The organism is Pseudomonas sp. 3B-A001-10F (assembly GCF_056313565.1).
Genome location: NZ_JBQYFW010000027.1, coordinates 1 through 54,148, shown reverse-complemented (window position 1 = coordinate 54,148; position 54,148 = coordinate 1). Strand labels below are relative to the sequence as shown.

The following is a 54,148-nucleotide window of genomic DNA, read 5'->3' as shown; positions in this document are numbered from 1 at the left end:
CTATCGTCTCCACCAACAAAGGTGTGATGACGGATCGTGCTGCGCGCGCTGCCGGTGTCGGCGGCGAAGTTCTTTGCACTGTGTTCTAAGGGGGGATAAGCATGTCTCGCGTCGCTAAGAACCCCGTTAAGCTGCCAGCCGGTGTCGAAGTAAAATTCGCAGGCCAACAGCTTTCGGTGAAGGGTGCCAAGGGTACTCTTGAACTGAACATCCATTCGTCCGTTGAGATCGTTGAAGAAGCTGGTGAGCTGCGTTTCGCTGCTCGCAATGGCGATCAACAAACTCGCGCAATGGCCGGTACCACGCGTGCGTTGGTAAACAACATGGTCCAAGGCGTAAGCCAAGGCTTCGAGCGCAAGCTCCAGCTGGTCGGTGTTGGTTACAAGGCGCAAGCAAAAGGCACGGTTTTGAACCTGGCCCTTGGCTTCTCGCACCCAGTGGATTACGAACTGCCGGAAGGCATCACCGCTGAGACTCCTAGCCAGACCGATATCCTGATCAAGGGCATCGACAAGCAGCTGGTAGGTCAAGTGGCCGCTGAGATCCGCGACTTCCGTCCACCAGAGCCGTACAAAGGCAAAGGTGTGCGCTACGCGGACGAAGTCGTCCGTCGTAAAGAAGCCAAGAAGAAGTAGGGCATAGCAAATGACCGACAAAAAAGTTACTCGACTGCGTCGCGCTCGCAAAGCACGCCTGAAAATGCACGAACTCGAAGTCGTGCGTCTCTGCGTGTTCCGCTCGTCGCAGCACATCTACGCCCAGGTCATCTCGGCCGACGGCAACAAAGTCCTGGCAAGTGCCTCGACTTTGGATAAAGAACTGCGTGATGGCGCCACTGGCAACATCGACGCGGCCACAAAGGTTGGCCAGCTGGTCGCTACGCGTGCTAAGGCCGCTGGCGTCTCGCAAGTGGCTTTCGACCGCTCTGGCTTCAAGTACCACGGCCGCGTTAAAGCGCTGGCTGATGCTGCTCGTGAAGCTGGGCTGGAGTTCTAAGTTATGTCAAATAACGACCAAAAGCGCGACGAAGGCTACATTGAGAAGCTGGTTCAAGTTAACCGCGTAGCCAAAACCGTTAAAGGCGGCCGTATCTTCACTTTCACTGCGTTGACCGTGGTGGGTGATGGTAAAGGGCGTGTTGGCTTCGGCCGTGGCAAGTCGCGTGAAGTGCCTGCTGCGATCCAGAAGGCAATGGAAGCTGCTCGCCGCAACATGATCCAAGTTGATCTGAACGGCACCACTCTGCAGTACGCAATGAAGTCCGCTCACGGCGCTTCGAAGGTGTACATGCAGCCTGCTTCTGAAGGTACCGGTATCATCGCTGGCGGCGCTATGCGTGCTGTCCTCGAAGTTGCTGGCGTTCAGAACGTTCTGGCCAAGTGCTACGGCTCGACTAACCCGGTAAACGTGGTTCACGCCACTTTCAAGGGTTTGAAAGCTATGCAGTCTCCTGAATCCATTGCCGCCAAGCGTGGCAAAAGCGTCAAGGAGATCTTCTGATCATGGCTACCGTTAAAGTAACGCTGATCAAAAGCATGACCGGCCGCATCCCTAACCACAAACTGTGCGTTAAGGGTCTTGGTCTGCGTCGCATCGGTCACACTGTAGAAGTCCAGGATACTCCCGAGAATCGCGGGATGATCAACAAGGCTTACTACATGCTGCGTGTCGAGGGTTAATCGATGAAACTCAATGATCTGAGTCCAGCGCCGGGTTCCCGTCGCGAAAAGCATCGTCCGGGCCGTGGTATCGGTAGCGGTTTGGGTAAGACTGGTGGCCGTGGTCACAAAGGTCAGACCTCCCGTTCCGGTGGCACCATTGCTCCAGGCTTTGAAGGCGGTCAACAGCCGCTGCATCGTCGCCTGCCGAAGTTCGGTTTCGTTTCCCTGAAAGCCATGGACCGCGCAGAAGTGCGTCTGTCCGAGCTGGCTAAAGTGGAAGGCGACATCGTCACCGTGCAGTCCCTGAAAGATGCCAACGTGATCAACGTCAACGTACAGCGTGTGAAAATCATGCTGTCCGGTGAAGTGACTCGCGCTGTCACTATCGGCAAGGGAATCGGCGCCACCAAAGGTGCGCGTGCGGCTATCGAAGCAGCTGGCGGCAAGTTCGAGGAATAAATGGCTAAGCAAGGTGCTCTCTCTGCGCTCGGCAAAGGCGGTATGTCTGAACTCTGGGCTCGTCTGCGTTTTCTGTTCCTGGCGATTATCGTCTACCGAATAGGCGCACACATCCCGGTTCCAGGTATCAACCCGGACCGACTCGCAGACCTGTTTCGACAGAATGAGGGGACCATTCTTAGCTTGTTCAACATGTTCTCCGGCGGCGCGCTGGAACGGATGAGCATCTTTGCATTGGGGATCATGCCGTACATTTCGGCATCGATCATCATGCAACTGATGACAGCCGTCAGCCCGCAGCTGGAGCAGTTGAAGAAGGAAGGTGAAGCTGGCCGTCGCAAGATCAGCCAGTACACCCGCTACGGCACCGTCGTCCTCGCTCTCGTTCAGGCTATTGGCATGTCCATTGGTCTGGCGGGGCAGGGCGTTGCGTTCACTGGTGACTTTGGCTTTCATTTCGTCGCGGTATCCACTTTTGTGGCTGGTGCGATGTTCATGATGTGGCTGGGTGAGCAGATTACTGAGCGTGGTGTAGGTAACGGTATCTCGATGTTGATTTTTTCGGGTATCGTCGCCGGTCTTCCGAGAGCAATCGGGCAGTCTTTCGAGTCTGCGCGTCAGGGTGATATCAACATCTTCGCCTTGGTTGCCATCGGTTTGCTGGCAGTAGCGATTATCGGTTTCGTGGTGTTCATTGAGCGTGGTCAGCGTCGTATCGCTGTTCACTACGCCAAGCGTCAGCAGGGCCGCAAGGTTTTTGCTGCGCAGACTAGCCACCTGCCGTTGAAGGTGAACATGGCCGGTGTTATTCCGGCTATTTTCGCGAGCAGCATTTTGCTGTTCCCGGCTTCGTTGGGTGCCTGGTTCGGTCAGTCTGAAGGTATGGGCTGGTTGCAGGACATCTCGCAGTCGATCGCTCCTGGTCAGCCGTTGAATATTCTGCTGTTTAGTGCAGGGATTATTTTCTTCTGCTTCTTCTATACGGCGTTGATGTTCAATCCGAAAGACGTAGCGGAAAACCTGAAGAAGTCCGGTGCCTTTATTCCGGGCATCCGTCCAGGTGAGCAGTCGGCGCGCTACATTGATGGCGTTCTGACCCGCTTGACCATGTTCGGTGCTCTTTACATGACGGCCGTGTGTCTGTTGCCCCAGTTCCTGGTGGTTGCAGCAAACGTTCCGTTCTACCTTGGCGGGACCTCGTTGCTGATCGTGGTCGTGGTTGTGATGGACTTCATGTCCCAAGTACAATCGCACCTCGTTTCGCACCAGTACGAATCCCTGATGAAGAAAGCCAACCTGAAGGGTTACGGCAGCGGCATGTTGCGCTGAGTACCCATAAGGTTCGAGGAGTTGGTGATGAAAGTTCGTGCATCGGTGAAAAAGCTGTGCCGTAACTGCAAGATTATTCGCCGCGAAGGTGTTGTTCGAGTAATTTGCAGCGCGGAACCGCGTCACAAACAGCGCCAAGGCTGAGTGTGATTGTGCTTCAAGCCCGGTAGCTAGTGCGCTACCGGGTTGATTATTTGTTATTACAGCGATATTATCTCGCGCCCTATTTCTTGGCTTCCGGGGCGTAGGTAGCTGTCAATTGGAGTCCCACTGAATGGCCCGTATTGCAGGCGTTAACATTCCAGATAACAAGCATACTGTTATCTCGCTGACCTACATCTATGGTGTTGGTCGCACTACTGCGCAGAAGATCTGTGCAGTGACTGGGGTAAACCCAGCAGCAAAGATCAAAGATCTGAGCGACGAGCAAATTGAACAGCTGCGTGGCGAAGTGGCGAAGTTCACCACTGAAGGTGACCTGCGTCGCGAAATCAACATGAAAATCAAGCGCTTGATGGACCTCGGTTGCTATCGCGGTCTGCGTCATCGTCGTGGTCTGCCAGTACGCGGTCAGCGTACCAAGACCAACGCGCGTACCCGTAAAGGTCCGCGTAAGCCGATCCGCAAGTAATCGCCCCAGCGAATCGACAGGAATTTAATCATGGCAAAACCTGCTGCTCGTCCTCGTAAAAAAGTTAAAAAGACAGTGGTTGATGGCATCGCCCACATCCATGCATCTTTTAACAACACCATCGTGACCATTACCGACCGTCAAGGTAACGCTCTTTCCTGGGCTACCTCCGGTGGTTCGGGTTTCCGCGGTTCCCGCAAGTCCACGCCGTTTGCTGCTCAAGTAGCTGCTGAACGTGCTGGTCAAGCTGCGCTGGAATACGGCCTGAAAAACCTCGACGTTAACGTCAAGGGCCCAGGTCCAGGTCGTGAATCCGCAGTCCGCGCTTTGAACGGCTGTGGCTACAAGATCGCCAGCATCACCGACGTGACGCCAATCCCGCACAACGGGTGCCGTCCGCCGAAGAAGCGCCGCGTGTAATCCAGGAGATTGTAAAGAATGGCTCGTTACATTGGTCCAAAATGCAAACTCGCTCGTCGCGAAGGCACCGATCTCTTCCTGAAGAGCGGCGTGCGCGCGATCGAATCGAAGTGCAACATTGAAGCAGCACCTGGTATCCACGGCCAACGCCGCGGTCGCCAGTCCGATTACGGCACCCAACTGCGTGAAAAGCAGAAGGTCCGTCGTATCTACGGCGTTCTCGAGCGTCAGTTCAGCGGCTACTACAAAGAAGCTGCTGGCAAGAAAGGTGCAACCGGTGAAAACCTGCTGCAACTGCTCGAATGCCGTCTGGACAACGTTGTATACCGTATGGGCTTTGGTTCGACTCGTGCCGAATCCCGTCAGCTGGTATCGCACAAGTCGATCAGCGTTAACGGTCAGACCGTAAACGTTCCGTCGTATCAGGTTCGTGCTGGTGACGTGGTTGCAGTTCGCGAGAAAGCAAAAAACCAACTTCGCATTGTCCAAGCTCTCGATCTGTGTGCCCAACGTGGCCGCGTAGAATGGGTAGAAGTAGACACTGAGAAGAAGTCGGGCGTTTTCAAGAACGTTCCTGCTCGCAGTGATCTGTCCGCCGACATCAACGAAAGCCTGATTGTCGAGCTCTACTCCAAGTAAGGGCTAGAAAATAGGTGCATCCATGCAGATTTCGGTAAATGAGTTCCTGACACCCCGCCACATTGATGTGCAGGTTGTCAGTCCAACCCGCGCCAAGATCACTCTCGAGCCTCTCGAGCGTGGTTTTGGCCACACCCTGGGCAACGCGCTGCGACGCATCCTGTTGTCCTCAATGCCCGGCTGCGCAGTAGTCGAGGCCGAGATTGACGGTGTGCTCCACGAGTACAGCGCCATCGAAGGTGTACAGGAAGACGTAATTGAAATCCTGTTGAACCTTAAAGGTCTGGCCATCAAGCTGCACGGTCGTGACGAAGTTACGCTGACCTTGTCGAAGAAGGGTTCGGGGGTGGTTACCGCTGCCGATATTCAGCTGGATCATGATGTCGAGATCGTTAATCCCGATCACGTAATCGCTAACCTGGCGTCTAACGGCGCCCTGAACATGAAGCTCACCGTAGCTCGTGGTCGTGGTTATGAACCAGCCGACTCGCGTCAGAGCGATGAAGACGAAAGCCGCAGCATCGGTCGCTTGCAGCTTGACTCTTCGTTCAGCCCGGTTCGCCGTATCGCATACGTGGTGGAAAACGCCCGTGTCGAGCAGCGTACCAACCTGGACAAGCTGGTTATTGATCTGGAAACCAACGGTACTCTGGATCCTGAAGAGGCTATCCGCCGCGCTGCAACCATCCTGCAACAGCAGTTGGCTGCGTTCGTCGACCTCAAAGGTGACAGTGAGCCAGTGGTTGTCGAGCAGGAAGACGAGATTGATCCGATCCTGCTTCGCCCGGTTGACGATCTGGAACTGACTGTACGTTCGGCTAACTGCCTTAAGGCGGAAAACATCTACTACATCGGTGACCTGATTCAGCGTACCGAAGTAGAGCTGTTGAAGACTCCGAACCTGGGCAAGAAATCCTTGACTGAAATCAAGGACGTTCTGGCCTCCCGCGGTCTGTCCCTCGGCATGCGCCTCGACAACTGGCCGCCTGCAAGTCTTAAGAAGGACGACAAGGCGACTGCCTGATCGTCGTAATCACCGAACGTAGTGTTTGGTAAGGAATGAACCATGCGTCATCGTAAAAGTGGTCGTCACCTGAGCCGCACCAGCTCGCACCGCAAGGCCATGTTCCAAAACATGGCGGTGTCGCTGTTCGAGCACGAGCTGATCAAAACTACTCTGCCAAAAGCCAAAGAACTGCGTCGCGTTGCTGAGCCGCTGATCACTCTGGCCAAGACAGATAGCCTGGCTAACCGCCGTCTGGCTTTCGACCGTACTCGTTCGAAAGCTATCGTTGGTAAGCTCTTCAACGACCTGGGCAAGCGTTACGCTACCCGTGAGGGTGGCTACCTGCGCATCCTCAAGTGCGGTTTCCGCGCTGGCGACAACGCGCCTATGGCGTACGTCGAGTTGGTTGATCGTGCTACTGCCGGCGAAGCTGTATCCGCCGAGTAAGACGTCAGTCTGAAACAAAAAACCGGGCCTAGTGCCCGGTTTTTTGTGTCCGCAAGAAAATGCGCTGTTCATACAAGCTTCTGACATGTCTCTGTTGTCACTATGTGCCGGGAAACATAATTAGTAATTATCTATCGAAGCTTGCAAGTTAATGAATTTGTAGGTGTCACATGGATGATCGATACTTCCCAGCAAGCCGATTAGCCGGCAGTTTCAAGACTGACAGAGGAAGAAGACCGTATGAGCCAGATCAAAACGCTTACGACCGCCAGTGGCGCACCTGTCGCTGACAACCAGAATTCTCGCTCCGCCGGCCCACGTGGCCCGCTGCTGCTCGACGACTTTCACCTGATCGAGAAGCTCGCCCACTTCAACCGTGAAAACATTCCTGAACGTCGCGTTCATGCCAAAGGCTCGGGAGCTTACGGCACATTCACCGTTACCCGCGATATCACGGATTACACCAGCGCCAAGCTGTTTGAATCTGTTGGCAAGCAAACCCCGACGTTCCTGCGTTTCTCGACGGTAGGCGGCGAACGCGGTTCTGCCGACACCGAGCGCGATCCACGGGGTTTCGCGTTGAAGTTCTACACCGAAGAAGGTAATTGGGACATCGTGGGTAACAACACGCCAGTGTTCTTCATTCGTGATCCCCTGAAATTCCCAGACTTCATTCACACCCAGAAACGCCTTCCGCAAAGCAACCTGAAAAGCGCGCAGATGATGTGGGACTTCTGGTCGCATTCGCCTGAAGCCCTGCACCAGGTCACCATTCTGTTCTCTGATCGCGGTATTCCTGACGGCTACCGTCACATGCACGGCTTCGGCAGCCACACTTACAGTCTGATTAGCGCCCAAGGCGAGCGTCACTGGGTGAAATGGCACTATAAGACCAAACAAGGCATCAAGAATCTGGCACCGGCCGATGCCGCACGGTTGGCGGGCACTGATCCAGACTACGCCCAGCGCGACCTGTTCGAAGCCATCGAGCGCGGTGACTTCCCGAAATGGCGCGTGTGCATTCAGATCATGACTGAGGCCCAAGCTGCGGCACACTATGAGAACCCTTTCGACGTCACCAAAACCTGGTCGCAGAAAGAATTTCCGCTCATCGAAGTGGGTGAACTGGAACTGAATCGCAACCCGCAAAACTACTTTGCTGAAGTCGAGCAAGCTGCGTTCGGCCCAAGCAATATGGTGCCGGGAGTTGGTCTGTCGCCAGATCGGATGCTGCAGGGGCGCGTATTTGCGTACGCTGATGCTCACCGCTACCGCGTGGGTACCAATCACCAGCAACTGCCGGTAAACGCGCCACGCGGCCCGGTGAACACTTACCAGCGCGATGGCTCGATGGCGTTCGGCAGCAACGGTGGTGCAGCACCTAACTACGAACCGAACAGCTACACCGAAGCGCCGAAACAAGCTCCGCATTACGCTGAACCAGCGCTGGCCTTGAGTGGTTCTGCCGATCGCTACGATCACCGCGAAGATACCGATTACTACAGCCACGCAGGTGCGCTGTTCCGCCTGATGAGCGACGATCAGAGAGCATTGCTGGTCAGCAATATCGCCGGTGCCATGGCGGGCGTTTCCACTGATATCGTCGATCGCCAGTTGCAGCATTTCTACAAGGCCGATCCGGCGTATGGAGAAGCAATCGCAAAGCTGCTCAACGTACAGCTTAACGAAGTCTAAACGAGAAGCAGAACCGCCCTCATCTGGGCGGTTTTTGCGTTATTTAGGCTGCTTTTCTAAGAATATCTTCGCTTTTATTGCGCGAATCGGGTGACCTTCCGGTCAGCTTGGTTCAAACTACAGACTTTCAAGTAGGGAGATGTAGGGCGATGCAAGGCCACCCAGACGTAATCGATTACCTCAACACGTTGCTGACCGGCGAACTGGCCGCGCGTGATCAATATTTCGTTCATTCGCGGATGTATGAGGACTGGGGGTTCACCAAGCTCTACGAGCGAATCAACCATGAGATGGAAGAGGAAGCCGGTCACGCTGATGCGTTGATGCGCCGAATTCTGATGCTCGAAGGCACGCCGCGTATGCGTCCGGATGATCTGGATGTCGGCACCACTGTGCCGGAGATGCTCGAAGCGGATCTGCGTCTTGAATACAAAGTTCGCGCAGCGCTGTGCAAAGGCATCGAGTTGTGCGAGCAACACAAGGATTACGTCAGCCGTGAGATCCTTCGGATTCAGCTCAACGACACCGAAGAAGATCACACCTACTGGCTGGAAAAGCAGTTGGGCCTGATCAAGTTGATCGGTCTTGAGAACTACCTGCAATCCCACACGTCCTGATTGCAATCGATACAAAAAGCCCCTGTCACTGATGAAGTGACAGGGGCTTTTTCATGCCTGGCGTTTAAGCCCGATCGCGGATCAGCAGCGGCTTGAGGTAATGACCGGTATGAGATTGCTTCATCTCGGCCACATCTTCAGGCGTGCCGGTGGCAATGATCTGCCCACCTTTGGAGCCGCCCTCCGGCCCGAGATCGACCAGCCAGTCAGCCGTCTTGATCACGTCGAGGTTGTGTTCGATGACTACCACAGTGTTGCCGTGGTCGCGCAGGCGATGCAGCACGTCGAGCAATTGCTGGATGTCCGCGAAGTGCAAACCGGTGGTCGGCTCATCGAGGATGTACAGTGTTTTGCCGGTGTCACGCTTGGACAACTCGCGAGACAGTTTCACTCGCTGCGCCTCACCACCCGACAACGTGGTCGCCGACTGCCCGAGCTTGATGTACGACAGGCCGACATCCATCAATGTCTGTAGCTTGCGCGCCAGTGCTGGCACCGCGTCAAAGAACTCCCGGGCCTCTTCGATGGTCATCTCGAGGGTTTCGTGGATGCTCTTGCCCTTGTATTTGATCTCAAGGGTTTCGCGGTTGTAGCGCTTGCTCTTGCACACATCGCATGGCACGTAGATGTCTGGCAGGAAGTGCATTTCCACTTTGATCAGGCCGTCGCCCTGGCACGCTTCGCAGCGGCCACCCTTGACGTTGAACGAGAAACGCCCCGGGCCGTAACCACGGGAGCGTGACTCGGGTACGCCGGCGAACAGCTCGCGGATCGGGGTGAACAGGCCGGTATAGGTAGCAGGGTTGGAGCGCGGTGTACGGCCGATCGGGCTCTGGTCGATATCGACCACTTTGTCGAGATGCTCCAGGCCCTTGATGCTGTCGTGCGCTGCCGCTTCCAGCGTGGTCGCGCCGTTGAGGGCCGTGGCGCTCAGCGGGAACAAGGTATTGTTGATCAGCGTCGATTTGCCCGAGCCGGACACGCCGGTCACGCACGTCAGCAGACCAATCGGGATGTCCAGATCGACATTGCGCAGGTTGTTGCCGCGCGCCCCTTTGAGCGACAGATTGAGCTTTTTATTGCGTGGCGTGCGTTTGGCCGGCACTTCAATCTTCACGCGGCCCGAGAGGTATTTACCGGTCAGGGAATCCGGGTGCGCCATGACTTCCGCCGGCGTGCCCTCAGCCACGATCTGCCCACCATGCACACCAGCCCCCGGGCCGATATCCACAACGTAATCGGCCAGACGAATCGCGTCTTCGTCGTGTTCGACCACGATCACAGTGTTGCCAATATCACGCAGGTGCTTGAGCGTGCCGAGCAAGCGGTCGTTATCACGCTGGTGCAAACCAATGGACGGTTCGTCAAGGATGTACAGAACACCGACGAGACCGGCACCGATCTGGCTGGCCAGACGAATACGTTGTGCTTCGCCACCGGACAGCGTATCGGCACTGCGGTCCAGCGACAGGTAGTCGAGACCGACGTTGACGAGGAACTGCAGACGCTCGCGAATTTCCTTGAGAATCTTGTCGGCGATTTCGCCGCGACGGCCAGTCATCTTCAGCTCGCCGAAGTACTCGCAAGCGTCGCCGATCGGCAGGTTGGTTACCGCTGGCAGCGTTTTCTCGCCAACCCACACATGCCGCGCTTCGCGACGCAGACGGGTACCACGACAATCCGGGCACGATTGGGTGCTGAGAAACTTGGCCAGCTCTTCGCGCACGCTTGCCGACTCGGTCTCGCGGTAGCGACGCTCCAGGTTCGGCACGATGCCTTCGAACGGGTGCGAACGTTTGACGATATCGCCACGGTCGTTCAGGTATTTGAAGTCGACGTTCTGCGAGCCGCTGCCATGCAGGATGAATTTCTGCTGATCGGCCGGCAGTTCGTTGAACGGTACTTCCAGGCTGAAACCATAGTGTGAAGCGAGTGAGCCGAGCATCTGGAAGTAATAGACGTTACGCCGGTCCCAGCCGCGAATCGCACCTTCGGCCAAGGTCAGATCGCCATTGACCAGCCGTTTGATATCGAAGAACTGCTTCACCCCCAGGCCGTCACAGGTCGGGCAAGCGCCGGCCGGGTTGTTGAAGGAGAACAGCTTCGGTTCCAGTTCGCTGATCGCGTGGCCGCAGATCGGGCAGGCGAAGCGCGCGGAGAAAATCATCTCTTCGCCCGGTTCGTCGTCCATCGGTACGACAAGTGCAATGCCATCCGCCAGTTTCAACGCGGTCTCGAAAGATTCGGCCAGACGTTGCTGCAGATCGGCGCGAACCTTGAAGCGGTCGACGATCACATCGATCGAGTGCTTTTTCTGTTTATCCAGTTTGGGCAGTTCGTCCAGTTCGCAGATCCGCCCGTTGACCCGGGCGCGAACGAAACCTTGGGCGCGCAGCTCTTCGAAGACCGAAAGGTGTTCACCTTTGCGCTCGCGAATAACCGGTGCCAGCAACATCAGTTTGCTGCCTTCCGGCTGCGCCAGCACCAGGTCGACCATCTGGCTGACGGTCTGCGCTTCCAGCGGAATGTCATGATCCGGGCAGCGTGGCGTACCGACGCGTGCATAAAGCAGGCGCAGGTAGTCGTAGATTTCGGTGATGGTGCCGACCGTAGAGCGCGGGTTATGCGAGGTCGACTTTTGTTCGATGGAGATCGCTGGCGACAGGCCTTCGATGGTGTCGACGTCGGGTTTTTCCATCATCGACAGAAACTGTCGGGCGTAGGCCGACAGCGATTCGACATAGCGGCGCTGACCTTCGGCGTAAAGCGTATCGAAGGCCAGGGACGACTTGCCGGATCCGGACAGGCCGGTGATGACGATCAGCTTGTCCCGTGGCAGGGTCAGGTCGATGTTCTTCAGGTTGTGGGTACGGGCCCCACGTATCAGGATCTTGTCCAAAGTGGCCTCGCTCGGCGGGCGTCGAAAACGTAGGAGTATACGGGCAAATACTGGATGGATGCACACTATCAAGCGAAGGGTTTTTACCTTACATGAAGAGAGTTTCATCTATACGCGTCATAGCGTCGCGATATACCCCGTCTTTCGATGGGACTGGTAGAATCGCCGCCGGTTCACACGAGGTTTTTCCATGCACGATCCCCACAGCGAACGCATGAGTGGCAGCGAGACTCGCGCAGCGAGCGGTCTGGCCCTGGTGTTCGCCTTCCGTATGCTTGGCATGTTCATGGTGTTGCCGGTATTGGCAACCTACGGCATGGACCTGGCAGGAGCGACCCCGGCCCTGATCGGGCTGGCTATTGGCGCTTACGGTCTGACCCAGGCGATTTTCCAGATTCCGTTCGGGATCATTTCCGACCGCATTGGCCGCCGTCCGGTGATTTACCTCGGGCTGATCGTTTTTGCCCTCGGTAGCGTGCTGGCGTCTCAGGCCGACTCGATCTGGGGCGTGATCGCCGGGCGGATCCTGCAGGGCGCCGGGGCGATTTCAGCGGCGGTGATGGCGCTACTCTCCGACCTGACCCGCGAACAGCACCGCACCAAGGCAATGGCGATGATCGGCATGACCATCGGTTTGTCGTTTGCCGTGGCCATGGTCGTTGGGCCTTTGCTGACCCGCGCTTTCGGTCTGTCCGGACTGTTCCTCGCCACCGGTGCCATGGCACTGGTCGGTATCGCCATCATCATGTTCATGGTGCCGCGCTCCACCGGGCCATTGCAGCATCGGGAGTCCGGGGTGGCGCGTCAGGCCTTGATGCCTACGCTCAAGCATCCGGATCTGCTGCGCCTCGATCTGGGCATCTTTGTGTTACATGCCATGTTGATGTCGAGCTTCGTTGCGTTGCCGTTGGCGCTGGTGGAAAAAGCCGGTTTGCCCAAGGAACAGCACTGGTGGGTCTACCTCACCGCGCTGCTGATTTCGTTCTTCGCCATGATCCCGTTCATCATCTACGGCGAGAAGAAACGCAAAATGAAACGAGTTTTGCTCGGCGCCGTCCTGACGCTGATGCTGACTGAGCTATTCTTCTGGCAGTTCGGCGACAGCCTGCGGGCTCTGGTGATCGGTACGGTGGTGTTCTTCACCGCGTTCAATCTGCTGGAGGCTTCATTGCCGTCGCTGATCAGCAAGGTTTCACCGGCGGGCGGGAAGGGCACGGCCATGGGCGTGTATTCCACCAGTCAGTTCCTCGGTTCAGCACTCGGCGGGATACTCGGCGGCTGGCTGTTTCAGCATGGCGGTCTGTCGGTTGTGTTCCTCGGATGCGCGGGTCTGGCTGCCATCTGGCTGGCCTTTGCTGTTACCATGCGTGAACCTCCCTACGTGACGAGCCTGCGCTTGCCGTTGTCGCCCGAGGCGATCCGCGAAGCGGGTCTGGTCGAGCGCCTCAAGGCCCTCGTAGGGGTAACCGATGCAGTGATAGTTGCTGATGAAGCGGCTGTTTACATCAAACTGGACAAAGAATTAGTGGATCGCGACACCCTCGAACGCCTGGTGAACAACCCGGCCGGGGCTGCTTGCGAAGCCTAGGAGAACGTTATGGCCCGTGGGGTTAACAAAGTCATATTGGTCGGCACTTGCGGCCAGGATCCCGAAGTTCGCTACCTGCCTAACGGTAACGCCGTGACCAACCTGAGTCTGGCCACCAGCGAACAATGGACCGACAAGCAAACCGGTCAGAAGGTCGAGAAGACCGAGTGGCACCGTGTTTCGATGTTTGGCAAGGTTGCGGAAATCGCCGGCGAATACCTGCGTAAAGGTTCGCAGGTCTACATCGAAGGCAAGCTGCAGACCCGCGAGTGGGAAAAAGACGGTATCAAGCGTTACACCACTGAAATCGTGGTCGACATGCAAGGCACCATGCAACTGCTCGGCGGCCGTCCACAACAGGGCGACCAACAAGGCGGTGGCAACAACTACCAGCAGTCGGCTCCGGCTCCACGCCAGCAGGCTCCGCGTCCGCAGCAGTCGGCTCCACAGCAGCGTTCGGCCCCGGCTCCTCAGCAGGCCGCACCGCAACCGGCTCCGGATTTCGACAGCTTTGATGACGATATTCCGTTCTGATTCGCTGCTGTAACCGCTGCAAATAAAAAGGCCCGTCGCTTAAACGACGGGCCTTTTTTGTGGAGCAAATAACCTGCAATCCCCCCGATCAACTGTGGGAGCGAGCCTGCTCACGAAGGCGTCGGTCAGTTCAAAAAATGGTTGAATGACACACCGCTTTCGCGAGCAGGCTCGCTCCCACAGAAGGGATCTGGGTTTCAATCAAGGATCAGGTGGGGCAGGAAGCGGCTGGAGTCTTTGGTGATCAAACTGTTGTCCTCCCGCACACCAATCCCAGCAGCCTGATCGCCAATCACCCAGGAACCGATCAGCGTGTAGCTGTCGCCAAACTTCGGCAACGGCGCGAATTCCTGCAGGATAAATGGCGCATCGGTGTAGGGCCCGTCCTCTTTGACGATCAGACCATCCGTCGTTTGCAGCTCAATGTTGGCGCCTTCGCGGGAGAAGTACGGCTTGCGTACCCAGCCCTTGGGCACGGCGCTGGCCGGGTTAGGGTCGAGATGCGCCGCCAGCAGATTCGGATGCCCTTTGTGCAGTTCCCACAGTAATGGCAGTGCACCCTTGTTCGACAGAATTGCCTTCCACGCTGGTTCGAAAAACTGCGTATCGCACTCGGCAATCGCCGCGCCGAAGGGTTCGTGGAAGATGAATTCCCAGGCATGCAGTTTGAACAGGTGCGGGATCCAGCGATCTTCCAGGTCGACGAAGCGCCCTTCAGCCGTCAAACCGATGTCTTCGATATCGATGTGCCGCGACTCGATGCCGACTTTCTCGGCGATCAGGCGCAGATAATCCGTGGTGCCCTTGTCCTCGACCGAGTCTTTCATCGAGGCAAAGTAGAACGGCCGCTTCAGTTGTAATTCGGCGAAGGCCTGATGCAGATGGGTGTCGATGCTGTTGAACTGGTCGGCATGACGCGGCAGCGTGCCGCGCTCGATGCATTGCTCCAGCCAGCCCCACTGAAACGCCGCCGCTTCGTAAAGACTGGTTGGCGTGTCGTAGTTGAGCTCCAGCAGCTTCGCCGGGCCGTTGCCGCTGTAGGAAAAGTCCATGCGCCCGTAAAGATGCGGATGACCTTCCAGCCAGGAAGTGCGGATCATGTCGTAGTACGGCGCCGGGATGCTCAGGCGATCCAGCAATTCTTCGCTGTGTACCACGCGATCGACCAGGTCCATGCACATCTCGTGCAGTTCGGTGGTCGGGTCCTCAAGATCGTTTTCGATTTGCGCAAGCGTGAACTGGTAGTACGCGCTTTCGTCCCAGTACGGCTCATCGTCGATGGTGTGAAACATGAAACCGAGGCTCTCGGCGGTCTGTTTCCAGTCGGGGCGCTCGGCGCAGAGGATCTTCTTCATCGTCAGCTGCTCGAACGACCAGAACCAGAACTGCTGCCCCAACCACCCCAGCCGCTACGGGCACTGGACTGGCTGCCGAAGCCGCCGCGTGAGGTCGAAGAAGCCACGTTGACCGGTTTGCTTTTGCTGCTCTCGTAATCCGCTTGGCTACGCGTCGTGGTGTCGGCTCTGCGGTACTGCGTCGAGGTGTTGTACGGCTGGCGCGTTTCGCGATCGCGGTAAACCGTGCGTTCGGCGTTGTTGCTCATCGCGTTGCCGATCAGCCAGCCGGTCAGCCAGCCGTTGCCACCGCCACTGGAGGTGTGCGAAGTGTTTTGCACACTCTGCACAGCCGCCGCATCACCCGCAGGCATTTGCGCGCCGGCGATGGCGTCGAGATTCTGCGCCGGCTCACCGTCTTTCGGCACTTTGAAGCCGCCGAGTTTCGGCACGAAGCGGCCGTCAGAATTCTTCTGGCACCAGTCAGCGGCAAAGTCCGCGTCGCACTTGGCCTTGTTGTCGTACGCCGGGGCAATGCGCCGATGTTCGGTCAGGGCGGCGACGTAAGCGTTGGAGCAGACATCGGCGGCCACTTCGGCGTCGACGCACTGTTCCACATTCTGGAAACTGCGTGGTTGATCCGCGGCTGTCGCCTGGCCGGAAATGGCCATCGCCACCGAGGCGGCGAGGGACAACTGAACGTATTTGCTGCGTTTCATCTAAGGCTTCCTGCCGATCAGTTGGACGGTGTCATGCACGCGGCGTTGAGCATGCCGACGCTGATCGCGACCGCAGCGACATAGATACCCGAAGCCACTTCGCCGTTGGCGATGCGCTGGGATGTGCCTTTGAGCACCAGGCCCGTGGCGAGGAATGCCAGCAGTTGCACCACCGCGGCAATCACTGCCCAGAGCACGAAGTCGAGGACGTTGACCGAAAACGCAATCACGTTACTGGCCGGAATCGCGAAACCGATGATCGCGCCGGACAGGGCGATCGCGGCGGCAACGTTGCCGGAGCGGATCAGCTCGAACTCCTTGTGCGGCGTGATGCGCGTGTAGACAAATTGAAACAGCATGAACAGCAGCACGGCGCCGATGAGGTAGACGACGAAACCGACCAGCGCGGTTTTGTTCAGGGAAACGGCCAGCACTTCCAGCATGAAAAACTTCCTTTTTTAAATGGTGCTCAGATCTGTCGTATACAGCGAGATGCCGAGCGAGGTGCTCAGGCTGACGGTGCCTTCTTCGTCCTGTTCGACGGAGAACAGCAGCAATTCGCGGCGATCGGTCAGGCCGGTCTCGCGCGCATAAAGCATGGAGTGGTGTTCGATGGTGTAGCTCTCATCCGGATTGACCACTTGTTCGGTCATCGGTACCAGTTCGGTCTGGCCTTGTTCGGTGCCCCACTCGCGGGTGTATTCGACACCTTCGTGGGTGTAGGTCGGCAGGCCGATCGCGCTGTCGGGGCCGGCCAGGCGCTGCAGTTCGGCGTCACTGTTGACGGTCACGTAACTGAGGTAGTTGAACAGGGTGACCGATTCGATCTGGTCGTCACCGGTGACGTGGATCTGCAGCCAGAAATCCTCGTCGTTCATGTAATAGCGGTGCAGTTTGTTGGACTGGCCGAGGTCGACCCAGCCATGGCTCCAGATCGCCTGATCGAAGGGCACGCGCACCGTGGTCGAACCATCGAGCAGCAGCGCCAGGGTTGTATCGAACCTGACGGCCTTGCCTTGCGCCATGCCGAGTGGGCCACTGGCAACGGTCGGTGTTGGCGCAGCGGTCTGCCAGTTGCTGGTGCCCAGCAAGTCTTTAAACCATCCCATGGGTACGTTCCTTGAAGCGGGTGGAGGTGTTCGTCGGCGAAAAAAGCGTGGCTAGTGTACCGGGCGAACCGGTGAACGAGCAGAAGGATTTTTACGCCGCAAACCATGTGGGAGCGAGCTTGCTCGCGAAGAGGGCATACCAGTCAATATTGATGTCGACTGGTACGACGCTTTCGCGAGCAGGCTCGCTCCCACAGGTTTTGTGCAAATGCTTACTGCGAGGACTTCTGCTTCAGACGCTCAAGAATCGCATTGGCGCTGCCTTCGTTCGGCGTGATGCCGGCGTCGCGCAGTTTGCGTTCCAGGTCGTTGCCGGTCGAGGCGTCAGCCAGTTCGTCCGCCGCGCTCAGCTCGGCAGCACGTTGCTGCTGCTTGGCCTGCAGACGGTTCAACGTACCGACGGCAGTTTCCAGTTTGCCATTGGCGCCGCCGCTGGCGATGGAGGCGCTGACCTGGGCTTTCTGCACGCTTTCACGGGCCTTGGCCATGTCCACTTGCTGGCGCAGGCTCTTGATCCGCGACTCGGCCTTGCTGATGTCTTTGCGCATGTTTTCGGCGTAAGTGCCGAATTCGTCGCTCTGCTTTTTCTCGACATCCAGCTCGTTGGTCAGGGTCGAAATCGCTTCGGCCACTTCCAGCGCCAGGTCTTCACGGCCGGCGTTCAGCGCCGAGACGGCTTTGGCTTCCAGATCCTTGATCTTGGCGTCGTACTCGCTCACGCGGTCGGCAGCCAGTTTGTGCTTGGCCATGATGGTGACCAGTTCGCGACGGGCGTTCGACAGCGCGCTGTCGGCATCGCGGATTTCCTGATCGAGGATGCGCAGGGCCTGTTGGTCCGCGATCGCTTCGCCGACTTCATTGGCGCCGCCGCGCAGTGCGGTGAACAACTTGCTCCAGATGGACTGAGTCATTGGATATTCCCTGTTGATTACTTGAAGAAGTGTTCGAAGGCTTCGCTCGCGCGCTGCACATTGTCGACCAGGGTTTTCACCTCGGTGACGACGTTGGTCAGGCTCGAGTCGGCGCTGAGGGCGCCAAACATGTTGTAAACGGTCTGCCCGTTGGGCATCGACTCGATCCCGATCGACGACAGCGGGAACATTTCCCGGCTGCGCAATACGGCGTCGTTGAAGGCCGCTACGTTCGAGATCGAATCGATGTCCACCAGCACGGTGTCGACGATGATCTGCTGGCCGGCCAGGGCGATGTGAATCGGCAGACCGCCGAATTCGTTCATTTCCAGCTTGATGCTGGGTTCGGAGCTCTGGATCAGCGACAGCGTGATTTCTTGCGAAGCCACCTCGTCAAGGGCCTTGAGGGCGTTGAAGAGGCTATCGATGGTCCAGTTGTTGCCTGCGCTCATGTAATTCTCCGACATGAAAGAGCCAGCCAGAATCGGTTGGCGTAGCTGTTGCTCCATTTGCTTGAGCAAGCTTCGGTTTTCGGGAAGCACCCAAGTTTCGTGTTTCACATAACCTGCTGCGGCCAGGCCTGCGCGCATCTGCTTCATATAGAAACTCGAAGGTTTTTTCGCAGACGGTTTCGCGCGCTCCCCCTTGGGACTCTCTGATTTCGCTGTGGGGGAACGGCTTTTCATGGCAATGGCTCGGTTATGAAAATCTCACGCGTGAGCCACACTACAACCAATTCAAAATGCCATCAATGGCTCACGCGTGAGATTTTTATGACAGACGAAAAAAGGCCCGCTACGAGGCGGGCACAGGTTTTTCGCAGAATGACTCAGTGTTTGGCAGCGAGGTATTCGTCAGTAGATACCACGCTGGCGTAGGCGAAACCGAGCGCCGACATGAACGCGGCATGGACGTGTGCCGCCGGCACCGTCAGACCATTGAACGTCAGGTCACGGCTGGCGCAGGCGTCATGAATCACCGTGACGGCGTAACCCAGATCCGCCGCCGCGCGGGTAATGCCGTCAATGCACATGTGGCTCATGCTGCCGACAACCACCAGCTCCTTGATGCCTTGTTCGTCGAGGATCGCTTGCAATTCGGTTTCGCGGAACGAGTTGACGAAGTGCTTGAGTACCACCGGTTCATCGGCGCGGTTGAGCACCTTCAAATGCAGCTTGGCGCCGTCCGATCCCGGGGTGAAAAACGGCGCGTCCGCTGAGGTGAACTCGTGGCGGATGTGGATGACCGGATTGCCGGCCTCGCGGAAGGCGGCGATCAGCCGAGCGGCGTTGTCGGCGGCGGCATCAGCACCGGCCAGCGGCCACTTGCCTTGGGGGAAGTAGTCGTTCTGGATATCGACTACGATGAGCGCTTGCTTGGCCATGGGGGTGTCCTCGATGTGTTGGCTGGAAGTGGCTGCAGTATTGGCGCTGATCAGCGATTCGGGGATTGGCCGCACCGACAATAGACAGGGGAAAACTGACAATGGGCGCAGAAAGTGCCGCCATCGCTGAATTGGGTGTGCTGATCTATCCAGGCGCGCAAATGGCGGCGGTGCATGGTCTGACCGATCTGTTTGCGGTGGCCAACCGGATAGCCGCTGAGCATCAGGCCGCGCAGTTGCCGGTGCTGCGGGTCAGTCACTGGCAGGTCGAAGGTGATCAGGCGCCAACGCGCACTTACGCCAGTCATGCGGGTGACGACAGCGCTTTGCTGGCGGTACTGATTCCGCCATCGATCGGCGGGTTCTCGGCGGCGCAAGCGCCGGCCAGCCTGATGCAATGGTTACGGGATCAACATGCCCACGGTGCGACGCTAGGCGGGGTTTGCGTAGGCTCGCTGATGTTGGCCGAAAGCGGTCTGCTCGACGGCCGCAGCGCCACCACCCATTGGACCTCGGCCAAGGCCTTCGCCGAGCGTTACCCGAAGATCAAACTCAAGGCTGATACCCCGATTGTCGACGACGGCGACTTGATCACCACGGCCGGATTGATGGCTTGGTCGGAGCTGGGATTACGCCTGGTCGACAGGTTGCTCGGGCCGAGCATTGCCACCGGCACCGCGCGATTTCTGGTGATAGAGCACAGTGACAGCGCCAGTGAGTGCGGCAGTAATTTCGCGCCGATTCTCGGGCATGGCGATGCGGCGATTCTCAAGGTTCAGCATTGGCTTCAAAGCACCGGCGCGACGGATGTTTCGCTGACGGCGATGGCCGAGCGGGCAGGCCTGGAGGAGCGCACGTTTCTGCGCCGGTTCCGTGCGGCAACCGGGTTGAAACCGACCGAGTACTGCCAGCATCTGCGGGTGGGCAAGGCACGGGAAATGCTCGAATTCAGTAATGGCACGATTGATCACATTGCGTGGACGGTGGGTTATCAGGATCCGGGGGCGTTTCGCGCGATCTTCAAGAAGATTACCGGGCTGGCGCCGAGTGATTATCGGGCACGGTTTGGTGTGTCCCCGATCCCGAAAGCAACGAACATCTAATGTAGGAGTGAGCCGGCTCGCGATAGCAATCTGTCAGAAAACCGTGAGGTGACTGACCCACCGCTATCGCGAGCAGGCTCACTCCTACAAGAGACCGCACAAGGTTCGGGATCGTGCAATTTGCCGGGGTTTTGCAGGTGTTCGTGCAGATTGAAACAGGCGTGATGCCAGCACCCTGCTGGCAAGTTTCTGATTGGTCTATGATTTTACTAGAGCCGCCGTTGGCCTGATCTCTGCACCTCTCACCGCCACAGTCATCGAACCGATGGAAGGGGGACGCATGACCCCGACACCCAGCAGGAAAATCGTGGTTGCCCATTCGGTGCGCCCTGACGCGCCGCAGCACGAAGTGCAAACCAATAAAGCCCTCGCGCGTTGGCTGGCGCAGATTCTCGGATGCAAATTTGGCGGCAGTTACGATCCGGACAAACATCGCGGTCGTGACCTGTATCTGCTACCGACGCAAACCATCGTCGGTAATGCCAGCGCTCAGCAACTCGGCGTCAAAGGTCCGGACGATTTGTGGGGTGGCTTTGTCGAGCACGATTTCATCTGCACCAAAGCCATCAGCCACGGCCTGCGCAGTCATCTGGCTCAGGCGCCGCAAGGCTGGTCGCCATTATTTTCCGAGCGAACGCGCAATGTGGTGCTCGACGGGCTCAGCGTGTTCTCGCTGGAGGATGCGCGGCCCGCTGCCGAGCATTTGCTGTACAACGGCCCGATTCGTTTGAAGCCGGTTCACGCCTGCGCCGGTCGGGGGCAGGAAGTGATCAAAAACCTCGACGCCTTGGACGAAATCCTTGCCCGGCCCGACATTGCAAAGCAGTTCAGCGAAGGCGTGGTGCTGGAGCAGGACTTGAGCGACGTTGTCACCCACAGCGTCGGCCAGTCGTTCATCGGCGACAAAGTGTTGAGCTACTGCGGTGATCAATACTTGACCAATGATGCCCACGGTGAAGACGTGTACGGCGGCTCGAACCTGTTGGTCGTGCAGGGTGGGTATGACGAACTGCTGAAGCTCGACCTGCCCGACGATGTTCGCCTGGCCATCGAGCAGGCGCAGGTCTTCGACGGTGCTGCGGATGAAGCCTATCCGTGCTTTTATGCCTCGCGGCGCAATTACGACATCGCCCAAGGCCTGGACAGCAACGGTAAATCCCGCAGCGGTGTGCTCGAACAATCCTGGCGTATGGGCGGTGCCAGCAGTGCTGAAGTTGCCGCGTTGCAAAGCTTCGTCAACGATCCGGGGATGCGCGCGATCCGTGTGTCTTCGGTAGAAACCTACATCGATCAGCCGTTGCCGGCGGATGCCATCGAGGTTTATCGCGGCCCGGCTGAGAACAGCGAATTTCTCCTCAAATACGTAACGGTCAAATCCTATGACGGCTAGAAGCGAAAGCATTCAAATCGACATTGATGATGAACAGATGAGCGGGACCTTTCTCAGTCCCAAATCAAAAGTGCCTGGCGTGTTGTTTGTCCACGGTTGGGGCGGTAGTCAGGAGCGTGATCTGGAGCGGGCCAAAGGCATCGCCGGTCTCGGGTGTGTGTGCCTGACGTTCGACTTGCGCGGACATACCGGCGGTACCGGGATCCCGCTGACCCGCGTGACTCGCGAAGATAACCTGCGTGATTTGCTCGCGGCGTACGATCGTCTGCTCGCGCATCCGGCGCTCGACACTTCGGCCATCGCCGTGGTCGGCACCAGTTATGGTGGGTATCTGGCGGCCATCCTTACCTCATTGCGCCCGGTACGCTGGCTGGCACTGCGCGTACCGGCGCTGTATCGCGACGAGCAATGGCACACACCCAAGCGCGATCTGGACAAGGCTGATCTGCGTGATTACCGCAGCACGCTGGTGCGGGCTGACACCAATCGGGCGCTGCATGCCTGTTCACAATTCACCGGGGATGTTTTGCTGGTGGAGTCGGAAACCGATGATTACGTGCCCCATGCGGCGATCATGAGTTACCGCGCGGCGTGTCAGCAGACCCATTCACTGACGCACCGGATTATCGATGGCGCCGATCATGCGTTGAGCGAACCGGTGTCGCAGCAGGCCTACACCTCGATTCTGGTGGACTGGATTACCGAGATGGTTGTGGGCGAGCGGTTGAGCATTATTCAATCAGCATGATCTGTAGTGTTCTTTCGGACGCCTTCGCGAGCAGGCTCGCTCCCACATTTGGAATGCATTCAACCTGTGGGAGCGAGCCTGCTCGCGAAGAGGGCATTAGCTTCGGCAACTCTCTCAGGAGGGTTTCTTCTCGATCCGAAGCGCCTTGGCCTTGGCCTCAACCACCAGATACATCACCACCGTAATCAACAACGGCAACAGAAAATAAATCGCCCGATACGCCAGTAAACCCGCCACCAGACTGCCGCGCGAAGCCTCGTGTTGCAGCAGCGCCACAAACACCGCCTCCAGCACCCCAAGCCCCGCCGGAATATGCGTAATGACCCCGGCAATCGCGCTGATCAGCAACACACCCAGCACCAACGGATAATCCAGTTTGCTCGGCAGCAACGTGAAGATCACCGCCGCCATCAGCGACCAGTTCAGTGCGCCCAGCAGCAATTGCAACACCGCCATGCGCAAGGAGGGCAGATTGATTTCCACCCCGCGAATCGACCACTCGCGGCGCTTGGAAAACTGGCACGCCGCGAGATAGCCGGCGCTGATCAGTAATAACAAAACACCAATGCCTTGCAACGCATCACTGCTGACTTTCCAGCCCGGCGGCATGCGCACCAGTCCACTGCTGAACACCACGCCGGCAATGGTCATGTAGCCAAACCAGTTGGTCGCCAGGCTCAGCCCGAGAATCTTGGCGATGTTGCCTTTGCTCACGCCCAGTCGCGAATACAGGCGATAACGCATGGCAATGCCGCCGACCCAGGCACTGAGATTGAGGTTGAACGCATAGCTGATGATCCCCACCGGCAGGATCTGTTTCCAGGTCAGGTCCTGACGAATGTAGGTGCGGCCGATCAGGTCGAAACTGGCGTAGACCAGAAAACTCAGCAGGGTCAGGCCGGCAGCGATGATCAGCGTGCGCAGCTTGAAGTCGGCAAGGGTTTGCAGCACTTCGGCCCATTCGATACGCGTGGCGAACAGCGTCAGCAAGACGATCAGTGCGAGGAAAAACAGCAGGCTCAACGGGCGTTTCCAGCGACTCCATTTCGAGTGCGTCGCTGGTGCCGAATGACCGCTCGAATGCGCTTCGGAATGGCTCATGGCGTGTTTCCTCGATATGGCTTGAGCCGTGGTTTGTGCGCCGGCAGCCAACCGGCCATCGCCGGAAAATGCCGCAAGAAATGGAACACCAGAAAACCCACGGTCATGTGCCAGATCCGACCACGCGGAGACTTGCTCGGGTCCATGGCTTTGCAGTGGTTCTGGCTGAGGTCTTCGAGGCGCTCGAACAGATGCTGATTGAACGCGCGGTCGCGGATCAGCACGTTGGCTTCCAGGTTCAGGGAGAGGCTCAGCGGGTCCAGATTGCTTGAGCCGACGGTGCTCCATTCTTCGTCGACCAGCGCGACTTTGCCGTGCAGCGGGCGCTGGCAATATTCGTGGATCTGCACGCCGGCCTTGAGCAAGTAGTCGTAGGTCATGCGCGCCGCCAGTTTGGCCACCAGCATGTCCGGTTGCCCCTGCAGAATCAGGCGCACCTCGACGCCGCGCCGCGCCGCGTTACGGATCTCGCGCAGCAAACGATAGCCGGGAAAGAAGTAGGCGTTGGCAATCACCACGCGGCGTTTGGCGCGGCGCAGTACCTGTAAGTACACATCCTCGATATCGGTGTTGTGTTGATCGTTGTCACGGAACACCAGACGCACTTGGCCATCGAGATCGTTGAAGGCCATTTCCGCACGCCGCTGGCGCCGGCGTTGCCACCAGAACCGTGCACGTCCGGGACGACCGCTTTGCAGCAAGGCGAAATGATGGATGTCGGTGACCGCCGGGCCCTGAACTTCCACCGCATAATCCTGCTTGGCTTCGGGGCCGAAGTCGGCCAGGTGATCACCGGAAAAATTGATTCCGCCAACGAACGCAACCAGGCCGTCGACCACCACGATCTTGCGGTGCAAGCGGCGGAACCAGTTGGTGCGGATGCCCAGGCGTTTCGGTGCCGGATCGAAGATTTGCAGGTGCACGCCGGCTTCGCTCAGTGCGGTGAGATAACCGGTGGTCAACTCGCCGCAACCGAAGCCGTCGAAGCTCACGGTGGTGCGCACGCCTCGTCGCGCGGCGTCGATCAGAATCTCCTGCAACTCGGCACCGACCTTGTCTTCGAAAACGATAAACGTCTCAAGGAGGATTTCACTCTTCGCCGCGCGCATCGCGTCGAACACCCGCGAGAAATACTCCTCGCCGTTTTCCAGCAACTCGACACGGTTGTTGCCCTGCCAGTGGTACTCGACATCGACCTGGCCGGGCTCGCGGGTCGGCGGGGTGATGGCGACCGGTTCCACGGCGGATTTCTCCAGCGGCGCGCTGCTCATAGTTCGATCTCTACCGATAAAGGAACGTGGTCGGAAAGGTGCGACCAGGGCCGGTTCGCCAGGACTTTCGGCTGGCTGGCCTTGAGGTTGCGCACGTAAATACGATCAAGCCGCAGTGCTGGCAGGCGCGCGGGAAAGCTGCGCGCCGGTTTACCCTGGTGCTCGGCGAATACTTCGCGCAGGCCGCAGGGTTTGAGCTGCGCGTCGGCGCGCTGGCGCCAATCGTTGAAATCGCCCGCGACGATCACCGGTGCGTCGTCGGGCAACTCCGCCAGGCGTTGCATGAGTAAATCCAGTTGGGCGTTGCGATGACTTTCGCGCAGGCCCAGATGCACGCAGATCGCATGCACTTCGGTACCGTCACCGGGCAGGCGCAGGACGCAATGCAGTAGGCCACGGTTCTCATGGCCGCTGATCGATACGTCGAGGTTGTCGTGGCGAATGATCTGGAATTTCGACAGCAGCGCGTTGCCGTGATCGCCCTCCGGGTACACCGCGTTGCGCCCATAGGCGAACTGCGGCCAGAGGCTGTCGGCGAGGAATTCGTATTGCGGCATCGTCGGCCAATTGTTGTAGCGCTTGGGGTGCTGTTCGTGGGTGCCATGGACTTCCTGCAGAAACACCACGTCGGCGGCGACGCTGCGCACCGCTTCGCGCAACTCCGGCAGGATGAAACGCCGGTTGAGGGCGGTGAAGCCCTTGTGGGTATTGACCGTCAGCACCGTGAACGTGCGTACCGATGGCGCGACTACCGAACCTTCGTCTGTAAAACCGACCGGTTCTGGAATACTCATGCCAACACTCCTTCGCCAGCGGGTTCGCCGGGGGTGGTGACGAGGTCTTTATCCAGTTCGAAACGGTGCAGCAGATCACGGGCGTCGTACGGCGCGCGGACTTTGATGTCGTTGTCGAAATAGCAGAACACTTCGCGAGATTTGCGTACGCGTGGCTTCAAGCGTGGCGCGATCAGATGAGCATCTTTGGGTTGCTCGCCGTGGTGCCAGGCGTCGATGCGCTCGGCCCAGCGCTTGAGTGCCGGTGCGGTGTAGCCACTGGCATAAAGTTCTTCGGCGCCGTGCAGGCGCAGGTAGACAAAGTCGCTGGTGAGGTCTTCGCGGTACGGCCATTTATCGGCAGTGTCGGCGATCACCAGTGCGGTGTTGTAGCGCTTCAATAGGCGCACAAAATCGGGATCAAGGAAGCTGTCGTTGCGGATTTCCACAGCGTGGCGCAGCGGTTTTCTACGCCAGGCTTTCATGCTCGCGTGACCGTGCAGATGAGCGTCGTGTTGCCGGGCGAGGGTGGCGGCGGCTTCAGTATCGTGGGGCAGTAGCGCGAGGAAATGTTCAAAGCGCTCAGGCTCGAATTTGAAGTTCGGCGGGAACTGCCAAAGGATCGGCCCGAGCTTTTCCTTGAGCTCCAGCACCCCCGAGGCGAAGAAATTGGCCAGAGGCTTTTCGATCTCGCGCAAGCGGCGGATGTGGGTGATGAAGCGCGGCGCCTTAACGCTGAAAACGAAGTCGTCCGGCGTTTCGTCGTACCACTGTGCATATCGTTCGGGCCGTTGCAGGGCGTAGAACGATCCATTGATTTCGATGCTGTTGACCGCCCGCGAAGCGAACTGCAATTCGCGTTTCTGCGCCAGTCCCTTGGGGTAGAAGTCCCCGCGCCACGGTGCGTAGCGCCAGCCGGAAATACCGATGTGGATCGTTGCCATGCCGCCCTCCCGTTGAAAGCCCTCGTGTTGCCGCTGTCTTTTGATGACTGCGGGCGGTTCGGGAAAGTTTCGACGGTGTTACGGACGGTCACGTCCAAGGCGAAGATCAAAAGCGTTCCCCCTCACCCCAACCCTCTCCCCCAGAGGGGGCGAGGGGGAAGGGAGCTGATCTTCAGGGTTCTCAGGATTTGAGTTCGACTCCGGACTTGCAAGTCGGTGTACTTCTCGCAGGCAACTCGGTCAGCTCCCTCTCACGCTGGGAGAGGGCGAGGGGAGCTGATCTTCAGGGTTTTCAGGATTTGAGTTCGACTCAGGACTTTCAGGTCGATGTACTTTTCGCAGGCAACTCGGTCAGCTCCCTCTCACGCTGGGAGAGGGCGAGGGGAGCTGATCTTCAGGGTTTTCAGGATTTGAGTTCGACTCAGGACTTTCAGGTCGATGTACTTTTCGCAGGCAACTCGGTCGGCTCCCTCTCCCTCTGGGAGAGGGCTGGGGTGAGGGTGCTCTTGAACTTGCTGTGCAATTACCGATCAGTTCCTTACAGGTTCAGCCAAGGGAGATCGGAGTTTTGGGCAAGTTCAGGATCGCCATTCTGCTGGGAGCACTGCTGTTTCTCGGCGCCAGTGAAATCGACGCCGCCGCGTTGCCGGGCATCCCGGCCGCCGCCGAAGAAGCGGCCAAACCCGAGCCGATAGTGCAGGGCGGTCTGCTCGGTGCGATCAGTTCGAGCATCGATGATGTGCAGGACAAACTCGATCTCAACGAACACCTGGTCGACGCCTGGCGCCTGCGCGCCGATCGCGCCGCCGATGAAGTCGACAAACTGGTCAACCAACCCTCGAACCGCTCGGGCTGGAGCGTCGCCGGGGACTTCCTCACGCTGTCGGGCGTCTGGCTTGGCAGTTTCGCGTTGTTGACCGTGCTCGGCAGTTTGATGGCCAAGCGTCTGCGCGAGGGCCGCTGGTTGCGCACCCGCCAGCGCAGTCAGGATCTGATTGGTTATTTGCTGCCGTACACCGTGCCGGCGTTGATCTGCCTGCCGCTGACGTTATATGTCAGCCATTTTCTGCAAGCATCGGTCGGCCGTGCGCTGGCGCTGTGTCTGGCCTACGCCACCAGCAGTGGCATCTTTTCCACCTCGATGTTGCTGTGCGTGGTGGTGATGTTCAACGTCGGTCATAAACGTCCGGCGGCGCTGATCATCCGCAACTACTGTCCACGACCGCTGTTCCTGATCGGTTTCCTCGCGGCTCTCAGCGATGCGCTGACCAGTCCGCAGATTGCCCGGCAACTGGGCGGCAACATCACCAGCAGTATCGCGGTGTTCACCGGGCTGATCGCCTCGATCATTTTTGGTTTGCTGGTGATTCGCCTGCGCCGCCCGGTGGCGCATCTGATCCGCAATCGTTCGCTGAGCCAACGGCTGAAACAGCCTTCGTTGCAGGAGTCGCTGCGGATTTTCTCGGGGCTGTGGTACTGGCCAATCGTGCTGATGGTGCTGGTCTCGGCGGTCAATCTGATCGGCATCGGCGAGGACAATCAGAAAGCCCTGCGTTGCGCGTTGTTCACCACGGTTTTGTTAATCGGCACGGTATTCCTCAGCACGATCCTGCAGCACTTGTTCAAGTCACGAAAAGCCGAAGCGATCCAGCGCAGCAGCGCCTACAAGGAACGTTTTCTCAGCCTCTTGCATGCCTTGCTGCGGATCGTCATCGCTATCGCCTTCATCGATATTCTCGGGCGGATCTGGGGCGTGTCGCTGCTCGAATTTGCCCAGAGCAGCACGGTTGGCCGGGCGATCAGCAACGCGCTGAGCAGCATCGGTCTGATCTTCCTGGTCACGTGGTTACTGTGGGTGGTACTCGACACGGCGATTCAGGAAGCACTGAAACCGCCGCTCAGCAAACGCGCGGCGCGCCAGCCGAGTACGCGGGTGAAAACCATCCTGCCGCTGCTGCGCAACGCGATCAAAATCATCCTTGTGGTGATCTGCGCAATCACCACTATGGCCAATCTGGGGATCAACGTTGCGCCACTGCTGGCCGGTGCCGGGGTGGTCGGGCTGGCCATCGGTTTCGGTTCGCAGCAACTGGTGCAGGACGTGATCACCGGGCTGTTCATCATCATCGAAGACACACTGTCGATTGGTGACTGGGTGGTGCTCGATTCCGGGCATGCCGGCACCGTCGAAGGGCTGACCATCCGCACTCTGCGCCTGCGCGACGGTAAGGGCTTTGTGCACTCGGTGCCGTTCGGCCAGATCAAGGCTGTGACCAACCAATCGCGGCAGTTTGCCTTTGCGTTTTTCTCGGTGCAGTTCACCTACGACACGGACGTGGATAAGGCCATCGAGTTGATCCGCGAGACGGGCGATTCGATCCGCGAAGACCCGTTCCTCAAGTACAACCTGCAAGGGCCGCTGGATGTGTTTGGCGTGGACAAAATGGATTTGAACGGCGTGGTGCTGACGGCGCAGTTCCGCACGGTATCCGGTGGGCAGTATGCGGTGAGCCGGGCGTTCAATCAGCGCTTGAAGAAGCTTGTGGATAACAGCCCGGTGGTGCATTTCGCGCAGACTTATCCACAGCAGGTTTTGTTGCCGAATCGGCAGCAGGAGGGTGAGGTCGTGGCGAGCGAGGTGCCACAGGAATCGCGGACTTAACGGGTAAATTTTTGGTGGGAATGCCAGCGCTATCGCGAGCAGGCTCACTCCTACAGGGGAACGCATTCCAAATGTAGGAGTGAGCCTGCTCGCGATGGCGCCAGACCCGCCAACCTCAATGCCGGATCAGCTTGCCGCGCACCTACTCCATGCCGATCTGATCCAGCTCCAGCCAGAACTGCTGCTTACCCGCAATCTCCGCCGCCGCCGGCAATCCATCGCGATACACCAACCGATTACTCACCAACGCCGGCACTTTCACCCCCGGCAATAACGTCCCGACGAGATTTAGCGGATCAACCCCGCACACCGCGACCAGACTGCCGTCATGCGGTCGCCGACGCACTTCGCGCAACAATGGAATCGCCTCGGGCAAGGCAAACTGTTCCCCCGCCAAACCACTGACAAATCGTCCACCGCGAATCTCGCCCCGTGCTTCCAGCCGATGAAACGTGCGCAACAATTCGCGCCAGCTCGGCAACCAGTCCGCCTCACGCTCCAGCAAGCGCCAGAACACCACGCCATAACGCCGCAACAATGTCATCGCGACGTGTTCCAGGGTTTCGCTGTTATCCACAGCCGTTCCGCGCCGCAACAACGCCCAGCGCCCGGCATCATCCATTCCACCGACAAACGCCCCGCGCCCACGACGACTGCTGCGCTGCTGGCGTTTGCTCGGCGGGGTGATCAAGGCGCGCAGGCCGGCGAAGCTGTCGGCGTTCACCAGACCGGCGCCAACCAGCTCCTGCAAGGCGATTTCCAGTTCGGTGCGCAGCAGGCGCGCTTCATGAATCAACTCATCGAAAAACAGCGCGCCGTGCTGGCTCAGCGCTTCAAACACCTTCTGGGTTTTCGGCGACAGTTCGCTCACCGGCGTCTGCTCAGCCAACGCACTCCACAGGCCGACCTGACTACGCGGCAGCAGCACGATCGGCGTGCTGCGCAACGCCGTGCCGCTGACTTTCTGCCGGGCACTGAGGCGCGTCCACACCAGTTTGCCGTTGCGGCACAGCTCATCCAGCCAGCTCGGTGAGTAGTCTTTGAGGCGGGCCGGAAGAATGTCGCTGTCCCACGCCGAAGCGGCCGCCGCGTAGCCTTCGAACTGGCCGACAATCGCTGGCAACACGGCGCTGCCCTGACCGCGAGTTGCGGGCGACAGATGCTGCCAGTCGAACAGAAACCGCATGAAATCCTGCAGCGCGACCGGTTCGATTTCCCGGCGCAGGCGCTTGACCGTGTAGCGATGAATGCGCGCGAGCAGATGCCGTTCGCACCATTCCTCAATGTTGACCTTGGGCGTGAACTGGCCGCGTAGCACGTAACCTTCGCGCTCCAGTTGGGCAAGGGCTTGATGGACTTCAGTGGCCTGCAACGCGAGCGGTTCGGCAATCGCGGATAACGGCAGCGGTCCGAAGGCACCGAGGCGCGCGCGAATCACTTCGACCAGCGCTTCATCGAACGTCCACGCCTCATCGAATCCCGGCAACGCCTTCAGTTCGGCTTGCAATTTGGCCTGTGGATAAAGCGCTTGCAGACACGTCAGGCGTTCGCGGGCCAGCCACAAGCCATGCTCGGCATCGATCTGTAGACGGCAGGCGCGACCACTGCTGGCCAGATTTTCCAGCCATGCACGCCAGCCTTCGTTCGTTTGCACCTCCTCATCGCTGATGCACGCCAGGCTCATCAGCGCCTCATGCATTTCATCCACAGCGTTCGGCGTCGGCCACGCCTCTTCATACACGGCGGCAATCGCGTCCGCATCCAGAGCACCGAGGTCATCGGTCGATTGTGGATCGCTCCAGCGCCGATTGATTACCGCCTGGGTACGACGTTCTTCCAGCGGTGCATCGTCGAGAAAGGTGTACGGCCGCGCACTGAGAATTTCTGCGGCGAGCGGCGAGGGCGCCGGCAAGTCGCGGCTGATCAAGCGCACGTCGCCACGCTCCATGCGCCGTAGCAGATTGAGCCAGCCCTCGCTGTCCATCGCCTCGTGCAGGCAATCGTCGAGGGTTTGCTCAATCAGGGGATGTTCGGGAATCTCGCGCTCGCCAGCAAGGTTTTCCAGGCAGGCGATCTGATCGGGAAATACGCTGGCAATCAGGTCTTCGCTTTTCATCCGCTGCAACTGTGGCGCAACTTTGCGCCCACCGGTAAAGCGCGGCAATGCCAGTGCCACCCCTGCATTCCAGCGCCAGCGCACGCCGAACAGCGGCGCATCGAGTACGGCTTGAATTAGGATGTGCTCGGCGCTGTTGCTGTGCAGGTAACGCCAGACGTCATCGAGTTCGAAGCTGTGGCTGGTGGACAGCGACAGGACGATCGCGTCTTCGCTGGCGGCGGCCTGCAACTCGAAGTTGAAGGTGCGGCAGAAACGCTTGCGCAGGGCCAGGCCCCAGGCGCGGTTGATGCGGCTGCCGAACGGCGAATGGATGACCAATTGCGTGCCGCCGGATTCGTCGAAAAAACGCTCCATCAGCAGCGTGTCTTGCGAGGGCAGGGCGCCGAGGGTTTGGCGGGCGCGGGCCAGGTATTCGACCAGTTGCTCGGCGCTAGCGAGGTTGAGGCCGAGGGTCTGTGTCAGCCAGTCGAGTGCCGGTTGCAGATCGCCGGGGCTGGCGCTGAGCAGTTCATCGAGTTGTGCTTGCAGACGTGCGACAGCCGATGACAATTCATCGCTGCGCCCCGGCGCTTCGCCGAGCCAGAACGGAATGGTCGGCGGCTGGCCGTGGGCATCCTCGACGCGGACCTTGCCGGTTTCCACGCGCAGGATGCGATAGGAGGTGTTGCCGAGCTGGAACACGTCGCCGGCAATACTTTCCACTGCGAAGTCTTCGTTGACGCTGCCGATGTTCAGGCCTTGCGGCTCGAGCATGACGCTGTAGTCGGCGTTATCGGGAATGGTGCCGCCGCTGGTCACGGCGGTCAGTTGTGAACCGCGACGGCCACGCAAGGTGCGGCTGACGGCGTCGCGGTGCAGGTAGGCGCTGCGGATGCCCTGGCGACCGTTGTAGCCTTCGGCGAGCATGCTCAGCAGGGCTTGATAGTGTTTTTCGTCGAGGTCGCGGTAGGGCGAGGCGCGGCGGAACATCGCCAGCAAGGCGTCCTCCGGCCATTCCTGACAACTGACTTCGGCGATGATCTGCTGCGCCAAAACATCCAGCGGCGCGACCGGGATGTGCAGGGTGTCGAGTTCGCCTCGGCGCACGCAGTCGAGCAGGGCGGTGCATTCGATCAAGTCGTCGCGGGTGGTGGCGAACAAACGGCCCTTGGGTGTGCCGCCCACTTGGTGCCCGGAGCGGCCAACACGTTGCAGAAACCCGGCGATAGAGCGCGGTGAGGCAATCTGGCAGACCAGATCGACTTCGCCGATATCGATGCCCAGTTCCAGCGAGGCGGTAGCGATCAATACCTGCAGTTCGCCGCGCTTGAGTCGTTGTTCGGCGTCGAGGCGAAACTCCTTGGCCAGGCTGCCGTGGTGCGCGGCTACGGCGTGTTTGCCCAGGCGTTCGCTGAGGTGCCGGCTCAGGCGTTCGGCCAGGCGCCGGGTGTTGACGAAAATCAGCGTGGTGCGGTGCACGCGCGCAAGTTCGGCGAGCCGGTCGTAGACCCGTTCCCAGACATCATTGGCCATGACGGCCGACAAGGGCACTGGCGGCACCTCAATACCCAGATCCCGTGGCCGGGCGTGGCCAATGTCAATAATTTCGCAGGGGCGCTCATGGCCGACGAGAAATTGCGCCACGGCTTCGACCGGTTTCTGCGTGGCCGACAGGCCGATGCGGGTCAGCGGTTCGCCGCACAGCGCCTGCAGTCGCTCAAGACTGAGGGCCAGATGACTGCCGCGTTTGCCTGCGGCTATCGCGTGGATTTCATCGATGATCACCGTGCGCGTGGTGCCGAGCATTTTTCGTCCCGATTCCGAACCGAGCAGCACGTAGAGCGACTCCGGGGTGGTCACCAGAATGTGCGGCGCGTTCTTGCGCATGGCCGCGCGTTCTTTTTGCGGGGTGTCGCCAGTGCGCACGGCGGTGGTGATTGCCAGCCCAGGCAGATTCATCTGCCGCAGGTGTTCGGTGATCCCCGCCAATGGGTTTTGCAGGTTGATGCGAATGTCGTTGGAAAGCGCCTTCAGTGGCGAGACGTAGACCACCAGGGTTTCGTCAGGCAGGCCGTCGGGATCTTCCAGGCCTCGGTGGACGAGGTCGTCGAGCACGGCCAGAAACGCAGTGAGGGTTTTGCCGGAGCCGGTGGGCGCAGCGATCAGCGTCGAACGGCGCTGGCGGATCAACGGCCATGCGCGGGCCTGGGCGGCGGTGACCGTCGCGAATGTGTTGCTGAACCAGGCACTGACGGCGGGGTGAAAGCCTGCCAGGGCCGCGTCCGTGGGGATGGGCAGATTCATGGCTTAAGTTATGCGGGCGCGGGTGTGAAGATGCAAGTACCGCTGGGATCTTCAGCGTCTGGCCGGACCTCTTCGCGAGCAAGTGGCCACGACACAAATCCCGGCGATCTACACTTTACGGATGACGGTTGCGCACTAAACCCGCAAAATGCAACGATTCCGGCAATTATCGACGACGGTTTCACAAGAGCCGTCGCTAAAGCCATCGTTCCAATCAGACTGGGCCTGCTGACTCTATGCGAATGCGCCTTATGTTACTGGGCGGCGGAAATGCCCTTGGGCAGGCGCTGATTCGCCTCGGTGCAGAGGAAGACATCGGTTTCCTCGCCCCCCGCCCGCCCGAAAACGGCTGGGATGCCGCGAGCCTGACCCAATTGCTCGACGACACCCGTCCCGATGCATTGATCAATCTCGCCTACTATTTCGACTGGTTCCAGGCCGAAACCGTCAGCGAAAGCCGCATGGCCGGGCAGGAACGTGCGATCGAACGTCTGGCCGAACTGTGCCAGCACCACAACATCGTCCTCGTGCAGCCCTCCAGTTATCGGGTGTTCGACGGTTCGCGTGCCACGGCGTACAGCGAAAAAGACGAACCGGTGCCACTGGGTTTGCGCGGTCAGGCGTTGTGGCGAATTGAACAAAGTGTGCGCGCCACTTGCCCGCAACACGTTTTGCTACGATTTGGCTGGTTGCTCGATGACAGCCCGGACGGCACTCTGGGGCGCTTCCTCGCCCGCGCCGAACAACCGGAAGAGTTGCTGCTGGCCGATGACCGCCGTGGCAATCCGACGCCGGTCGACGATGCCGCGCGAGTGATCATTTCGGTGCTCAAACAACTCGATTGCGCCGCGCCGCTGTGGGGCACTTACCACTACGCCGGCCACGAAGCGACCACACCGCTGGCGCTGGGCCAGGCGATTCTGACCGAAGCGCGCAGCCTGCACGCCCTAGCGATCGAAGCACCAACCGCCCAGGCTCACGCCGCGCGACCGGACGCTGCCGAAGAGCCGCAACACGCGGTGCTGGCCTGCAAGAAAATTCTGCACACTTTCGGGATCAAACCGCGCGCCTGGCGCGCCGCACTCCCGGGCTTACTGGATAGGTTCTACCGTCATGGCTGAAGGGACTGTTTTAATCACCGGCGGAGCCGGCTTCATTGGCTCGCACCTGACCGACGCCTTGCTTGCCAAGGGGCATTCGGTGCGCATTCTCGACGATCTGTCGACCGGCAAGCGCAGCAACCTGCCGCTGGATAACTCCAAGGTTGAGCTGATTGTCGGCGATGTCGCCGATGCGACGCTGGTGGCCAGAGCCATGCAAGGCTGCAGCGCAGTCGCTCACCTGGCGGCCGTGGCGTCGGTGCAGGCCTCGGTGGACGATCCGGTGAAAACTCACCAGAGCAACTTCATTGGCACGCTGAATGTCTGCGAAGCCATGCGTCTGGCCGGGGTCAAACGGGTGTTGTACGCCTCCAGTGCGGCGGTGTACGGCAACAATGGCGAGGGCGAGTCGATTGATGAAGAAACGCCCAAAGCCCCATTGACGCCTTACGCTTCGGACAAGCTGGCGGGCGAACATTATTTCGATTTCTATCGCCGCCAGCATGGCCTGGAGCCGGTGATTTTCCGCTTCTTCAATATCTTCGGCCCACGTCAGGATCCGTCCTCGCCGTACTCCGGAGTGATCAGCATCTTCAGCGAACGCGCACAGAAAGGCTTGCCGATTACCGTGTTCGGTGACGGTGAGCAAACGCGCGATTTCCTCTATGTCGAAGACCTGGTCGATTTGCTGGTACAGGGCATCGAAAAACCTGAGGTGGAAGTCGGTCCGGTGAACGTTGGATGGAATCAGGCGATGAGCCTCAAGCAGATGCTTGAAGCACTGCAGGCTGTTGTCGGTGAATTGCCGCCGATCAGTTATGGCCCGGCGCGTTCCGGTGATATCCGTCACTCCCGGGCGAATAACGCTCGTCTGCTGGAACGCTTCACGCTGCCGCAGCAGACGCCGATGAGCGTGGGTTTGGCGCGGTTGTTGGGGCGTGCCTGAAAAGAGCCCCTCATCGGAACGCCGCCCGCCTAACCCTCTCCCAGAGGGCGAGGGGACTGACCGAGGTGTTCTTTCGAGTTACACCGACCTGAAATATCGAGTCGAACTCAGGTTTTGAAAGGCACCCAAATCGGCTCCCTCTCCCGGGGGATAGGGGACTGACCGAGGTGTTTGGATGAGATACACCGATCTGAAATATCGAGTCGAACTCGGATTTGAAAGGCACCCAAATCGGCTCCCTTTCCCCCTCTCCCTGAGGGAGAGGGCTGGGGTGAGGGGGAAATCCCACTCACGCCACAGGTTTCCAGCGGACGTGAAAAAGGCGCCCTTTGACAGGCGCCTTTTTCACGGCCGGAATATGTCGCTACTCCTGTGGCAAGGGGATGTTATCCCCCGATCAACTGCGTACGGTCGCCGTCAGTTCTATGCCTGCTCACCACCAAGCCTCATTCACCACCACGTGAACGTTCGGTCAATCGACTTAGAACTTATAGCCCAAACCGACCATGTAGATGAACGGATCCACATCCACATTCACCCGTGCGCGAGTGCCCGGCGCAACGGCGTTGTTTTCGACGGTGGCGCGGGTGTCGATGTCGATGTAACGCACTTGGGCGTTGAGCATGATGTTGTCGGTCAGCATGTAGTCGGCACCGACCTGCCAGGCCAGGCCCCAGGAGTTTTTCGCCTTGAAGTTGCTGAAACCGTTGGCGCTGGCTTCGCTGCCGACGTGCTCGTCATAGATCCAGGTGTAGTTGATACCGCCACCGACATACGGCTGGAACGGCGACTTCGAATCCAGCGGGTAGTACACAACGCTGAGAGTCGGCGGCAAGTGTTTCAGGGTCCCGAGCTTGCCGTTGGCCGCTGGCAGGGCAGTGCCCTTGAGTTTGACGTCATGCTCGAAAGGCGTGGCCGCGAGCAACTCGAGGCCGACGTGATCGGTAAGCATGTAAGCGAAGTTCAGACCCAATTGAGTGTCGCTGCTCATGGTCGCTTTGCCGCCCAGATTGGTGCCGCTCAACGGACCCTGATCGACCTTGACAGTGGAGCTGTCGGCTTTCGGGTTGACGGTGATCGCACCGGCGCGGATGAGGATGTCACCGGCTTCGTGGGCGTGGGCGAGCGGGGCTGCGAGCGCGAGGGCAAACAGCGAAGCGCTGAGCAAGGACTTGTTCATGGGGGCTCCGAAAGGACGTTAAAAATGTTCGATGTCCTATGGTACGAAGCCAACTGATACGGTCTTTTGACTCAGCTCAATGAAACAGTGAAGGGGCGGGTTTCTGTGGAACCTTTGAAGGCCCCTTCGCGAGCAAGCTCGCTCCCACATTGATCGAGTCGACCACAAAATTTATGGTCACCACCGAAACCTGTGGGAGCGAGCTTGCTCGCGAACGGGTCATTGCAACAGCACAAAATTACCGGGAATTACTCCGGCAGTTCATACACATAAATCTTGTCCGCATCCATCTGATACCCGGCATCCGCCAGTTCGCTGCTCGACGCTTTGACCTGCAACGGTCCCTCGACCCAGTACGGCTGATACAGCTCATCAAGCTTCACGCCCAACTCGCTTTTCACATGCACAATCTGGTTCGACGGTGGTGGCGGCACGTGGATGCAGGCGCCGAAATACGGCACCAGCAAAAAGTCCGTGGTGCGTCCTTCTTCATTGACTTCCAGCGGCACGATATAACCTGGCAAACGAATGTTCTGACCGTCGAGGGACTTCACCACCGGCGCGTTCGGCAGGTCCTGCTTGGCCGCTGGCGCGGACTCGGCGGACAGCGCATCACTCATCTTCGACATGTCGTGCAGCGGGGTCATGTTCGGCACTTCCGGCGCGGCGTCCGGCGGAATCATTTCCGACCACGTCAGGTCTTTCGGCGCCGCTGCCCACGCGGGCAGGGCGATCAGCAACAGCAGCGCGAGTGCAGCGCGGGGCATGGTGAACATCCTCATAAACGGATCGACAGGCCATCGGCCAAGGATTGGCGATAAGCGCGCCAGGCCGGCACGCTGCCCATCAGCAGCGCGGCTGCCAGAATGCCACCGAGCAGCGTCCATTCATACTCGCTCGGCCACGCCAGCGGCAGGTACAGACCGTAATTGGCCTGTACATAACCCTGCGCGGCGGCGATGCCGATGTACAACAACGCCACCCCGGCAATCACCCCGGTCAGCGCCAGTGCAAACGCCTCGAGCACCAGCAGACTCGCGATATGCCAAGGACGCGCACCGACCGAACGAAGGATCGCCATCTCGCGACGCCGTTCGTTAAGGCTGGTGAGAATCGCCGTGAGCATGCCGATCAACCCGGTCAACACCACAAACAACGAGACCACGAACAGCGCTTTTTCAGCGGTGCTCATCAGGCTCCACAACTCCTGCAAGGCTACACCCGGCAGAATCGCCAGCATCGGTTCGCCACGGAATTCGTTGATCTCGCGTTGCAGGGCGAAGGTGGAAATCTTGCTGTTGAGGCCGAGCATGAATGCGGTGATCGCTTGCGGCGTCAGGTCCATGTTGCGTGCCTGATCGGCGGTGATTCGGCCATTACCTCGCGCCGGCACGCCGTTGTGCCAGTCGATATGAATCGCCTCCATGCCGCCGAGGCTGATGTGCAATGTGCGATCGACCGGGGTGCCGGTGCGCTTGAGAATGCCGACCACGGTGAACGGTTTGTCGTCGTGCTTGACCAGACTGATCGCGGCCACGCCGTGGGCCAGCACCAGTTTGTCACCGAGCTTGTAATGCAGCGCATCGGCCACTTCCGCACCGAGCACCACTTCAAAAGGATCGGTGGCAAACGCACGACCGTCCGCCAGTTGCAGATGCTGCTGGCGACCGTACTGGTAATGCTCGAAGTAGGCTTCGGTAGTGCCCATCACCCGGTAGCCACGATGGGAGTCGCCGAGGGACATCGGGATCGCCCACTTCACTTTCGGGTTGCTGGCGAAGTGTTCGAAGCTGTCCCAGCGGATGTTGTTGGTGGCGTTGCCGATGCGGAACACCGAGTACAGCAACAGGTTCACCGAGCCGGAACGGGCACCAACGATGAGGTCGGTGCCACTGATAGTACTGGCGAAACTGGCTTTGGCCTCGGTACGCACCCGCTCAACGGCGAGCAACAGACACACCGAGAGGGCGATGGCAAAAGCCGTGAGCAAAGCGGTGAAGCGGCGGTTGGCCAGGCTGGCCATGGCCAGACGAAACAGATACATCTCAGACCTCGGCAGACGTGGCGGCGCGATTGAGTTCGGCCAGGGACAGGTGACGGTCGAACAGCGGCGCCAGGCTCTGGTCGTGGCTGACGAACAGCAGACTTGATCCTGCCTCGCGGCATTCGGCGAACAGCAGGCGGATGAAGTTTTCCCGGGCGTCGTAATCCAGTGCCGAGGTCGGTTCGTCGGCGATCACCAGCTCAGGCTGACCGATCAAGGCACGCGCGGCAGCGACCCGCTGCTGTTGGCCGATCGACAGCGAATCGGCGCGACGGCTGAGGATGCTTTCATCCTTTAAGCCGAGGTGGGCGAGCAGGGTGGCGGCGGCTTGATCGACGCTGCCGTGGCGCTGTTTCGCCCGTTGCGCGCGCAGCTTGGAAAAGTGACACGGCAGTTCAACGTTCTCGCGTACCGAAAGAAACGGCAGCAGGTTGAACTGCTGGAAAATGTAGCCGGTGTGATCGACGCGGAAGGTGTCGCGAGCGCCGGCGGAGAGTTCGGTCAGCTCCTGGCCGAGCAAGCGAATGCTGCCGCGACCGGGTTTCTGCACGCCGCCGAGCAGACCGAGCAGGGTGGTCTTGCCGCTGCCGCTGGGGCCTTTGAGGAACAGGGTTTCGCCGGCTTCCAGACGAAACGCCGGGATGTCCAGCAGCGGCGGATGACCGGGCCATTTGAAGCCCAGGTCGGACAGTTCGATGAGTGCTTGGGTCATGGCACCAGTTTCATGAGGTGAACACACAACCCCAGTGGGAGCGAGCCTGCTCGCGAAAGCGGCAGATCAGTCAATTCAAAGGCGCCTGACGAATCGCATTCGCGAGCAAGCTCGCTCCCACAAGGGGATTCCGGTGAGGCTTAGAATTTCAGCGAGGCAGCCTTGGCCGTCACTTCGGTACCTTGCTGGCCGCTGGCGCTGATCAGTTGTACCTGAATTTTCTGCGTCGCCGGGAAGGTATTGAAGATGTTAGCCAGATCCAGCGTCTTCAACGCACCCGGTGTGGCGCAGTTGAATTGGTAATGCGCGTGGATTTCGCTGTGGTCGTGGTGATGCTCGTGACCGTCCTTGTCCGCTTCATCGTCGTCATGGTCATCGGCATCCGGCTTGTCGCCGAACAACGGGCTTTCCAGTTCCTGACTGAGCACTTTGCACCCGGCGGCGGCGGGCAGGCTGAACAGGGTCAGCGGTTTCTCCAGTTGCGCACGGGCGGCAGCGACTTTGGCCTTGTCGGCGTCCGTGGTCGCAACGTGTTCGAAACCAACGAGGTTCATCGCCGGGCTTTCCAGCTCCAGCTCAAGGGTCTGGCCATCGAGCGCGGCATTCAGACGGCCAACACCATGTTCATGCGCACCGAGGCTGCCGTGTTCATGGTCGTGATCGTGCTCATCGGCAGCATGGGCGATGGCCAGCGGCAACAGGGCAAACGGCAAAGCGAGCAGCAGACGACGCATGACGGTCTCCGGGAAGTAAAGTGAAGAGTTTGTTATGTAATCTTATAACGAAAGTGCGCAGAGTTTGCCCGTGCGCTTGGCGTTGCACAAGTCCCGTGGGAGCATGCAGGTCAGAAAAGTGCGGGAGCGAACTCAATGTTGCGGATACGCGGAACCGTCGGCGACGTGCCGGTGGATTTGACGGTGGAGCTGGATGACGGGGACTGGGCGAAGCTCGGTTCGGCACTGAATGGGCAGGCTCCGGTTGCTCAATCTGAGGCGGTCGCGTCCGCCCCGGCGGCGAAACCGCTGAATCAGGACGATGCCTTGTGGCAGTTGGCCAAGAATCTGTTGCGCAAGGCCGGGCAGCTCAGCGGTCCGGATCTGCTTGATCAACTGGAAGGGCTGACCGGCAGCGCGGTGGCGGGCAAACGCTTGTTGGTGCGCCTGCGCCACAGTGCGGACGTGAAAGTGGTGAGCGGCGGGGATACGCCGCTCTACAGCTGGATCGAGTGAACCGCAAAAGATCGCAGCCAGCGGCATCTCCTACAAGGGTGTACACGATCCCAATGTAGGAGCTGCCGCAGGCTGCGATCTTTTGATCTTAATAAAGCGCAGCAAACATCTTGCGGCGGTACATCGTCACCAACGGATGATCATTGCCCAGCAGCTCGAACACTTGCAGTAAGGTCTTGTGCGGCAGACCTTCGCCATAGTTGCGGTTGCGGACGAACAGCTTGAGCAAAGCATCCAGCGCCGCTTCGTACTGCTGACGCGCCAGTTGCTGGATCGCCAGTTGATACACCGCCTCATCGTCCTGCGGATCTTTCGCCAGTCGCGCTTTCAGGTCGGCAGCATCCGGCAAGTCACGCGCCAGACCGAGGAACTTGATCTGCGCCTTGGCCCCGGCCAGTGCAGCCTTGTGCTCATCGCTTTTTACCGCATCCAGCACGGTTTGCGCTTCATCCAGTTCGCCGCGTTCAGTCAGGCAGCGCGCGTAGAGGATCAGTGCCTTGGCGTTTGTGTTGTCCTCAGTGAGCATCACCACCAGCGCTGCCTCGGCATCGGCGTAACGGCCGTCATCAAACAACGCCTGAGCCTGTTCAAACGGATCAGCGGCAGCCGGTGGTGGCATCTGCACGTGCGGCTCAAGCAGGGCGCGCACGGCGGACTCTGGTTGTGCACCGGCAAAACCGTCCACCGGTTGACCGTCCTTGAACAGCACTACGGTCGGCAGGCTGCGAATGCCGAAGCGGGCGACGATGTCCTGCTCGATGTCGCAGTTGACCTTGGCCAGCAGCAACTCGCCCTGATAGCTCTCGGCAATGCCTTGCAGCATCGGCATCAACGCTTTGCACGGCGCACACCATTCGGCCCAGAAATCCACCAGCACCGGTTTGTTGAAGGAAGCCTCGATCACCGACTGGTCGAAATCGGCCGTCGTGGCGTCGAAGATGTACGGCGTTTGCTCACTCATGGGGGATCTCGTAGAAGCGTGAATGGGGCAACTATACGGCTTGGCGGGGGGTGGCCGGAAGGCAGAGATGTGTTGTCTGGCAGGACGCCTTCGCGAGCAGGCTCGCTCCCACAGGGAAACGCATTCCAAATGTGGGAGCGAGCCTGCTCGCGAAGCTTTTAATCAGCGCCGCGCATGGTAGAGGCTGACATGTCTGAATTCTTCCGGCTCCGCCAGATCGGGCAAGGTCATCGCCTCAAGCATTTCAATGCGCTCATACAGCGGATGGCGAAAATCCCTGACCCGCGAATCCGCCACCAGCGCTTCACGGCCACGACTTAAAAACGCATCGAGCAACGGCAAGTTCGCCCGGTCGTACAACACGTCCGCCACCAGAATCAGATCAAACCGATCCGCTTCGGCAAAGAAATCCGTCGAATAACTCATCTGTACATCATTCAGCTCGGCATTCGCCCGACACGCGGAAATCGCCAGCGGATCGAGATCGCACGCCACCACCTCCAGCGCCCCGGCCTTCACCGCCGCGATCCCGGCAATCCCGGAACCTGCGCCGAAATCCAGCACACGCTTGCCGCGCACCCACTCGGGAAATTCCGTCAGATAACGCGCCACCGCCAGACCGCTGGCCCAGCAGAAACCCCAATACGGTGGCTCATGCAAAATTCGCTGAATTTCTTCCTGGCTGAATTCGCGATCCATGTTGTCGCCATCGATCAGCCATAGCTGTAAATCAGTGTCCGGCAACGCACAGACCTTGAGTCTGGCGTCGCCGAGCAATTCACCTAACGCCTGTTGCAGGTCGAGCGGTGCATTCATGGTGCTTTGACAAATTGCAGTTGGCCCAGCGCCTGGGAGGTCGGCTGGCTGATGGTTTGCGACGGCAGATGCAGAATCAACTGACCGGACTGGCTGGCGCGGCCACGCAACTCAACCCGCGCACCGGCCGGGAACGCGTCCGGGTTGAAGCGCAGGCGGAACGGCAGGATCTGGTTGTTGCCGATCAGGCTGGAACTGGCGAGCAATTGTTGCGGGCGATCCTTTTCGTCGATCACCAGCAGCGCCAGTTCGACTTCGGCGCCGGCCGGCACGCCTTGCAGGGTGCCGCTCAATTCCCGTTGATAAGCCGGCAGCGGGCCAAGTTCGGCAGCCTCTTTGGCTTTTTTCTGCGCTTGCTGCGGGGCAGGTCCCGGTGTTGGCGGCTGGGGCTTGGGTGCATCGCTGCCACAGGCCACCAGCAGGCTGAAAAGACTGAGCAAAACGAGCGGACGTAACGGCATTGGATGCTCCAGCAAAATGAAATCCATGGATCAAACGATCATGCCGTTCTGTATACCGCAAAGCCTATGGCTTGTCTTGCCACCGGGATGCGCTACCATGGCCCTCCCTTTTTTTGTTGCCAGCCACCATGCACTGTCCCTTCTGCGGTGCCAACGACACCAAGGTCATCGACTCGCGTCTGGTCGCCGAGGGCGAACAGGTGCGCCGCCGGCGTGAATGCCTGGCCTGCGGCGAGCGTTTCACGACGTTCGAGACGGCCGAACTGGTGTTGCCGCGCCTGATCAAAACCGACGGCAGCCGCCAACCGTTCGACGAAGAAAAACTCCGCGCCGGGATGCAACGCGCCCTGGAGAAACGTCCGGTGAGCGTCGAGCGCCTCGAATCCTCCCTGGTTCACATCAAGCACAAGCTGCGCGCCACCGGCGAGCGCGAGGTTAAATCCCTCGTGGTCGGCGAACTGGTGATGGCTGAGTTGCAAAAGCTTGATGAAGTCGCCTACATCCGCTTCGCGTCGGTGTACAAACGCTTCCAGGACCTTAACGAGTTCCGTGAAGAAATCGACCGCCTCGCCCGCGAACCGGTGAAAGAATGACCAGCGCCGGCGAGCAGGCCATCCTCGACGCTCACTTCATGGCCCGCGCGCTGGAACTGGCGCGCAAAGGTCATTACACCACCCATCCCAATCCTCGGGTCGGCTGCGTGGTGGTGCGTGATGGGCAGATCGTCGGCGAAGGCTGGCATGAGCGCGCCGGCGAACCGCACGCCGAAGTCCACGCCCTGCGCGCCGCCGGTGAATTGGCCCGGGGCGCGACCGCTTATGTGACGCTGGAACCGTGCAGCCACCATGGCCGCACGCCGCCGTGTGCCGAAGCACTGGTGAATGCCGGGGTTGCCCGGGTGGTGGCAGCGATGCGCGATCCGAACCCGCAAGTTGCCGGACGTGGTCTGCAGCGCTTGGCCGATGCCGGCATTGCTACCGAAAGCGGCGTGCTCGAAGCCGAGGCGCGCCAGCTCAATCAAGGTTTTCTGAAACGCATGGAGCACGGCTTGCCGTTCGTGCGGGTCAAGTTGGCTATGAGTCTCGATGGTCGGACAGCCATGGAAAGCGGCGAGAGCCAGTGGATCACCGGTCCCGCCGCACGTTCGGCCGTTCAGCGTTTGCGCGCTCAGGCCGCCGTGGTGCTGACCGGCGCCGACACCGTGCTGGCCGATGGCGCGCGTTTGACCGTGCGTGCTGAAGAGTTGGGTCTGGATGCCGAGCAAACCGCGCTGGCCATGAGCCGACCGCCGCTGCGCGTGCTGATCGACGGTCGCCTGCGGGTGCCGCTGGATGCGCCGTTCTTCAAGGCTGGCCCGGCATTGGTCGCCACCTGTGTCGCGATCGAAGAGCAATACGCGCATGGCCCCGAGTGCCTGATCGTGCCGGGTGATGACGGTCAGGTCGATCTGCATCAATTGCTGATCGAACTGGCCAAGCGTGACGTCAACGAGGTGCTGGTCGAAGCCGGCCCGCGTCTGGCAGGAGCTTTTGCTCAGCTCGGTCTGGTCGACGAATTCGTGATCTTCATCGCCGGCAAGTTCCTCGGTTCTTCGGCGCGGCCGCTGCTGGACTGGCCGCTGGCTTATATGAAGGATGCGCCGGAGCTGAAAATCACTGAAATTCGCGCGGTGGGCGATGACTGGCGAGTCACTGCCATCCCTGTCCTTTCGGCGAGCGTATAATTCCCGGCCATCGCGTTAGCGCTGGCCCAGTTCTCAAGGAGAACCCCATGTTTACCGGCATCATCGAATCCATCGGCAGTATCCGCGCATTGACCCCAAAGGGCGGTGATGTGCGGGTCCACGTCGCCACCGGCAAGCTCGACCTGAGCGACGTCAAACTCGGCGACAGCATCGCGGTCAACGGCGTCTGCCTGACCGCTGTTGAGCTGCCGGGCGACGGCTTTGCCGCCGACGTCAGCCGTGAAACCCTCGACTGCACCGCCATGAACGACCTGAAAAGCGGCAGCCCGGTCAATCTGGAAAAAGCCCTGACCCCGACCACCCGTCTCGGCGGGCACCTGGTCAGCGGCCACGTCGACGGTGTCGGCGAAATCGTCTCGCGCAGCGACAATGCCCGCGCCGTGGAATTTCGCATTCGCGCGCCGAAGGAACTGGCCAAGTACATCGCCCATAAAGGCTCGATCACTGTCGACGGCACCAGCCTGACCGTGAACGCCGTCGATGGCGCCGAATTCATGCTGACGATCATTCCGCACACCCTGAGCGAAACCATCATGGCGTCGTACAAGCCAGGTCGCCGGGTGAATCTGGAAGTTGATTTGCTGGCGCGGTATCTGGAGCGTCTGCTCCTCGGCGACAAGGCCGCAGAGCCGAGCGCTGGTGGCATCACCGAAAGCTTTCTGGCCGCCAACGGCTACCTCAAATCCTGACTGAAGGGGGTGCCTTGTGGCGCTCAATAGCATCGAAGAACTGGTTGAAGACATCCGCCAAGGCAAGATGGTCATCCTCATGGATGACGAAGACCGTGAGAACGAAGGCGACCTGATCATGGCCGCCGAATGCTGCCAGGCCGAGCACATCAACTTCATGGCCAAGCACGCCCGTGGTCTGATCTGCATGCCGATGAGCCGCGAGCGCTGCGAACTGTTGAAGCTGCCGCTGATGGCGCCGCGCAACGGTTCCGGTTTCGGCACCAAGTTCACCGTGTCGATCGAAGCCGCCGAAGGCGTAACCACTGGCATTTCCGCCGCCGACCGTGCGCGCACCGTGCAAGCGGCGGCCGCCAAAGACGCCAAGGCTGAAGACATCGTCAGCCCGGGCCATATTTTCCCGCTGATGGCCCAGGCCGGCGGCACCCTCGCTCGTGCCGGCCACACCGAAGCGGCTTGCGACCTCGCGCGCATGGCCGGTTTCGAGCCAAGTGGCGTGATCTGCGAAGTGATGAACGACGACGGCACCATGTCCCGTCGCGCTGAACTGGAAGCGTTCGCTGCTGAGCACAACATCAAGATCGGCACCATCGCCGACCTGATTCACTACCGGATGATCCACGAACGTACCGTTCAGCGGATTGCCGAGCAGCCACTGGACAGCGAACTGGGTCAATTCAACCTGGTGACCTATCGTGATTCGGTGGAAGGCGATGTGCACATGGCCCTTACGCTGGGCACTGTTTGCGCCGAAGAGCCGACCCTGGTTCGGGTGCACAACATGGATCCGCTGCGCGACCTGCTGATGGTCAAACAACCGGGCCGCTGGAGCCTGCGCGCCGCCATGGCTGCGGTGGCCGAGGCGGGCAGCGGTGTCGTGTTGTTGCTTGGTCACCCGCTCGATGGCGATGTGCTGCTGGCACATATCCGTGAAACGGGCGAGCAGGCAGCGCCGAAAAAACCGACCACTTACAGCATCGTCGGTGCCGGTTCGCAGATTCTGCGTGACCTCGGTGTGCGCAAAATGCGTTTGATGTCTGCGCCAATGAAATTTAATGCGATATCCGGTTTCGATCTGGAAGTTGTAGAATACGTGCCCTCCGAATAATGACCGGTTGTTTCCGGTCTCCGATTCGCGGCAAATAAATCACTGAGGGACGCGTAGCAGACGCGTCCCGGCTCTTTAAGAGAACTGACGAATGACCCTGAAGACCATCGAAGGTACCTTCATCGCCCCTAAAGGCCGCTACGCTTTGGTAGTGGGCCGCTTCAACAGCTTCGTTGTTGAAAGCCTGGTCAGCGGTGCAGTTGATGCCCTGGTTCGCCACGGCGTGAGCGAAAGCGACATCACCATCATCCGCGCACCTGGCGCCTTCGAAATCCCGCTGGTTGCGCAGAAAGTCGCCCAGAAAGGTGAATTCGCAGCCATCATCGCCCTCGGCGCGGTCATTCGTGGCGGTACTCCGCACTTCGAATACGTGGCAGGCGAGTGCACCAAGGGGCTGGCCCAGGTGTCCATGGAGTTCGGCGTTCCGGTTGCCTTCGGCGTCCTGACCGTTGATTCCATCGAGCAAGCCATCGAACGTTCCGGCACCAAGGCCGGTAACAAAGGTGCCGAAGCTGCCCTGTCCGCTCTGGAAATGGTCAGCCTGCTGGCGCAGTTGGAGGCCAAGTGATTAGCGACGAAAGCGATCGTTTCAACCCGCGCGATCCGAAACCTGCGGATGCCGGCAAGCCCTCGAAAAGCGTCAAGCGTCGCGAAGCCCGTCAGCTCGCGACTCAAGCGCTGTACCAGTGGCACATGGCCAAGCAATCGCTGAACGAGATCGAAGCGCAGTTTCGCGTTGATAACGATTTCACCGATGTCGACGGTGCCTACTTCCGCGAAATCCTCCACGGGGTTCCGCAGTTCAAGACCGAGATCGACACCGCTCTGACGCCTTGCCTGGATCTGACGATCGAAGAGCTGGACCCGGTTGAACTGGCCGTGCTGCGCCTGTCGACCTGGGAACTGCTCAAGCGCGTCGACGTGCCGTACCGCGTGGTGATCAACGAAGGTATCGAGCTGGCGAAAGTCTTCGGTTCGACCGACGGCCACAAGTTCGTCAACGGCGTGCTCGACAAGCTGGCCCCGCGCCTGCGTGAAGCTGAAGTGAAGGCGTTCAAGCGCTGATCGGCGCTTGAACACTTTGTCTCAGCCATGGGCGAGTTTGAGCTGATCCGCAATTTCTTCGCCGCCGCGCCTTGTGCGCAGGGCGGCGAAGGCGTTGCTCTGGGGATCGGCGATGACTGCGCCTTGCTCGCTGTTCCCCCCGGGGAGCAGTTGGCAATCTCTACCGATACGTTGGTGGCCGGTGTGCATTTCGCCGACCCCTGCGATCCGTTTCTGCTCGGTCAGCGCTCGCTGGCCGTTGCGGTCAGCGATCTGGCCGCCATGGGCGCCACGCCCGTTGCCTTTACCCTTGCCCTGACTGTACCGACGGTGACCGCCGATTGGCTGCAAGCCTATGCCCTCGGTTTGAACCGCATGGCGCAGAGCTGCGGCGTTGCGCTGGTGGGCGGCGATACCACGCGCGGGCCGTTGAGCCTGACGGTGACCGTGTTTGGTCGCGTGCCTGCGGGTCAGGCGCTGACTCGTAGCGGTGCGCAGGCGGGCGACTTGCTCTGTGTCGGTGGCGAACTTGGTAATGCGGCCGGCGCCTTGCCGCTGGTGCTCGGTCAGCGTGACGCCGAAGCGAACGTCGCCCAACCGCTGCTTGATCATTACTGGTCGCCACAACCGCAACTCGCCCTCGGCCAGGCCCTGCGTGGCAAAGCCACCTCGGCGCTGGACATCTCCGATGGATTACTCGCCGACTGCGGCCATATCGCGCTGGCCTCAAAGGTCCGACTTGAGATTGAACGCGAGCGCGTACCGCTGTCGGATGCATTAGTGGCGTTTCTCGGTCAGCGCGGCGCCGAGCGTGCTGCGCTGAGCGGTGGCGATGATTACGTGCTGGCGTTCACCTTGCCGTCTGTCGAGTTGCCGGCGCTGCTGGCCAATGGCTGGCCGATCCATGTGATCGGTCGAGTGTCCGAAGGTCAGGGCGTGGTCCTGCTGGATCGCGAAGGTCACGACATCACCCCGCAAATCCGGGGTTATCAACATTTTCAGGAGACACCGTGACAGATCACCCGAAACAGGTTCCGGCCGAATTCGTTCCGCCGTCGGTCTGGCGCAATCCCTGGCATTTCCTCGCGTTCGGCTTCGGTTCCGGCACCTTGCCCAAGGCGCCGGGAACGTGGGGCTCGCTGGTTGCGCTACCCTTTATCCCGTTATGGCAGATGTTGCCCGACTGGGGTTACTGGCTGATGCTCGGGATCACCATGCTGTTCGGCTTCTGGCTGTGCGGCAAAGTCGCTGACGATCTGCGGGTACACGACCACGAAGGCATCGTCTGGGACGAAATGGTCGGGATGTGGATCACCTTGTGGCTGGTGCCGGAAGGCTGGTACTGGTTGCTCGCGGGTTTCCTCGTATTCCGTTTCTTCGACATTCTCAAGCCATGGCCGATCCGCTGGATCGACCGGCACGTGCATGGCGGCGTCGGCATCATGCTCGACGACGTGCTGGCCGGCGTGTTCGCCTGGCTGGCGATGCAGGGACTGGTGTGGATTTTCGCCTGAGTCCAAGGGATATCAGGGTCAAGTGAGGGGACTAGGGATGGCTCGACGCTGGTTGGCGCTAGTGGTTTTGGCTTTGCTGAACTCCGTGGTGGGTGCGCAGGAAGCTGCGCCGACGCCGGCGGTCATCCATCTGGCCAGCGAAGACTGGGAAGACTACACCGCCGCTGACGGCCATGGCCTGGGCTGGGACGTGCTGCGCAAAGTGTTCGAACCGGCCGGGGTCAAGCTGGACATTCGCAGCGTGCCTTACACCCGCTCGGTCGGGCTGGTGCAATTGAAGGAAGTCGACGCGCTGGTCGGCTCCTACCGTGACGAAGCCGAGCAGGTCCTGTACCCGCACTGGAATTTCGATTCCGACCACATTTACGCATTGGGCCTGGCGAGTAATCCGGCGCCTACCGAAGCGACGCTGGGCAAGTATCGCCTGGCCTGGGTGCGCGGTTATCGCTACGAAAACTTCTTGCCGAATATCAAGCGCTACAACCAGATCGAGCGGCGTAGCGGGATCCTGTCGATGCTCAAGCAGGGGCGGGCGGATTACTACATCGATGCGCTGACCGAGATTGAAGCCGTGGTGAAAACCGCAGCCGATCCGGCGCAGTATCGCTATTCACACCTGGCCGAGCTGCCGCTGTTTCTCGGCTTTGCCGACACGCCACAGGCGCGAGCGCTGATGGCGCTGTATGACCGGCGTATGGAGCAGTTGGTGAAGAGCGGCGAGTTGAAGCCGATCTTCGAGAAGTGGCAGCAGCCGTATCCTTTCAACTCGAACTGACCACTTACCCCTGTGGGAGCGAGGCAACTCAGTTGTTATCAAACTTTTTGATCGTTATGCCCGATAATTCAGCCTAAGCGCCGGTAGGAACCTGCTGTTACAATGCCGGCCTGCGAATTTTCAGACTCTTTAGATCAGGAGCACACCGGTGCCTGTCGTCTTTGTCGCCGCTTCCAAGCTGCCAACGCCTTTTGCGCAATTCACCATGCACGGTTTTCTCGATGAAGCCACCGGCCGCGAGCACGTCGTGCTGAGCCTGGGTGAAATTGCCGACGGTGCCCCGGTACTCGGCCGGTTGCACTCCGAATGCCTGACCGGCGATGCCTTGTTCAGCCAGCGTTGCGACTGCGGTTCGCAACTGGAAGGCGCGCTTAAAGCCATCGCCCGTGAAGGTCGTGGTGTGTTGCTGTACCTGCGTCAGGAAGGTCGTGGCATCGGCTTGTTGAACAAGATCCGTGCCTACGAGTTGCAGGATGGTGGCGCCGACACCGTTGAAGCCAACGAGCGTCTGGGCTTTGCCGCTGATCAGCGTGACTACGCCATGTGCCTGCCGATGCTCGAGCATCTGGGCGTGAAATCCCTGCGCCTGATGACCAACAACCCGCGCAAGGTCAAAGCCTTGACCGATATGGGCATTACTGTCGCCGAGCGCGTGCCGCTGCACACCGGTCACAACCCCCACAACAAACTCTATCTGGCGACCAAGGCCAGCAAGCTCGACCACATGATGGGCAACGAGCATCAGGGCGAGGTCGATCGCGCGTGACGCGGGGTCAGGTGCGGCGCCGGTTATCGGTTGATTGGTGGAAATACCTCGCACTGGCGCTGGTGCCGCTGTTCGTACTCAACGCGTTGTTCGGTCAGGGCGAAGGCATTCTCCCTGTGCTGGCGATGCCGTTCTTTATTGCCGGCGTGGCATCGATGTTTGTCAGCCTGAAATTTTTTGGCCGTTATAAACATGCGCTGATCGCCACGCAAAAAGCCCTCGATACCCCGGATGAACCGGCCGCGTGGATTGCGCTTGCAGCACGTCGTCGTTCGGCTTTTCTCGCGGCAGCCTTGCCGGCGTGGATCGGCGCACTGGCGGTGTTTGTCGGTCTTGAAGCCGTACCGTTGATGCTGCTGGCGTTGTCCACGGCGGTGCTGTTTTATCTCTACCGTATCCCGCGTCAACTCGGTTGATGCGCCGCCTCTGGCTGGCGGTCCTGCTGCTAGCGGTCTCGGCTCCGGTGCTGGCGGGCCTGCGGGTGGTCAGCCTCGCGCCGTCACTTTCTGAAATTGTCGTTGAGCTGGATTCGGCTGATTTGTTGGTCGGTGTGCTTGATGCCGGTGAGCGGCCAGCGGCGATTGCCAGCATTCCTTCTGTCGGCCGCTATGGTCAGCTCGACATGGAGCGGTTACTGAGCCTCAAACCTGATTTGTTGTTGCTGTGGCCCGGCAGTGTCGGCCCGGCGCAGCGTGATCAACTGAAGCGCTTGGGCATCCCGACCTTCGTCGCCGAACCGCATTCACTTGAACAACTCACCACTCAGATTGAAGCCATTGCCGCGCAATTGGGGCGACCTGAACGTGGGGTGAAACGGGCGGCGGCGTTGCGCCAACGACTCGTGGAGTTGCGCCAGCGCTATCGCCGGGACGTGCCGTTGCGGGTCTTCTATCAGGTCTGGGACAAACCGCTGTACACCGTCGGTGGCGGGCAGATTATCAGCGATGCGCTTGAGGTGTGCGGGGCGCGCAATGTGTTCGCCGACCTGAGTTTGCCGGCGCCGCAGGTGAGTATTGAGGCAGTGTTGCAGCGCGACCCTGAAGTGATTCTGGCGAGTGATCAGGCGCAACTGAATGCGTGGAAAGCCTGGCCACAGGTGGCGGCGGTGAAGCAGGAAAAATTACTGTTGGTCACCGACAAAGGTCTCGAACGCCCAAGTGGCCAAATGATCAGCGCTACCGCCAAACTCTGCCAATTGATCGCGCCTGACCGCTGAAATCGCGGTGACTTCTTCGTGAGCAGGCTCGCTCCCACAGGAGGATTGCATTCCAAATGTGGGAGCGAGCCTGCTCGCGAAGGGGTCAGTCAAATCACCGAAGATTCAAATCAAAGCTGGGGAGTCCAAGTCACCCCAAACATCCACATCCGACCTTCCTCGCGATAACCATACTGGCTGCCGTCATAGCTGTAGTTCGCGCGGCTGTAACCTTTGTCGAAAACGTTATCGATCTTCAGATCCAGCTTGATCTCGCGGTTCAACGCCCAACTGCTGCGCAAGCCGAACAACGCATAACCACCCAGCGGGTTTTCATTTTTCAGGTCGTCATAACTGCTGCTGACCGCCTGCCAACTGGCGCCGAAGCTGACTTGATCAAATTGTCGATCGAGATCCCAACTCAACGTGCGCCGCGCACGCCGGGCCAGGGTGTGGCCAGTATCACGGTCGCGCGGATCAATGATCGATACGCCAAGGTTGCTCTGCCAGTCGAACAGTTCCTGCTTCAGCGCTGCTTCAAAACCGTTGATCCGCGCCGAAGCGACGTTTTCCGGGCGTGAGTTACTGCCGAAAATGATCGCGTCTTCCAGATCCGTACGATAGATCGACGCCTCCAGACGGCTGCTGTCAGTCAACTGACTGCGCCACTGCAACTCATAGCTTTTCGAGGTTTCCGGTTTCAAATCCGGGTTGCTGAAGTCGGGGTAGTACAGATCGTTGAAAGTCGGCGCACGAAAGCCTTCGCTATAGCTCAGCAACAGGTCGTTGTCCGGGTTCAGCGGCAATGTGAACGTGCCGCTCCAGGTGTCCTGGCTGCCGAATTGCTGGTTGTCGTCGTGACGCAGACCCAGTTCCGTGGAGAAGCTGTCGGCTTGATAACGGTGCTGGATGAATGCGGCGCGGTTCCAGCGGCTGTTTTCGTCGAATGCGGTGCTGCTGTTGACCCGGTCTTCGTACCAGTCGCCGCCGAGAATCAGGCTGTTGCGTGCGTCCAGCGTCAGATCGTTCTGCCAGTTCACCGAGTCGCGGTAGGTGTTGAACACCGTGCGTTCGTCGCTGAGCTTGTCGAGGCTCTTCTCGCGGTTCTCGGTATGGCCGAACTCGACGCGGGTTTTCCAGATCTCGTTGACCCGGGCATCGACGTAACTGCTGACGCTACTGACATTGAAATCGCTGTAAGGCTGCTGTTGGACCGATTCGAAGGTGTTCATGTCGAAGCGGCCGAACGGGTTGTCGAACTCGTTCTTGCCGCGGTTATCCAGCAGATTGGCGCCGACTTCGATGTCATCGCTCAGCGCATGGCTGAGGCTCAGGCTAACGGACTGATTGCGGTAGGCGTCGTGATCGGCATCGCTTGGGTACGACTGGTGAGTACGGTCACCTCCGGCGGTTTCATCAAGGCTGGCGCCGAGGTTGAAACGGGTTTTCTCGTCGCCCCCGGACAAGCCGAGGCTGCGCTCCCAGGTCTGGTTGCTGCCGAAACCGACGTGCATCCGTGGCTGCAAACCTTGCTCAGTGCCGCGCCGGGTGAAGATCTGAATCACCCCGCCAATCGCATCGCTGCCGTAAATCACCGAACGCGAACCGCGCAGCACTTCCACCCGCTCGATCTGCTCGATGTTCAGATGCTGCAGGTTGCTGTCACCGGACGTCGAACTGCCAATGCGCTGGCCGTCGACCAGCACCAGACTCTGCGCCGACTGCGTACCGCGAATATAGATCCCCGGCAGACTGCCACGTCCGCCGCCCTGCGCCACTTGCACACCAGGGACGCGACGCAGCAGGTCCGGCACGTCACTCGGCTGCAGGCGGTCGATGTCTTCGCGGGTGAACACCGTGTTGGCGGCGCTGCTGTCGTTGCGGGCTTCTACCTGGCGGTTGGCGGAGATCAGCATGTCCGGCAGCTTCAGGGCTTGCTCACGTTCGAAGGTGTCGGCGAGGGCGTTGGCGGTCGGCAGCAGGAGGAAGGGCAGGGCGAGGCGCGAGAGGTTCATCGGTGGTCCGTTGACGCGTAGGGCGAGTTCAATTTTGAAAGTTCATAAACCACTGTGGGAGCGACCATTCGCC

The 54,148-nt window shown here is 59.6% G+C and carries 58 protein-coding genes (1 of these 58 cut by a window edge); 36 read left to right on the top strand and 22 right to left on the bottom strand.

Going from position 1 to position 54,148, the window contains the following annotated elements; all coding sequences use genetic code 11:
• The 15 genes from rpsH to bfr all read left to right on the top strand — a co-directional run.
• A protein-coding gene (gene rpsH / locus AC0ZWN_RS21720) for a 30S ribosomal protein S8 (protein WP_007918458.1) crosses the window boundary here: on the top strand, window positions 1-89 show its final stretch. 304 nt of this gene lie to the left of the window's left edge; 89 of the gene's 393 nt are visible here — the last part of the coding sequence; its start codon lies beyond the left edge, outside the window; it ends in the stop codon at window positions 87-89.
• Window positions 90-101: 12 nt separating this feature from the next.
• Window positions 102-635, top strand: coding sequence for a 50S ribosomal protein L6 (rplF, locus tag AC0ZWN_RS21715; RefSeq protein WP_003176412.1), 534 nt, complete (start codon window positions 102-104; stop codon window positions 633-635).
• A gap of 10 nt (window positions 636-645) precedes the next feature.
• The gene (gene rplR, locus AC0ZWN_RS21710) at window positions 646-996 is read left to right on the top strand and encodes a 50S ribosomal protein L18 (RefSeq protein ID WP_003186037.1); all 351 of its coding nucleotides are present in this window, start codon (window positions 646-648) and stop codon (window positions 994-996) included.
• Between the two features lie 3 nt (window positions 997-999).
• Entirely contained in the window at window positions 1,000-1,500 is a 501-nt protein-coding gene (rpsE, locus tag AC0ZWN_RS21705; protein ID WP_003186035.1) for a 30S ribosomal protein S5, read from the top strand.
• A gap of 2 nt (window positions 1,501-1,502) precedes the next feature.
• Window positions 1,503-1,679 carry a 50S ribosomal protein L30 gene (gene rpmD / locus AC0ZWN_RS21700; protein WP_003176408.1) on the top strand — a complete coding sequence of 59 codons (177 nt, stop codon included), beginning with the start codon at window positions 1,503-1,505 and terminating at the stop codon, window positions 1,677-1,679.
• A 3-nt stretch (window positions 1,680-1,682) separates the two neighbouring features.
• Window positions 1,683-2,120 (top strand): 50S ribosomal protein L15, encoded by a 438-nt coding sequence (gene rplO, locus AC0ZWN_RS21695; RefSeq protein ID WP_003228720.1) that lies wholly within the window; start codon window positions 1,683-1,685, stop codon window positions 2,118-2,120.
• Complete coding sequence (gene secY, locus AC0ZWN_RS21690; protein WP_003228718.1) at window positions 2,121-3,449, top strand: preprotein translocase subunit SecY; 1,329 nt, start codon at window positions 2,121-2,123, stop codon at window positions 3,447-3,449.
• Window positions 3,450-3,476: 27 nt separating this feature from the next.
• Window positions 3,477-3,593, top strand: a complete 117-nt coding sequence (gene rpmJ, locus AC0ZWN_RS21685; protein ID WP_002555468.1) for a 50S ribosomal protein L36 — start codon at window positions 3,477-3,479, stop codon at window positions 3,591-3,593.
• A 130-nt stretch (window positions 3,594-3,723) separates the two neighbouring features.
• Entirely contained in the window at window positions 3,724-4,080 is a 357-nt protein-coding gene (rpsM, locus tag AC0ZWN_RS21680) for a 30S ribosomal protein S13 (protein WP_003186020.1), read from the top strand.
• 30 nt (window positions 4,081-4,110) lie between these two features.
• Window positions 4,111-4,500: a 30S ribosomal protein S11 gene (gene rpsK / locus AC0ZWN_RS21675; protein ID WP_002555466.1), complete on the top strand. Its 390-nt coding sequence runs from the start codon at window positions 4,111-4,113 to the stop codon at window positions 4,498-4,500.
• 18 nt (window positions 4,501-4,518) lie between these two features.
• Complete coding sequence (gene rpsD, locus AC0ZWN_RS21670) at window positions 4,519-5,139, top strand: 30S ribosomal protein S4 (protein ID WP_003176404.1); 621 nt, start codon at window positions 4,519-4,521, stop codon at window positions 5,137-5,139.
• Window positions 5,140-5,161: 22 nt separating this feature from the next.
• Window positions 5,162-6,163: a DNA-directed RNA polymerase subunit alpha gene (locus tag AC0ZWN_RS21665; protein ID WP_003186012.1), complete on the top strand. Its 1,002-nt coding sequence runs from the start codon at window positions 5,162-5,164 to the stop codon at window positions 6,161-6,163.
• A 42-nt stretch (window positions 6,164-6,205) separates the two neighbouring features.
• Window positions 6,206-6,592: a 50S ribosomal protein L17 gene (gene rplQ, locus AC0ZWN_RS21660; RefSeq protein ID WP_003176402.1), complete on the top strand. Its 387-nt coding sequence runs from the start codon at window positions 6,206-6,208 to the stop codon at window positions 6,590-6,592.
• 240 nt (window positions 6,593-6,832) lie between these two features.
• Window positions 6,833-8,287 (top strand): catalase, encoded by a 1,455-nt coding sequence (locus AC0ZWN_RS21655; RefSeq protein ID WP_476336465.1) that lies wholly within the window; start codon window positions 6,833-6,835, stop codon window positions 8,285-8,287.
• A gap of 149 nt (window positions 8,288-8,436) precedes the next feature.
• On the top strand, window positions 8,437-8,904 hold the full coding sequence (gene bfr / locus AC0ZWN_RS21650) for a bacterioferritin (RefSeq protein WP_047303712.1): 468 nt from the start codon (window positions 8,437-8,439) through the stop codon (window positions 8,902-8,904).
• Between the two features lie 64 nt (window positions 8,905-8,968).
• On the opposite strand, the gene uvrA is transcribed toward bfr, so the two are convergent.
• Window positions 8,969-11,803, bottom strand: coding sequence for an excinuclease ABC subunit UvrA (uvrA, locus tag AC0ZWN_RS21645; RefSeq protein ID WP_476336463.1), 2,835 nt, complete (start codon window positions 11,801-11,803; stop codon window positions 8,969-8,971).
• Window positions 11,804-11,993: 190 nt separating this feature from the next.
• On the opposite strand from uvrA, the gene AC0ZWN_RS21640 reads away from it, so the two are divergent.
• Window positions 11,994-13,391, top strand: coding sequence for an MFS transporter (locus tag AC0ZWN_RS21640; RefSeq protein ID WP_194934953.1), 1,398 nt, complete (start codon window positions 11,994-11,996; stop codon window positions 13,389-13,391).
• Between the two features lie 9 nt (window positions 13,392-13,400).
• On the top strand, window positions 13,401-13,925 hold the full coding sequence (locus AC0ZWN_RS21635) for a single-stranded DNA-binding protein (protein WP_008081898.1): 525 nt from the start codon (window positions 13,401-13,403) through the stop codon (window positions 13,923-13,925).
• 197 nt (window positions 13,926-14,122) lie between these two features.
• On the opposite strand, the gene AC0ZWN_RS21630 is transcribed toward AC0ZWN_RS21635, so the two are convergent.
• The 7 genes from AC0ZWN_RS21630 to AC0ZWN_RS21600 form a co-directional block, all read right to left on the bottom strand.
• Window positions 14,123-15,280 carry a glutathionylspermidine synthase family protein gene (locus AC0ZWN_RS21630; RefSeq protein ID WP_476336462.1) on the bottom strand — a complete coding sequence of 386 codons (1,158 nt, stop codon included), beginning with the start codon at window positions 15,278-15,280 and terminating at the stop codon, window positions 14,123-14,125.
• A 2-nt stretch (window positions 15,281-15,282) separates the two neighbouring features.
• Window positions 15,283-15,978, bottom strand: coding sequence for a DUF1190 domain-containing protein (locus AC0ZWN_RS21625; protein ID WP_476336461.1), 696 nt, complete (start codon window positions 15,976-15,978; stop codon window positions 15,283-15,285).
• Window positions 15,979-15,995: 17 nt separating this feature from the next.
• Entirely contained in the window at window positions 15,996-16,421 is a 426-nt protein-coding gene (locus tag AC0ZWN_RS21620) for a DUF350 domain-containing protein (protein WP_007917221.1), read from the bottom strand.
• A 15-nt stretch (window positions 16,422-16,436) separates the two neighbouring features.
• Window positions 16,437-17,087, bottom strand: coding sequence for a DUF2491 family protein (locus AC0ZWN_RS21615; protein WP_460089075.1), 651 nt, complete (start codon window positions 17,085-17,087; stop codon window positions 16,437-16,439).
• Between the two features lie 212 nt (window positions 17,088-17,299).
• Window positions 17,300-17,998, bottom strand: a complete 699-nt coding sequence (locus AC0ZWN_RS21610; RefSeq protein WP_016983574.1) for a PspA/IM30 family protein — start codon at window positions 17,996-17,998, stop codon at window positions 17,300-17,302.
• Window positions 17,999-18,015: 17 nt separating this feature from the next.
• Complete coding sequence (locus AC0ZWN_RS21605; RefSeq protein ID WP_242206876.1) at window positions 18,016-18,684, bottom strand: YjfI family protein; 669 nt, start codon at window positions 18,682-18,684, stop codon at window positions 18,016-18,018.
• Window positions 18,685-18,827: 143 nt separating this feature from the next.
• Window positions 18,828-19,382 carry a cysteine hydrolase family protein gene (locus AC0ZWN_RS21600; protein ID WP_476336458.1) on the bottom strand — a complete coding sequence of 185 codons (555 nt, stop codon included), beginning with the start codon at window positions 19,380-19,382 and terminating at the stop codon, window positions 18,828-18,830.
• Window positions 19,383-19,483: 101 nt separating this feature from the next.
• Here AC0ZWN_RS21600 and AC0ZWN_RS21595 point away from each other — a divergent pair, with 101 nt between their 5' ends.
• The 3 genes from AC0ZWN_RS21595 to AC0ZWN_RS21585 all read left to right on the top strand — a co-directional run bounded on the left by AC0ZWN_RS21595 (window position 19,484) and on the right by AC0ZWN_RS21585 (window position 22,623).
• Complete coding sequence (locus tag AC0ZWN_RS21595; RefSeq protein WP_476336457.1) at window positions 19,484-20,485, top strand: GlxA family transcriptional regulator; 1,002 nt, start codon at window positions 19,484-19,486, stop codon at window positions 20,483-20,485.
• Between the two features lie 280 nt (window positions 20,486-20,765).
• A complete protein-coding gene (locus tag AC0ZWN_RS21590) occupies window positions 20,766-21,875 on the top strand; it encodes a DUF3182 family protein (protein WP_476336456.1) in 1,110 nt (369 codons plus the stop codon).
• Window positions 21,865-22,623 carry an alpha/beta hydrolase family protein gene (locus AC0ZWN_RS21585; protein WP_093434434.1) on the top strand — a complete coding sequence of 253 codons (759 nt, stop codon included), beginning with the start codon at window positions 21,865-21,867 and terminating at the stop codon, window positions 22,621-22,623. The genes AC0ZWN_RS21590 and AC0ZWN_RS21585 overlap by 11 nt, the downstream gene beginning before the upstream one ends.
• Window positions 22,624-22,737: 114 nt before the next feature.
• On the opposite strand, the gene AC0ZWN_RS21580 is transcribed toward AC0ZWN_RS21585, so the two are convergent.
• Genes AC0ZWN_RS21580 through AC0ZWN_RS21565 form a run of 4 tightly spaced genes read right to left on the bottom strand, consistent with a single transcriptional unit; the run spans window position 22,738 to window position 26,712 of the window.
• Window positions 22,738-23,724 (bottom strand): lysylphosphatidylglycerol synthase domain-containing protein, encoded by a 987-nt coding sequence (locus tag AC0ZWN_RS21580; RefSeq protein ID WP_476336455.1) that lies wholly within the window; start codon window positions 23,722-23,724, stop codon window positions 22,738-22,740.
• The gene (gene clsB / locus AC0ZWN_RS21575) at window positions 23,721-24,995 is read right to left on the bottom strand and encodes a cardiolipin synthase ClsB (RefSeq protein ID WP_476336453.1); all 1,275 of its coding nucleotides are present in this window, start codon (window positions 24,993-24,995) and stop codon (window positions 23,721-23,723) included. The genes AC0ZWN_RS21580 and clsB overlap by 4 nt, the downstream gene beginning before the upstream one ends.
• Window positions 24,992-25,789: an endonuclease/exonuclease/phosphatase family protein gene (locus AC0ZWN_RS21570; RefSeq protein ID WP_095048826.1), complete on the bottom strand. Its 798-nt coding sequence runs from the start codon at window positions 25,787-25,789 to the stop codon at window positions 24,992-24,994. Before AC0ZWN_RS21570 ends, clsB begins: the two co-directional genes overlap by 4 nt.
• The gene (locus AC0ZWN_RS21565) at window positions 25,786-26,712 is read right to left on the bottom strand and encodes a DUF72 domain-containing protein (protein ID WP_476336452.1); all 927 of its coding nucleotides are present in this window, start codon (window positions 26,710-26,712) and stop codon (window positions 25,786-25,788) included. Before AC0ZWN_RS21565 ends, AC0ZWN_RS21570 begins: the two co-directional genes overlap by 4 nt.
• 568 nt (window positions 26,713-27,280) lie before the next feature.
• Here AC0ZWN_RS21565 and AC0ZWN_RS21560 point away from each other — a divergent pair.
• The gene (locus tag AC0ZWN_RS21560; protein WP_476336450.1) at window positions 27,281-29,374 is read left to right on the top strand and encodes a mechanosensitive ion channel family protein; all 2,094 of its coding nucleotides are present in this window, start codon (window positions 27,281-27,283) and stop codon (window positions 29,372-29,374) included.
• A gap of 142 nt (window positions 29,375-29,516) precedes the next feature.
• Here the strand turns inward: AC0ZWN_RS21560 and AC0ZWN_RS21555 are convergent, their stop codons facing one another.
• Entirely contained in the window at window positions 29,517-33,776 is a 4,260-nt protein-coding gene (locus tag AC0ZWN_RS21555; RefSeq protein ID WP_476336449.1) for a DEAD/DEAH box helicase, read from the bottom strand.
• Window positions 33,777-34,012: 236 nt separating this feature from the next.
• Here AC0ZWN_RS21555 and AC0ZWN_RS21550 point away from each other — a divergent pair, with 236 nt between their 5' ends.
• Window positions 34,013-34,897: a sugar nucleotide-binding protein gene (locus AC0ZWN_RS21550; protein ID WP_049802170.1), complete on the top strand. Its 885-nt coding sequence runs from the start codon at window positions 34,013-34,015 to the stop codon at window positions 34,895-34,897.
• Window positions 34,890-35,822, top strand: a complete 933-nt coding sequence (locus AC0ZWN_RS21545) for an NAD-dependent epimerase/dehydratase family protein (protein WP_476336447.1) — start codon at window positions 34,890-34,892, stop codon at window positions 35,820-35,822. The genes AC0ZWN_RS21550 and AC0ZWN_RS21545 overlap by 8 nt, the downstream gene beginning before the upstream one ends.
• 481 nt (window positions 35,823-36,303) lie before the next feature.
• On the opposite strand, the gene AC0ZWN_RS21540 is transcribed toward AC0ZWN_RS21545, so the two are convergent.
• From AC0ZWN_RS21540 to AC0ZWN_RS21520, 5 genes are all read right to left on the bottom strand, one after another.
• Window positions 36,304-37,002 (bottom strand): OmpW/AlkL family protein, encoded by a 699-nt coding sequence (locus tag AC0ZWN_RS21540; RefSeq protein ID WP_476336445.1) that lies wholly within the window; start codon window positions 37,000-37,002, stop codon window positions 36,304-36,306.
• Window positions 37,003-37,250: 248 nt separating this feature from the next.
• Window positions 37,251-37,769: a DUF3299 domain-containing protein gene (locus AC0ZWN_RS21535; RefSeq protein WP_476336443.1), complete on the bottom strand. Its 519-nt coding sequence runs from the start codon at window positions 37,767-37,769 to the stop codon at window positions 37,251-37,253.
• An 11-nt stretch (window positions 37,770-37,780) separates the two neighbouring features.
• Window positions 37,781-39,046: an ABC transporter permease gene (locus AC0ZWN_RS21530; RefSeq protein ID WP_093434459.1), complete on the bottom strand. Its 1,266-nt coding sequence runs from the start codon at window positions 39,044-39,046 to the stop codon at window positions 37,781-37,783.
• Between the two features lies 1 nt (window position 39,047).
• Window positions 39,048-39,758 carry an ABC transporter ATP-binding protein gene (locus AC0ZWN_RS21525; RefSeq protein WP_476336442.1) on the bottom strand — a complete coding sequence of 237 codons (711 nt, stop codon included), beginning with the start codon at window positions 39,756-39,758 and terminating at the stop codon, window positions 39,048-39,050.
• Window positions 39,759-39,898: 140 nt separating this feature from the next.
• Window positions 39,899-40,492: a DUF2796 domain-containing protein gene (locus AC0ZWN_RS21520; protein WP_476336441.1), complete on the bottom strand. Its 594-nt coding sequence runs from the start codon at window positions 40,490-40,492 to the stop codon at window positions 39,899-39,901.
• A 135-nt stretch (window positions 40,493-40,627) separates the two neighbouring features.
• Here AC0ZWN_RS21520 and AC0ZWN_RS21515 point away from each other — a divergent pair, with 135 nt between their 5' ends.
• Window positions 40,628-40,987 (top strand): hypothetical protein, encoded by a 360-nt coding sequence (locus AC0ZWN_RS21515; protein WP_476336440.1) that lies wholly within the window; start codon window positions 40,628-40,630, stop codon window positions 40,985-40,987.
• An 88-nt stretch (window positions 40,988-41,075) separates the two neighbouring features.
• Here the strand turns inward: AC0ZWN_RS21515 and trxA are convergent, their stop codons facing one another.
• The 3 genes from trxA to AC0ZWN_RS21500 all read right to left on the bottom strand — a co-directional run bounded on the left by trxA (window position 41,076) and on the right by AC0ZWN_RS21500 (window position 43,225).
• Window positions 41,076-41,948 (bottom strand): thioredoxin, encoded by an 873-nt coding sequence (gene trxA, locus AC0ZWN_RS21510; RefSeq protein ID WP_476336438.1) that lies wholly within the window; start codon window positions 41,946-41,948, stop codon window positions 41,076-41,078.
• A 162-nt stretch (window positions 41,949-42,110) separates the two neighbouring features.
• Complete coding sequence (locus AC0ZWN_RS21505; RefSeq protein ID WP_460089065.1) at window positions 42,111-42,764, bottom strand: class I SAM-dependent methyltransferase; 654 nt, start codon at window positions 42,762-42,764, stop codon at window positions 42,111-42,113.
• Window positions 42,761-43,225, bottom strand: a complete 465-nt coding sequence (locus AC0ZWN_RS21500) for a YbaY family lipoprotein (RefSeq protein ID WP_095048847.1) — start codon at window positions 43,223-43,225, stop codon at window positions 42,761-42,763. The genes AC0ZWN_RS21505 and AC0ZWN_RS21500 overlap by 4 nt, the downstream gene beginning before the upstream one ends.
• Window positions 43,226-43,353: 128 nt before the next feature.
• Here AC0ZWN_RS21500 and nrdR point away from each other — a divergent pair, with 128 nt between their 5' ends.
• The 12 genes from nrdR to AC0ZWN_RS21440 all read left to right on the top strand — a co-directional run bounded on the left by nrdR (window position 43,354) and on the right by AC0ZWN_RS21440 (window position 52,081).
• Complete coding sequence (nrdR, locus tag AC0ZWN_RS21495) at window positions 43,354-43,818, top strand: transcriptional regulator NrdR (RefSeq protein WP_007910946.1); 465 nt, start codon at window positions 43,354-43,356, stop codon at window positions 43,816-43,818.
• On the top strand, window positions 43,815-44,948 hold the full coding sequence (gene ribD / locus AC0ZWN_RS21490) for a bifunctional diaminohydroxyphosphoribosylaminopyrimidine deaminase/5-amino-6-(5-phosphoribosylamino)uracil reductase RibD (protein WP_476336436.1): 1,134 nt from the start codon (window positions 43,815-43,817) through the stop codon (window positions 44,946-44,948). The genes nrdR and ribD overlap by 4 nt, the downstream gene beginning before the upstream one ends.
• Before the next feature lie 47 nt (window positions 44,949-44,995).
• Window positions 44,996-45,658, top strand: coding sequence for a riboflavin synthase (locus AC0ZWN_RS21485; RefSeq protein ID WP_093434480.1), 663 nt, complete (start codon window positions 44,996-44,998; stop codon window positions 45,656-45,658).
• Between the two features lie 16 nt (window positions 45,659-45,674).
• Window positions 45,675-46,766, top strand: coding sequence for a bifunctional 3,4-dihydroxy-2-butanone-4-phosphate synthase/GTP cyclohydrolase II (ribBA, locus tag AC0ZWN_RS21480; protein ID WP_039761895.1), 1,092 nt, complete (start codon window positions 45,675-45,677; stop codon window positions 46,764-46,766).
• Between the two features lie 91 nt (window positions 46,767-46,857).
• A complete protein-coding gene (gene ribH, locus AC0ZWN_RS21475; RefSeq protein ID WP_003228649.1) occupies window positions 46,858-47,334 on the top strand; it encodes a 6,7-dimethyl-8-ribityllumazine synthase in 477 nt (158 codons plus the stop codon).
• Window positions 47,331-47,831 carry a transcription antitermination factor NusB gene (nusB, locus tag AC0ZWN_RS21470; RefSeq protein ID WP_008053839.1) on the top strand — a complete coding sequence of 167 codons (501 nt, stop codon included), beginning with the start codon at window positions 47,331-47,333 and terminating at the stop codon, window positions 47,829-47,831. The genes ribH and nusB overlap by 4 nt, the downstream gene beginning before the upstream one ends.
• A 27-nt stretch (window positions 47,832-47,858) precedes the next feature.
• Window positions 47,859-48,824, top strand: coding sequence for a thiamine-phosphate kinase (thiL, locus tag AC0ZWN_RS21465; RefSeq protein ID WP_460089063.1), 966 nt, complete (start codon window positions 47,859-47,861; stop codon window positions 48,822-48,824).
• Window positions 48,821-49,324: a phosphatidylglycerophosphatase A family protein gene (locus tag AC0ZWN_RS21460; protein WP_007910933.1), complete on the top strand. Its 504-nt coding sequence runs from the start codon at window positions 48,821-48,823 to the stop codon at window positions 49,322-49,324. The genes thiL and AC0ZWN_RS21460 overlap by 4 nt, the downstream gene beginning before the upstream one ends.
• 37 nt (window positions 49,325-49,361) lie before the next feature.
• Entirely contained in the window at window positions 49,362-50,099 is a 738-nt protein-coding gene (locus tag AC0ZWN_RS21455) for a substrate-binding periplasmic protein (RefSeq protein ID WP_476336435.1), read from the top strand.
• Window positions 50,100-50,247: 148 nt separating this feature from the next.
• Entirely contained in the window at window positions 50,248-50,865 is a 618-nt protein-coding gene (gene ribA / locus AC0ZWN_RS21450; protein ID WP_016984117.1) for a GTP cyclohydrolase II, read from the top strand.
• Entirely contained in the window at window positions 50,862-51,281 is a 420-nt protein-coding gene (locus AC0ZWN_RS21445) for an MFS transporter (protein ID WP_322844955.1), read from the top strand. Before ribA ends, AC0ZWN_RS21445 begins: the two co-directional genes overlap by 4 nt.
• A complete protein-coding gene (locus AC0ZWN_RS21440; protein ID WP_476336433.1) occupies window positions 51,281-52,081 on the top strand; it encodes a cobalamin-binding protein in 801 nt (266 codons plus the stop codon). The genes AC0ZWN_RS21445 and AC0ZWN_RS21440 overlap by 1 nt, the downstream gene beginning before the upstream one ends.
• A gap of 110 nt (window positions 52,082-52,191) precedes the next feature.
• Here the strand turns inward: AC0ZWN_RS21440 and AC0ZWN_RS21435 are convergent, their stop codons facing one another.
• Window positions 52,192-54,075, bottom strand: coding sequence for a TonB-dependent receptor domain-containing protein (locus tag AC0ZWN_RS21435; protein WP_476336432.1), 1,884 nt, complete (start codon window positions 54,073-54,075; stop codon window positions 52,192-52,194).
• Between the last annotated feature and the right edge of the window lie 73 nt (window positions 54,076-54,148).

What these genes read in the sequence shown, in the direction of transcription:
- AC0ZWN_RS21605 (WP_242206876.1), bottom strand. Translation starts at nt 18,684, where the DNA reads ATGAAAAGCCGTTCCCCCACAGCGAAATCAGAGAGTCCCAAGGGGGAG.
- AC0ZWN_RS21595 (WP_476336457.1), top strand. Translation starts at nt 19,484, where the DNA reads ATGGGCGCAGAAAGTGCCGCCATCGCTGAATTGGGTGTGCTGATCTAT.
- AC0ZWN_RS21585 (WP_093434434.1), top strand. Translation starts at nt 21,865, where the DNA reads ATGACGGCTAGAAGCGAAAGCATTCAAATCGACATTGATGATGAACAG.
- rplQ (WP_003176402.1), top strand. Translation starts at nt 6,206, where the DNA reads ATGCGTCATCGTAAAAGTGGTCGTCACCTGAGCCGCACCAGCTCGCAC.
- clsB (WP_476336453.1), bottom strand. Translation starts at nt 24,995, where the DNA reads ATGAGCAGCGCGCCGCTGGAGAAATCCGCCGTGGAACCGGTCGCCATC.
- AC0ZWN_RS21530 (WP_093434459.1), bottom strand. Translation starts at nt 39,046, where the DNA reads ATGTATCTGTTTCGTCTGGCCATGGCCAGCCTGGCCAACCGCCGCTTC.
- AC0ZWN_RS21565 (WP_476336452.1), bottom strand. Translation starts at nt 26,712, where the DNA reads ATGGCAACGATCCACATCGGTATTTCCGGCTGGCGCTACGCACCGTGG.
- AC0ZWN_RS21630 (WP_476336462.1), bottom strand. Translation starts at nt 15,280, where the DNA reads ATGAAGAAGATCCTCTGCGCCGAGCGCCCCGACTGGAAACAGACCGCC.
- trxA (WP_476336438.1), bottom strand. Translation starts at nt 41,948, where the DNA reads ATGAGTGAGCAAACGCCGTACATCTTCGACGCCACGACGGCCGATTTC.
- bfr (WP_047303712.1), top strand. Translation starts at nt 8,437, where the DNA reads ATGCAAGGCCACCCAGACGTAATCGATTACCTCAACACGTTGCTGACC.
- AC0ZWN_RS21545 (WP_476336447.1), top strand. Translation starts at nt 34,890, where the DNA reads ATGGCTGAAGGGACTGTTTTAATCACCGGCGGAGCCGGCTTCATTGGC.
- AC0ZWN_RS21535 (WP_476336443.1), bottom strand. Translation starts at nt 37,769, where the DNA reads ATGCCCCGCGCTGCACTCGCGCTGCTGTTGCTGATCGCCCTGCCCGCG.
- AC0ZWN_RS21620 (WP_007917221.1), bottom strand. Translation starts at nt 16,421, where the DNA reads ATGCTGGAAGTGCTGGCCGTTTCCCTGAACAAAACCGCGCTGGTCGGT.
- AC0ZWN_RS21580 (WP_476336455.1), bottom strand. Translation starts at nt 23,724, where the DNA reads ATGAGCCATTCCGAAGCGCATTCGAGCGGTCATTCGGCACCAGCGACG.
- AC0ZWN_RS21570 (WP_095048826.1), bottom strand. Translation starts at nt 25,789, where the DNA reads ATGAGTATTCCAGAACCGGTCGGTTTTACAGACGAAGGTTCGGTAGTC.
- thiL (WP_460089063.1), top strand. Translation starts at nt 47,859, where the DNA reads ATGGGCGAGTTTGAGCTGATCCGCAATTTCTTCGCCGCCGCGCCTTGT.
- AC0ZWN_RS21665 (WP_003186012.1), top strand. Translation starts at nt 5,162, where the DNA reads ATGCAGATTTCGGTAAATGAGTTCCTGACACCCCGCCACATTGATGTG.
- AC0ZWN_RS21655 (WP_476336465.1), top strand. Translation starts at nt 6,833, where the DNA reads ATGAGCCAGATCAAAACGCTTACGACCGCCAGTGGCGCACCTGTCGCT.
- AC0ZWN_RS21505 (WP_460089065.1), bottom strand. Translation starts at nt 42,764, where the DNA reads ATGAATGCACCGCTCGACCTGCAACAGGCGTTAGGTGAATTGCTCGGC.
- rpsE (WP_003186035.1), top strand. Translation starts at nt 1,000, where the DNA reads ATGTCAAATAACGACCAAAAGCGCGACGAAGGCTACATTGAGAAGCTG.
- AC0ZWN_RS21550 (WP_049802170.1), top strand. Translation starts at nt 34,013, where the DNA reads ATGCGAATGCGCCTTATGTTACTGGGCGGCGGAAATGCCCTTGGGCAG.
- nrdR (WP_007910946.1), top strand. Translation starts at nt 43,354, where the DNA reads ATGCACTGTCCCTTCTGCGGTGCCAACGACACCAAGGTCATCGACTCG.
- AC0ZWN_RS21590 (WP_476336456.1), top strand. Translation starts at nt 20,766, where the DNA reads ATGACCCCGACACCCAGCAGGAAAATCGTGGTTGCCCATTCGGTGCGC.
- rpsK (WP_002555466.1), top strand. Translation starts at nt 4,111, where the DNA reads ATGGCAAAACCTGCTGCTCGTCCTCGTAAAAAAGTTAAAAAGACAGTG.
- ribH (WP_003228649.1), top strand. Translation starts at nt 46,858, where the DNA reads ATGACCCTGAAGACCATCGAAGGTACCTTCATCGCCCCTAAAGGCCGC.
- AC0ZWN_RS21610 (WP_016983574.1), bottom strand. Translation starts at nt 17,998, where the DNA reads ATGACTCAGTCCATCTGGAGCAAGTTGTTCACCGCACTGCGCGGCGGC.
- AC0ZWN_RS21500 (WP_095048847.1), bottom strand. Translation starts at nt 43,225, where the DNA reads ATGCCGTTACGTCCGCTCGTTTTGCTCAGTCTTTTCAGCCTGCTGGTG.
- rpmJ (WP_002555468.1), top strand. Translation starts at nt 3,477, where the DNA reads ATGAAAGTTCGTGCATCGGTGAAAAAGCTGTGCCGTAACTGCAAGATT.
- AC0ZWN_RS21455 (WP_476336435.1), top strand. Translation starts at nt 49,362, where the DNA reads ATGGCTCGACGCTGGTTGGCGCTAGTGGTTTTGGCTTTGCTGAACTCC.
- AC0ZWN_RS21440 (WP_476336433.1), top strand. Translation starts at nt 51,281, where the DNA reads ATGCGCCGCCTCTGGCTGGCGGTCCTGCTGCTAGCGGTCTCGGCTCCG.
- rpsD (WP_003176404.1), top strand. Translation starts at nt 4,519, where the DNA reads ATGGCTCGTTACATTGGTCCAAAATGCAAACTCGCTCGTCGCGAAGGC.
- rpmD (WP_003176408.1), top strand. Translation starts at nt 1,503, where the DNA reads ATGGCTACCGTTAAAGTAACGCTGATCAAAAGCATGACCGGCCGCATC.
- AC0ZWN_RS21485 (WP_093434480.1), top strand. Translation starts at nt 44,996, where the DNA reads ATGTTTACCGGCATCATCGAATCCATCGGCAGTATCCGCGCATTGACC.
- AC0ZWN_RS21615 (WP_460089075.1), bottom strand. Translation starts at nt 17,087, where the DNA reads ATGGGATGGTTTAAAGACTTGCTGGGCACCAGCAACTGGCAGACCGCT.
- rpsM (WP_003186020.1), top strand. Translation starts at nt 3,724, where the DNA reads ATGGCCCGTATTGCAGGCGTTAACATTCCAGATAACAAGCATACTGTT.
- AC0ZWN_RS21525 (WP_476336442.1), bottom strand. Translation starts at nt 39,758, where the DNA reads ATGACCCAAGCACTCATCGAACTGTCCGACCTGGGCTTCAAATGGCCC.
- AC0ZWN_RS21635 (WP_008081898.1), top strand. Translation starts at nt 13,401, where the DNA reads ATGGCCCGTGGGGTTAACAAAGTCATATTGGTCGGCACTTGCGGCCAG.
- rplF (WP_003176412.1), top strand. Translation starts at nt 102, where the DNA reads ATGTCTCGCGTCGCTAAGAACCCCGTTAAGCTGCCAGCCGGTGTCGAA.
- AC0ZWN_RS21555 (WP_476336449.1), bottom strand. Translation starts at nt 33,776, where the DNA reads ATGAATCTGCCCATCCCCACGGACGCGGCCCTGGCAGGCTTTCACCCC.
- rplO (WP_003228720.1), top strand. Translation starts at nt 1,683, where the DNA reads ATGAAACTCAATGATCTGAGTCCAGCGCCGGGTTCCCGTCGCGAAAAG.
- AC0ZWN_RS21520 (WP_476336441.1), bottom strand. Translation starts at nt 40,492, where the DNA reads ATGCGTCGTCTGCTGCTCGCTTTGCCGTTTGCCCTGTTGCCGCTGGCC.
- AC0ZWN_RS21625 (WP_476336461.1), bottom strand. Translation starts at nt 15,978, where the DNA reads ATGAAACGCAGCAAATACGTTCAGTTGTCCCTCGCCGCCTCGGTGGCG.
- rplR (WP_003186037.1), top strand. Translation starts at nt 646, where the DNA reads ATGACCGACAAAAAAGTTACTCGACTGCGTCGCGCTCGCAAAGCACGC.
- AC0ZWN_RS21640 (WP_194934953.1), top strand. Translation starts at nt 11,994, where the DNA reads ATGCACGATCCCCACAGCGAACGCATGAGTGGCAGCGAGACTCGCGCA.
- ribD (WP_476336436.1), top strand. Translation starts at nt 43,815, where the DNA reads ATGACCAGCGCCGGCGAGCAGGCCATCCTCGACGCTCACTTCATGGCC.
- AC0ZWN_RS21600 (WP_476336458.1), bottom strand. Translation starts at nt 19,382, where the DNA reads ATGGCCAAGCAAGCGCTCATCGTAGTCGATATCCAGAACGACTACTTC.
- AC0ZWN_RS21540 (WP_476336445.1), bottom strand. Translation starts at nt 37,002, where the DNA reads ATGAACAAGTCCTTGCTCAGCGCTTCGCTGTTTGCCCTCGCGCTCGCA.
- AC0ZWN_RS21435 (WP_476336432.1), bottom strand. Translation starts at nt 54,075, where the DNA reads ATGAACCTCTCGCGCCTCGCCCTGCCCTTCCTCCTGCTGCCGACCGCC.
- AC0ZWN_RS21515 (WP_476336440.1), top strand. Translation starts at nt 40,628, where the DNA reads ATGTTGCGGATACGCGGAACCGTCGGCGACGTGCCGGTGGATTTGACG.
- secY (WP_003228718.1), top strand. Translation starts at nt 2,121, where the DNA reads ATGGCTAAGCAAGGTGCTCTCTCTGCGCTCGGCAAAGGCGGTATGTCT.